This is a genomic window from Marinobacter sp., from assembly GCF_041984545.1.
GTDB lineage: Bacteria > Pseudomonadota > Gammaproteobacteria > Pseudomonadales > Oleiphilaceae > Marinobacter.
The window spans coordinates 1-56,421 of sequence record NZ_JBHIXV010000016.1 but is presented as its reverse complement, the minus strand read 5'-3'; the positions used below and the strand labels follow the sequence as shown (position 1 = coordinate 56,421).

56 protein-coding genes (1 of these 56 only partly in view) are annotated in these 56,421 nt (G+C 61.0%); 11 read left to right on the top strand and 45 right to left on the bottom strand.

Annotated features, from left to right (window positions below; all coding sequences use genetic code 11):
* The 4 genes from ACFC20_RS09570 to ACFC20_RS09555 form a co-directional block, all read right to left on the bottom strand.
* Nucleotides 1-579 carry the 5' portion of a methyltransferase gene (locus tag ACFC20_RS09570; RefSeq protein ID WP_375192800.1) on the bottom strand. The gene continues 468 nt to the left of window position 1, outside the view, so only the first 579 of its 1,047 coding nucleotides appear in the window; its start codon is at nt 577-579; the stop codon falls past the left edge of the window.
* Nucleotides 580-687: 108 nt separating this feature from the next.
* Nucleotides 688-861: a hypothetical protein gene (locus ACFC20_RS09565; protein WP_375192799.1), complete on the bottom strand. Its 174-nt coding sequence runs from the start codon at nt 859-861 to the stop codon at nt 688-690.
* Between the two features lie 110 nt (nt 862-971).
* Nucleotides 972-1,664, bottom strand: a complete 693-nt coding sequence (gene can / locus ACFC20_RS09560; RefSeq protein ID WP_375192798.1) for a carbonate dehydratase — start codon at nt 1,662-1,664, stop codon at nt 972-974.
* 65 nt (nt 1,665-1,729) lie between these two features.
* Nucleotides 1,730-6,616 carry an NAD-glutamate dehydrogenase gene (locus ACFC20_RS09555; RefSeq protein ID WP_375192797.1) on the bottom strand — a complete coding sequence of 1,629 codons (4,887 nt, stop codon included), beginning with the start codon at nt 6,614-6,616 and terminating at the stop codon, nt 1,730-1,732.
* A 163-nt stretch (nt 6,617-6,779) separates the two neighbouring features.
* Between ACFC20_RS09555 and ACFC20_RS09550 the strand changes: the two genes are divergently transcribed.
* Genes ACFC20_RS09550 through ACFC20_RS09525 form a run of 6 tightly spaced genes read left to right on the top strand, consistent with a single transcriptional unit; the run spans nt 6,780 to nt 13,774 of the window.
* Complete coding sequence (locus ACFC20_RS09550; RefSeq protein WP_091986304.1) at nt 6,780-7,742, top strand: MoxR family ATPase; 963 nt, start codon at nt 6,780-6,782, stop codon at nt 7,740-7,742.
* A 52-nt stretch (nt 7,743-7,794) separates the two neighbouring features.
* Entirely contained in the window at nt 7,795-8,736 is a 942-nt protein-coding gene (locus tag ACFC20_RS09545) for a DUF58 domain-containing protein (RefSeq protein WP_375192796.1), read from the top strand.
* Nucleotides 8,733-9,203, top strand: coding sequence for a DUF4381 domain-containing protein (locus ACFC20_RS09540; protein WP_375192795.1), 471 nt, complete (start codon nt 8,733-8,735; stop codon nt 9,201-9,203). The genes ACFC20_RS09545 and ACFC20_RS09540 overlap by 4 nt, the downstream gene beginning before the upstream one ends.
* Nucleotides 9,197-10,225 (top strand): VWA domain-containing protein, encoded by a 1,029-nt coding sequence (locus ACFC20_RS09535; RefSeq protein WP_375192794.1) that lies wholly within the window; start codon nt 9,197-9,199, stop codon nt 10,223-10,225. The genes ACFC20_RS09540 and ACFC20_RS09535 overlap by 7 nt, the downstream gene beginning before the upstream one ends.
* Nucleotides 10,215-12,032: a VWA domain-containing protein gene (locus ACFC20_RS09530; protein ID WP_375192793.1), complete on the top strand. Its 1,818-nt coding sequence runs from the start codon at nt 10,215-10,217 to the stop codon at nt 12,030-12,032. Before ACFC20_RS09535 ends, ACFC20_RS09530 begins: the two co-directional genes overlap by 11 nt.
* Nucleotides 12,026-13,774, top strand: coding sequence for a BatD family protein (locus ACFC20_RS09525; RefSeq protein WP_375192792.1), 1,749 nt, complete (start codon nt 12,026-12,028; stop codon nt 13,772-13,774). Before ACFC20_RS09530 ends, ACFC20_RS09525 begins: the two co-directional genes overlap by 7 nt.
* Nucleotides 13,775-13,801: 27 nt before the next feature.
* Here the strand turns inward: ACFC20_RS09525 and ccmI are convergent, their stop codons facing one another.
* The 9 genes from ccmI to ccmA form a co-directional block, all read right to left on the bottom strand.
* Nucleotides 13,802-15,070, bottom strand: a complete 1,269-nt coding sequence (ccmI, locus tag ACFC20_RS09520; RefSeq protein WP_375192791.1) for a c-type cytochrome biogenesis protein CcmI — start codon at nt 15,068-15,070, stop codon at nt 13,802-13,804.
* Between the two features lie 84 nt (nt 15,071-15,154).
* A complete protein-coding gene (locus ACFC20_RS09515) occupies nt 15,155-15,634 on the bottom strand; it encodes a cytochrome c-type biogenesis protein (protein ID WP_375192790.1) in 480 nt (159 codons plus the stop codon).
* The gene (locus ACFC20_RS09510; RefSeq protein ID WP_375192789.1) at nt 15,634-16,170 is read right to left on the bottom strand and encodes a DsbE family thiol:disulfide interchange protein; all 537 of its coding nucleotides are present in this window, start codon (nt 16,168-16,170) and stop codon (nt 15,634-15,636) included. The genes ACFC20_RS09515 and ACFC20_RS09510 overlap by 1 nt, the downstream gene beginning before the upstream one ends.
* Nucleotides 16,167-18,167: a heme lyase CcmF/NrfE family subunit gene (locus ACFC20_RS09505; RefSeq protein ID WP_375192788.1), complete on the bottom strand. Its 2,001-nt coding sequence runs from the start codon at nt 18,165-18,167 to the stop codon at nt 16,167-16,169. The genes ACFC20_RS09510 and ACFC20_RS09505 overlap by 4 nt, the downstream gene beginning before the upstream one ends.
* A gap of 37 nt (nt 18,168-18,204) precedes the next feature.
* On the bottom strand, nt 18,205-18,675 hold the full coding sequence (gene ccmE, locus ACFC20_RS09500) for a cytochrome c maturation protein CcmE (RefSeq protein WP_375192787.1): 471 nt from the start codon (nt 18,673-18,675) through the stop codon (nt 18,205-18,207).
* A gap of 14 nt (nt 18,676-18,689) precedes the next feature.
* The gene (ccmD, locus tag ACFC20_RS09495; protein WP_375192786.1) at nt 18,690-18,929 is read right to left on the bottom strand and encodes a heme exporter protein CcmD; all 240 of its coding nucleotides are present in this window, start codon (nt 18,927-18,929) and stop codon (nt 18,690-18,692) included.
* A 3-nt stretch (nt 18,930-18,932) separates the two neighbouring features.
* Nucleotides 18,933-19,676 carry a heme ABC transporter permease CcmC gene (gene ccmC / locus ACFC20_RS09490; protein ID WP_375192785.1) on the bottom strand — a complete coding sequence of 248 codons (744 nt, stop codon included), beginning with the start codon at nt 19,674-19,676 and terminating at the stop codon, nt 18,933-18,935.
* 31 nt (nt 19,677-19,707) lie between these two features.
* Nucleotides 19,708-20,433 carry a heme exporter protein CcmB gene (gene ccmB / locus ACFC20_RS09485; RefSeq protein WP_375192784.1) on the bottom strand — a complete coding sequence of 242 codons (726 nt, stop codon included), beginning with the start codon at nt 20,431-20,433 and terminating at the stop codon, nt 19,708-19,710.
* A complete protein-coding gene (gene ccmA / locus ACFC20_RS09480; protein ID WP_375192783.1) occupies nt 20,430-21,062 on the bottom strand; it encodes a cytochrome c biogenesis heme-transporting ATPase CcmA in 633 nt (210 codons plus the stop codon). Before ccmA ends, ccmB begins: the two co-directional genes overlap by 4 nt.
* A gap of 321 nt (nt 21,063-21,383) precedes the next feature.
* Here ccmA and ACFC20_RS09475 point away from each other — a divergent pair, with 321 nt between their 5' ends.
* The gene (locus ACFC20_RS09475; protein WP_375192782.1) at nt 21,384-22,616 is read left to right on the top strand and encodes a flagellar hook-length control protein FliK; all 1,233 of its coding nucleotides are present in this window, start codon (nt 21,384-21,386) and stop codon (nt 22,614-22,616) included.
* The gene (locus tag ACFC20_RS09470) at nt 22,613-22,924 is read left to right on the top strand and encodes an EscU/YscU/HrcU family type III secretion system export apparatus switch protein (RefSeq protein WP_375192781.1); all 312 of its coding nucleotides are present in this window, start codon (nt 22,613-22,615) and stop codon (nt 22,922-22,924) included. The genes ACFC20_RS09475 and ACFC20_RS09470 overlap by 4 nt, the downstream gene beginning before the upstream one ends.
* On the opposite strand, the gene ACFC20_RS09465 is transcribed toward ACFC20_RS09470, so the two are convergent.
* From ACFC20_RS09465 to flhA, 14 genes are all read right to left on the bottom strand, one after another.
* Nucleotides 22,902-23,294 carry a DUF2802 domain-containing protein gene (locus ACFC20_RS09465; RefSeq protein ID WP_375192780.1) on the bottom strand — a complete coding sequence of 131 codons (393 nt, stop codon included), beginning with the start codon at nt 23,292-23,294 and terminating at the stop codon, nt 22,902-22,904. The two genes, ACFC20_RS09470 and ACFC20_RS09465, sit on opposite strands and share 23 nt — an antisense overlap.
* Before the next feature lie 66 nt (nt 23,295-23,360).
* Complete coding sequence (locus ACFC20_RS09460; RefSeq protein ID WP_091986340.1) at nt 23,361-23,849, bottom strand: chemotaxis protein CheW; 489 nt, start codon at nt 23,847-23,849, stop codon at nt 23,361-23,363.
* Between the two features lie 134 nt (nt 23,850-23,983).
* Entirely contained in the window at nt 23,984-24,802 is an 819-nt protein-coding gene (locus tag ACFC20_RS09455) for a chemotaxis protein CheW (protein ID WP_375192779.1), read from the bottom strand.
* Entirely contained in the window at nt 24,795-25,592 is a 798-nt protein-coding gene (locus ACFC20_RS09450; protein WP_375192778.1) for a ParA family protein, read from the bottom strand. Before ACFC20_RS09450 ends, ACFC20_RS09455 begins: the two co-directional genes overlap by 8 nt.
* A 196-nt stretch (nt 25,593-25,788) precedes the next feature.
* On the bottom strand, nt 25,789-26,571 hold the full coding sequence (motD, locus tag ACFC20_RS09445) for a flagellar motor protein MotD (RefSeq protein WP_375192777.1): 783 nt from the start codon (nt 26,569-26,571) through the stop codon (nt 25,789-25,791).
* Nucleotides 26,572-26,589: 18 nt separating this feature from the next.
* Nucleotides 26,590-27,330 (bottom strand): flagellar motor protein, encoded by a 741-nt coding sequence (locus ACFC20_RS09440; protein ID WP_375192776.1) that lies wholly within the window; start codon nt 27,328-27,330, stop codon nt 26,590-26,592.
* On the bottom strand, nt 27,330-28,490 hold the full coding sequence (locus ACFC20_RS09435; protein ID WP_375192775.1) for a chemotaxis response regulator protein-glutamate methylesterase: 1,161 nt from the start codon (nt 28,488-28,490) through the stop codon (nt 27,330-27,332). The genes ACFC20_RS09440 and ACFC20_RS09435 overlap by 1 nt, the downstream gene beginning before the upstream one ends.
* Nucleotides 28,491-28,546: 56 nt before the next feature.
* A complete protein-coding gene (locus tag ACFC20_RS09430; RefSeq protein WP_375192774.1) occupies nt 28,547-30,691 on the bottom strand; it encodes a chemotaxis protein CheW in 2,145 nt (714 codons plus the stop codon).
* 16 nt (nt 30,692-30,707) lie between these two features.
* On the bottom strand, nt 30,708-31,493 hold the full coding sequence (locus ACFC20_RS09425) for a protein phosphatase CheZ (protein WP_375192773.1): 786 nt from the start codon (nt 31,491-31,493) through the stop codon (nt 30,708-30,710).
* A gap of 20 nt (nt 31,494-31,513) precedes the next feature.
* On the bottom strand, nt 31,514-31,897 hold the full coding sequence (gene cheY, locus ACFC20_RS09420) for a chemotaxis response regulator CheY (protein ID WP_048495094.1): 384 nt from the start codon (nt 31,895-31,897) through the stop codon (nt 31,514-31,516).
* A gap of 160 nt (nt 31,898-32,057) precedes the next feature.
* On the bottom strand, nt 32,058-32,801 hold the full coding sequence (locus tag ACFC20_RS09415; protein ID WP_375192772.1) for an RNA polymerase sigma factor FliA: 744 nt from the start codon (nt 32,799-32,801) through the stop codon (nt 32,058-32,060).
* A gap of 29 nt (nt 32,802-32,830) precedes the next feature.
* Nucleotides 32,831-33,643 (bottom strand): MinD/ParA family protein, encoded by an 813-nt coding sequence (locus ACFC20_RS09410; protein ID WP_375192771.1) that lies wholly within the window; start codon nt 33,641-33,643, stop codon nt 32,831-32,833.
* An 82-nt stretch (nt 33,644-33,725) separates the two neighbouring features.
* A complete protein-coding gene (flhF, locus tag ACFC20_RS09405) occupies nt 33,726-35,024 on the bottom strand; it encodes a flagellar biosynthesis protein FlhF (RefSeq protein WP_375192770.1) in 1,299 nt (432 codons plus the stop codon).
* A gap of 60 nt (nt 35,025-35,084) precedes the next feature.
* Complete coding sequence (gene flhA / locus ACFC20_RS09400; RefSeq protein ID WP_375192769.1) at nt 35,085-37,262, bottom strand: flagellar biosynthesis protein FlhA; 2,178 nt, start codon at nt 37,260-37,262, stop codon at nt 35,085-35,087.
* A 207-nt stretch (nt 37,263-37,469) separates the two neighbouring features.
* On the opposite strand from flhA, the gene upp reads away from it, so the two are divergent.
* The 3 genes from upp to ACFC20_RS09385 are packed head-to-tail and all read left to right on the top strand — an operon-like array spanning nt 37,470 to nt 40,202.
* Nucleotides 37,470-38,108: a uracil phosphoribosyltransferase gene (gene upp / locus ACFC20_RS09395; protein WP_375192768.1), complete on the top strand. Its 639-nt coding sequence runs from the start codon at nt 37,470-37,472 to the stop codon at nt 38,106-38,108.
* Between the two features lie 2 nt (nt 38,109-38,110).
* Nucleotides 38,111-39,367, top strand: coding sequence for a uracil-xanthine permease family protein (locus tag ACFC20_RS09390; protein WP_375192767.1), 1,257 nt, complete (start codon nt 38,111-38,113; stop codon nt 39,365-39,367).
* A complete protein-coding gene (locus tag ACFC20_RS09385; RefSeq protein WP_375192766.1) occupies nt 39,348-40,202 on the top strand; it encodes a class I SAM-dependent methyltransferase in 855 nt (284 codons plus the stop codon). The genes ACFC20_RS09390 and ACFC20_RS09385 overlap by 20 nt, the downstream gene beginning before the upstream one ends.
* A gap of 396 nt (nt 40,203-40,598) precedes the next feature.
* Here the strand turns inward: ACFC20_RS09385 and flhB are convergent, their stop codons facing one another.
* The 18 genes from flhB to fliE all read right to left on the bottom strand — a co-directional run bounded on the left by flhB (nt 40,599) and on the right by fliE (nt 56,153).
* Nucleotides 40,599-41,735, bottom strand: a complete 1,137-nt coding sequence (gene flhB / locus ACFC20_RS09380) for a flagellar biosynthesis protein FlhB (RefSeq protein WP_375192765.1) — start codon at nt 41,733-41,735, stop codon at nt 40,599-40,601.
* Nucleotides 41,736-41,913: 178 nt separating this feature from the next.
* Nucleotides 41,914-42,699: a flagellar biosynthetic protein FliR gene (fliR, locus tag ACFC20_RS09375; protein WP_375192764.1), complete on the bottom strand. Its 786-nt coding sequence runs from the start codon at nt 42,697-42,699 to the stop codon at nt 41,914-41,916.
* A 3-nt stretch (nt 42,700-42,702) separates the two neighbouring features.
* A complete protein-coding gene (fliQ, locus tag ACFC20_RS09370; protein ID WP_008173075.1) occupies nt 42,703-42,972 on the bottom strand; it encodes a flagellar biosynthesis protein FliQ in 270 nt (89 codons plus the stop codon).
* 10 nt (nt 42,973-42,982) lie between these two features.
* On the bottom strand, nt 42,983-43,768 hold the full coding sequence (gene fliP, locus ACFC20_RS09365) for a flagellar type III secretion system pore protein FliP (protein WP_375192763.1): 786 nt from the start codon (nt 43,766-43,768) through the stop codon (nt 42,983-42,985).
* Between the two features lie 4 nt (nt 43,769-43,772).
* A complete protein-coding gene (gene fliO / locus ACFC20_RS09360) occupies nt 43,773-44,222 on the bottom strand; it encodes a flagellar biosynthetic protein FliO (protein WP_091986373.1) in 450 nt (149 codons plus the stop codon).
* Nucleotide 44,223: 1 nt separating this feature from the next.
* Nucleotides 44,224-44,709, bottom strand: coding sequence for a flagellar motor switch protein FliN (fliN, locus tag ACFC20_RS09355; RefSeq protein ID WP_091986376.1), 486 nt, complete (start codon nt 44,707-44,709; stop codon nt 44,224-44,226).
* On the bottom strand, nt 44,702-45,700 hold the full coding sequence (gene fliM, locus ACFC20_RS09350) for a flagellar motor switch protein FliM (protein WP_375192762.1): 999 nt from the start codon (nt 45,698-45,700) through the stop codon (nt 44,702-44,704). The genes fliN and fliM overlap by 8 nt, the downstream gene beginning before the upstream one ends.
* 35 nt (nt 45,701-45,735) lie before the next feature.
* On the bottom strand, nt 45,736-46,245 hold the full coding sequence (gene fliL / locus ACFC20_RS09345; RefSeq protein WP_375192761.1) for a flagellar basal body-associated protein FliL: 510 nt from the start codon (nt 46,243-46,245) through the stop codon (nt 45,736-45,738).
* 164 nt (nt 46,246-46,409) lie between these two features.
* Nucleotides 46,410-47,645, bottom strand: coding sequence for a flagellar hook-length control protein FliK (locus tag ACFC20_RS09340; RefSeq protein ID WP_375192760.1), 1,236 nt, complete (start codon nt 47,643-47,645; stop codon nt 46,410-46,412).
* A 118-nt stretch (nt 47,646-47,763) separates the two neighbouring features.
* Entirely contained in the window at nt 47,764-48,111 is a 348-nt protein-coding gene (locus tag ACFC20_RS09335; protein ID WP_375192759.1) for an Hpt domain-containing protein, read from the bottom strand.
* Between the two features lie 36 nt (nt 48,112-48,147).
* The gene (locus tag ACFC20_RS09330; protein WP_375192758.1) at nt 48,148-49,893 is read right to left on the bottom strand and encodes a PP2C family protein-serine/threonine phosphatase; all 1,746 of its coding nucleotides are present in this window, start codon (nt 49,891-49,893) and stop codon (nt 48,148-48,150) included.
* Nucleotides 49,894-49,917: 24 nt separating this feature from the next.
* Nucleotides 49,918-50,223 (bottom strand): STAS domain-containing protein, encoded by a 306-nt coding sequence (locus tag ACFC20_RS09325; protein ID WP_375192757.1) that lies wholly within the window; start codon nt 50,221-50,223, stop codon nt 49,918-49,920.
* A gap of 122 nt (nt 50,224-50,345) precedes the next feature.
* Nucleotides 50,346-50,789 carry a flagellar export protein FliJ gene (gene fliJ, locus ACFC20_RS09320; RefSeq protein ID WP_375192756.1) on the bottom strand — a complete coding sequence of 148 codons (444 nt, stop codon included), beginning with the start codon at nt 50,787-50,789 and terminating at the stop codon, nt 50,346-50,348.
* Nucleotides 50,789-52,186, bottom strand: a complete 1,398-nt coding sequence (gene fliI, locus ACFC20_RS09315) for a flagellar protein export ATPase FliI (protein ID WP_375192755.1) — start codon at nt 52,184-52,186, stop codon at nt 50,789-50,791. Before fliI ends, fliJ begins: the two co-directional genes overlap by 1 nt.
* Nucleotides 52,167-53,030, bottom strand: coding sequence for a flagellar assembly protein FliH (locus ACFC20_RS09310; RefSeq protein WP_375192754.1), 864 nt, complete (start codon nt 53,028-53,030; stop codon nt 52,167-52,169). Before ACFC20_RS09310 ends, fliI begins: the two co-directional genes overlap by 20 nt.
* A complete protein-coding gene (gene fliG / locus ACFC20_RS09305) occupies nt 53,030-54,073 on the bottom strand; it encodes a flagellar motor switch protein FliG (RefSeq protein WP_375192753.1) in 1,044 nt (347 codons plus the stop codon). Before fliG ends, ACFC20_RS09310 begins: the two co-directional genes overlap by 1 nt.
* On the bottom strand, nt 54,066-55,769 hold the full coding sequence (fliF, locus tag ACFC20_RS09300; protein WP_375192752.1) for a flagellar basal-body MS-ring/collar protein FliF: 1,704 nt from the start codon (nt 55,767-55,769) through the stop codon (nt 54,066-54,068). The genes fliG and fliF overlap by 8 nt, the downstream gene beginning before the upstream one ends.
* A gap of 15 nt (nt 55,770-55,784) precedes the next feature.
* Complete coding sequence (fliE, locus tag ACFC20_RS09295; protein WP_375192751.1) at nt 55,785-56,153, bottom strand: flagellar hook-basal body complex protein FliE; 369 nt, start codon at nt 56,151-56,153, stop codon at nt 55,785-55,787.
* Nucleotides 56,154-56,421: the final 268 nt, after the last annotated feature.

Below are 56,421 nucleotides of genomic sequence, written 5' to 3'. Positions count from 1 at the left end.
TTGCAGAAGCATCCGGGTGCCCTCGTCCAACTCTCCATTGCTGAAAATACCCGGCAGGCCCGCCACGTCGAGGGTCACGGATTCGCATTCAACGGCAGTCCATTGCAACCAGTTCGCGAGGACAAACCTGGCGTGCCCGCCAATTTCGTCTGCGCACCAGACCTGACAGTGCCGGGCACTGTCCACCTTGACCGCCTGGGGAGCCACTGCACGGAGCTGTTTTACCGCACCAGCCACCCCTTCCTTTTTTTCGCCCAACAGTACCAGACGACCGCCATCGGCAGCCAGTGATAACGCGAGCGCAAGACGCATGTCCAGCTCAGCGCGGGCCTTGGGGAGAAAAACCACCAGAGTGTCGAATGCGCCCTCGGCCAGGGCGGAATCCTCGTAGCCGAAAGCAATCTGCCAGTCCGCCTGCCCTGCCAGCGCGGCACACACGCCTGCATTCTCGCTCATGGCCAACCCCCTCACTGACAGGTCCGTCAGCAGGGCGCGAGCCGTCACGCCTAACAAGGCGACCCGGCCGCGCAACAGGTGCCGGTTTCTGAGCAGGGCTTCGTGGGAATTGGGTAAAGACATGAATCAGATGGTCCCGCTTGGCTATTACCGAGGCGGGCTACTTTACCCGGAAACGGTCCCGGCGTCTCCCGGGCGAGGGAGACGGTGCGGGAACAACATCGCCCGGGGTTACTTGTAGCGAGCCACGGTACCGACCCTCAGGGCATCCTCGGGAGACATGCCCCAGTCTTCGGCCACGTGGGGTTCTGCGGCTTTACCGCCATTGTCCCGGGACTGTCTGCCGGTGGAGACCTCTTTGCGCTGGCTGAGGGCTGTCAGGGCTTTCTGCATCAGTTCTTTCATGATCCACCTCCTCGATACTACAGAACTGACTGTATCAAGAAGACGCGCCGCGGGCTGTGATGACGCCGAGGGTCACCAAGTGACGCTGGTCACGATTTTTTGACGCGATTTTACATTCTCTGGAGTGCTTTTTTCTGGCGGCCCGAACGGACCGGCCTCTGCACCAGTTCTTCAATGCTGGCACGGCGGGCGGGTTCGCGATCTTCCTCGCAGCCGATCGAAAGCCCCAGATCCCGGAGTACGCCGTCGCCGACGTCATATACAAAACCGTGAACAGTCAACGGCTGCCCGCGCAGCCAGGCTTCCTGGACGATGGCGTTCTGGCAGACATGTCCCACCTGCTCAACCACGTTAAGCTCACACAGGCGGTCGACTCTGTCCTGAATGTTGGGTAGCGCATCAAGCACCTCCTGATGACGGTCACGCACATCCTGAACATGGCGGAGCCAGTGACTGATCAGCCCGAAGCCCTCATTCAGCATGGCGGCACGTACCCCACCGCAGCCATAATGGCCCACAACCAGCACGTGCCTGACCTTCAGCACCTCAATGGCGAACTGAAGCACCGACAGGCAGTTGAAGTCGGTGTGCACGACGACGTTGGCTACGTTTCTGTGCACGAACAGCTCGCCCGGAAGCAGATCAACAATCTGGTTTGCGGGCACGCGGCTGTCGGCGCACCCGATCCACAGATACTCCGGCGCCTGCTGGTTCGACAGGCGATGGAAAAACTGCGGGTCCCGGGCCTTGATACCATCCGCCCAGGCCCGGTTCTTCTCGAGAAGATGGTCAAGCTGTCCCACTGTCCGATTCCCTCATGTGTTTGGCGCCCGCCGATTGAACGGGAATACCGCAGTGAACGCAATACTCAATCCGGGGGAGTCGCCGTATCGGGTGCAGGCTGGTGCATGGTGCTCTGCGCCAGATCCAGCAGCTCCCGGAGGGCCACGGAAAACATCGCGTATTCCGGTTCCCTCACACCCTTGAGCTCGGACAACATGGACTTCCACCGATCAATCATGTGCTGGTGCCGGTCCAGCCAGGCCTCGACCGACGCCGGCACATCCTCCGGTTTGCCGGCCATTTTCAGCACGCCGGTGGTGAGCGCCCGCTGCTGCCAGTCAAGATCCTCCCGGAAGCTTTCCCGGGCCAGCGCCTGCCAGTGCGACGCGGGCTTCAGCGCGGCAATGGCGTTGGCGAACCAGCCAAGATCGAGCCGGTCGCCCAGCTCGTAATAGAGGTTGGCCACGGTCTTGAGCGGCATGCCCGACGCCTCTTGGGCCTCAATAATGCCCAGCGACGAGTACAGGTGACCGGTGCCGGAAACCACGGAAGCCAGTTCCGATGGCAACCCGGCGTCCACCAGCGCCTGGTGGCGTTTCTCCCAGGCGGTGCGAGCCTGATCGCCCAGGTATTCAGGCAGGCCGGCAGTGATTGCCCAGACACTGTCTGCAAAGCGCTCCATGTGGTTCTGGATACTGAGCTCGGCCCTGCGGTTGCGCAGCAGCCAGCGCACCGAACGTCGCATCAGGCGCATCAGGTCCTGCATCAGTTCCATCTGCAGCTGTGCAGGAACGTGGAAGTCCAGATCCTCGATCCGGTCCCACCAGTTGTCGATCCGGAACACATCACGGGCAATGATCCAGGCCAGGGCAATGGATGCGGCATCGGCGCCGGTGCTCTGGTTAAGCCGCTCCACGAAGGTGATGCCCATGTGATTGACCATGTCGTTGGCAATCTGGGTAGCGATGATCTCGCGCCGCAGTTGATGCTCACCCAGCTCCTTCGAGAACTTCTGGGTCAGATCCCGTGGGAACACCTTGTACATTTCGCCGGCCAACAGCGGCTCGTCCGGCAGGGTGCTGTCAATCAGCGTCTGCTTGAGATCGCCTTTGACATAGGAAATCAGGATGGACAGCTCCGGCCGGGTAAGTCCTTTCTTGTCGAGCTTGCGCTCAGTCAGGGTCTCGTCGTCCGGCAGAAACTCCAGCGATCGATTGAGCTTGCCTTCATTCTCGAAGGTATTCATCAGCCGACGATACTCTTCCAGCCGTGTCGCCGCGTCCTCGCTGGCGATACTGATGGCCTGGGTTTGCCGGTAATTGTTCCTGAGCACCAGCTCGGCGACGTCGTCCGTCATCTCCTCCAGCATGATATTCCGCTGCTTGTTGGTGAGGTCACCCATGGCCACCACCTGGTTCAGCAGGATCTTCATGTTCACTTCGTGGTCAGAGCAATCCACGCCACCGGAGTTATCGATGAAGTCTGTATTCAGACGACCGCCACGGAGCGCGTACTCGATGCGTCCGAGCTGGGTCAGACCGAGGTTGCCGCCCTCGCCCACCACCTTGCAGCGAAGCTCGGAACCATTGATGCGCAGGCCGTCGTTGGCCTTGTCGCCAACATCGCTGTGGGACTCACTGCTGGCCTTCACATAGGTGCCGATACCGCCGACCCAAAGCAGATCCACCTGCGCCTTGAGGATGTGCGAGATCAGCATGTTCGGTGGTACGCGGTCTGATTTGATACCCAGCAGCTTTTTCATTTCCGGGCTCACCGGAATCGACTTGGCGCTGCGATTGAACACGCCACCGCCCTTGGAGATCAGCTTGCTGTCATAGTCGGTCCAGGCGGAACGGGGTAAAGCGAACAGGCGCTTGCGCTCCTTGAAGCTGCGCTCTGGATCCGGCGCGGGATCAATGAAGATATGCACGTGGTTGAAGGCGGCCACCAGCTTGGTCTTCTCGGAGCACAACAGGCCGTTGCCGAACACATCACCGCCCATGTCACCAATGCCGATGGCCGTGAACTCATCCAGCGCCGGGTTGATACCCATTTCTCGGAAATGTCGCTCCACAGACACCCAGGCGCCCCGGGCCGTGATCCCCATTTTCTTGTGGTCATAGCCGTTGCTGCCACCGGAAGCGAAGGCATCTCCCATCCAGAAACCGTATTCGGCGGCCAGTCCGTTGGCGATATCCGAGAAGGTGGCCGTGCCCTTGTCGGCGGCTACCACCAGGTAGTGATCGTCATCGTCGTGGCGAATGACCCGCTCTGGCGGCTGTATGCCGTTCTCCGCCAGGTTATCGGTGATGTCGAGCAGACCGCGGATAAAGGTCTTGTAGGCTTCGATACCCTCGGCCTGGAAGGCTTCCCGGTCCGCAGGATCGGGCAGTCGCTTGGCAACAAAGCCACCCTTGGCACCCACCGGCACGATGACCGCGTTCTTGACCTGCTGCGCTTTTACCAGGCCCAGGATCTCGGTCCGGTAATCCTCGAAACGGTCAGACCAGCGCAGCCCCCCTCGGGCTACCTTGCCACCGCGCAGGTGCACGCCTTCCACCCGCGGCGAGTACACGAAAATCTCGAACATCGGCATCGGCAGCGGCATGTCCGGGATTCGTGACGGATCAAACTTCACGCTGATGTAGGGCTTGGGTCCGCCGGCTTCGTCCAGTTGGTAATAGTTGGTGCGCAGGGTCGCCTGCATCAGCTCCAGGTAGAGACGCAGCACCCGGTCTTCACTGAGGTTGTCCACCTCCTCAAGACCGGCATTGAACTCAATCTCCAGTTTCTGCTGGGCCGCCTGGCTCTTGCCCGGGCTCTGATACCGCTCGGGGTTGAACCGGATCTCGAAGAAATCCAGCAGCAGCCGCGCCAGCGACACATGATTGACCAGGGTGTTGGAGATAAACGTCTGGCTGTTGGAGAAGCGGATCTGCCGCATGTACCGGGCGTAGGTACGCAACAGCGCAATTTCACGCCAGCTCATGTAGGAAGACAGCAGCAGCCGGTTAAAGGCGTCGTTTTCCGCTTCCCCATGCCAGACCCGACGGAACAGGTCCTCGAAGATCGGCCGTATACGGTGAATATCCACCACATTGCCGGTGTAGGCCTGCAGGGTGAAATCGTGGATCCACACGGTCTTGTTGTGGCGGTCAGTTACCTCGAACGGATGCTCACCAATGACCCGGAAACCCAGGTTGTCGAACACCGGCATCACGTCGGACAGTGGCAGTGGCTCGTCCGGATAGAACAGCTTGAAGTGGAGAGTGCTCTCGTCCTCTTCGAGGGCACGGTAAAAGCTCATGGCCAGGTCATGCCGGCTGGCCGACGCAGAGAGGTGCTCCAGATCGATCGCTGCCCGCCGGGGTGAGAACATATCCGTGTAGCTCGGCGGGAAGCCGCCGGCCCACAGGCGGTACAGCTCGTTACCCTGCTCTTCGCCATAAGCCTCGCTCAGGGCCTCGGACAGCCCATCCCGCCAGGACTGGGCCAGCTCGATGACCTTTTCGCGAATCTCCGAAATGGGCAACTGGCGGTTTTCCACCTGCGGCACCCGGATGGTGAACTGGACCCGGGCCAGCACTGATTCGGAGAAGTGGGTAACAAACTCCACGTCCTCCGCCTCCAGACGGTCCACCAGGACCTGCTCCACCCTCAGGCGCAGCTCGGTGTTGTAGATATCCCGAGGGAAAAACGCCAGGCAGGTGACAAACTGCCCGTACACGTCCTCGCGCATGAATATTTCGATGCGGCGGCGCTCCTGGATATACAGAATGCTCTTGGCCACCTTCAACAGCTCGTCCGGTTCGATCTGGAACAACTCGTCGCGGGGATACACAGTGAGGATCTGTTCCAGTTCCTTGCCGGCATAGTCATCACGCAGGAAACCGGAACGCTTCATCACCGCCTGGAATTTGCGGCGCAGCAACGGAATCTCATCGGGGCGCTCGTTATAGACCCGGGCCGTGTACAGGCCGAGGAAACGACGCTCGCCAACCACCTCGCCCTTGCTGTTGAACTTCTTGACGGCTATGTAGTCCGGGTAGGCCGGCCGGTGTACGCGGGAGCGCTGGGCGGACTTGGCGAAGATGAAAATGTCATCACTTCGGGTCATCTCATGCCGGGTTCGTTGCGGCAGTTCGTTCAGCCGCACCCGATCCGGCCGCTCGTTATTGACCCTGAGAATCCCCAGCTCGGAATTCTCGACCCGACGGACCACCATCCCGCTCTTGTCCTTGGCAAAATCGTATTCGTCATAACCCAGGAAGGTGAAGTGGTCACGAGACAGCCACTCCAGAAACGCGCGGGCCTCGGCCTTCTGGTCATCATTGATGCCAGCTGTGGTACTGTCGAGCTCGCCGAGAATCTCGTTCACCTTCTCGGTAACAACCGGGAAATCCGCCACGGCAATGCGAACCTCGTGCAGAACCTGCTGCAGCGAATCCTCGATATCCCGGAGATCCTGCGGGTCGCTGTGACGATCAATCTCGAGAACGATAAACGCCTCGTAGGAGGACTCGGAGGCGGTTTTCTTGGTGGAGTGGAGCTTCTTGAGCTTGCCGGCCTTGTCGCGCTCCACCTGAAGGATCGAGTGCTGGATAGAGTGGGTACCGATTTCCCGCTGGTTGATGGCAATACGCAGGGAATCGATCAGGAAGGGAATATTCGGGTGCAGGATAAACACCACGGTGTGGGTCGACTGCCAGCCGTCACTCTCCAGATCCGGATTGAACACGGAGACGGGCGTCTCCTCGGCGGAGCGCTTCTGCAGAAACTGCCAGGCGGCCAATACGGCGCCGTAGGTGTCTGCGAACCGTCGGCTTACAAGTTCCTCCAGGGGTATATGGGCGTAATGCTGCTTGGCAAATTCGCTGATTTTTTTAGCTTCGGTCTTGTTGATCTTTTTCGCGAAAGCCTCAGCCAACTGTTCAAAGAATTGATCCTTGCTGGCCACTGTCAGCGCATTCATGGTCGACCTCAGTTAGTGTGAAAGAAACGTAATCGGGGTATCGTCACATAAGCATAGTCAAACCCTTGATTTTTGCCGGCCAGACGCCAAAACTGCGGCAACTACCTATGAACGATACGGGTTTCCCCGGAAGAGCCTCAGCAAGAGGGAGCAGTCATTTCCAATGTCGTTACAGCATACGTTCGGAGAGTTACGGGCACAGTTAGCCAAACGGATAATCGGGCAGAACAAACTGGTGGATCGCCTGCTGATCGCCCTGCTTGCAGATGGCCACCTGCTGGTGGAAGGGGCTCCGGGGCTTGCCAAGACCACGGCCATCAAAGCGCTGGCAGATCATTTGGAGGGTGACTTCCATCGCATCCAGTTCACCCCCGACCTGTTGCCTTCGGACGTTACCGGCAGTGAAATCTACCGGGCGGAAACCGGTCAGTTCGAATTTCAGCGTGGCCCGATTTTCCACAATCTGGTTCTGGCCGATGAAATCAACCGGGCCCCGGCCAAAGTGCAGTCGGCGCTGCTGGAAGCCATGGGTGAACGTCAGGTGAGTGTTGGTATGCGCACTTTCCCCCTCGATCGACTGTTTCTGGTAATGGCCACCCAGAATCCGATCGAACAGGAGGGCACCTACCCCCTGCCCGAAGCCCAGCTTGACCGGTTCCTGATGCACGTGATGATCGACTATCCATCGGCGGAGGCGGAAAAGGCCATTCTGCAGCTGGCGCGTAACGATTACCGCCACGGCCTCCCGAAGACAGAGCTGAAGCTCACCGCAGAGCAGGTCTTCGAGGCCCGCAACGAGGTCGCCAGCATCTACATGGCCGACGCCGTGGAGCAGTACCTGCTGGCCCTGGTTCTTGCAACCCGGGACCCGGCCACCCTCGATCCGGAACTGGCCCGCTGGACGGCTTTTGGCGCCAGTCCACGGGGTACCATAGCCTTGGATCGATGCGCCCGGGCACTGGCCTGGCTGGACGGTCGCGACTACGTCACCCCGGACGATGTCCGGGCCATCGCCTTCGACGTGCTCCGGCACCGGATTCTGCTCACCTTTGAAGCCGAGGCCGAGGGCATGACCGCCGATACCGTGATCGAGCGGCTGGTGGAACGGGTACCGGTAAGTGCCTGAAACCGATCAGCAACCAAGTCACGGCTGAAGCAAGGCACGGGAACCCACAACCATGGGCACGACCAACGCGACCACACACATCGGTTTACCGGACCTGATCCGTCTACAGGCAGACGCCCGGGCCCTGAGGCTGCCCTCGGCGCGCCCGGTCCGGTCGCGCCAGTCGGGTTTGCAGAGGTCACCCCAGCGTGGCCGCGGCATGGCGTTCGCGGAAGTGCGACTGTACCAGCCCGGTGACGACATCCGCAGCATCGACTGGCGGGTAACCGCCCGGCGCCAGGAGCCTCACACCAAGCTGTATGAAGAGGAGCGGGAGCGACCGGTCCTGCTGATGTGCGATCTCGGGCCCAGCCTCTATTTCGCCAGCACGGGCGCCTTCAAGCAGGTTCGCTGCGCCCAGCTGGCGGCCATTCTGGCGTGGCTGGCGCTGTCCGCCGGCGACCAGGTGGGCGGGATTGTGTTCAACGGCGAGGCCCTGGAGGTACTGCGCCCGGCCCGACGCAAGAAGTCGGTATTGAAACTGCTCGACGCGCTGGCAAACAGGCAGCGCACCGCAGACCGTGGGCCTGCACCCGAAACCGGGGCCGGCGACGGCAGACTGGACAGGGCTCTTACCGAAGCAAGGCGGGTCGCCCACACCGGCAGCCGGATCTTTGTGATCAGCGATTTCCTCGACATTTCCTCTGAAACAGCAACCCTCCTGGGCGCCCTGGCGCGACACAATGCAGTCAGCGCCCTCAGGGTCCTGGATCCTCTGGAGCAGTCGCTGCCAGACAGCGGCCGCCTGGCCGTGGCCGGTCCCGAGGGGCCGGTATGGTTTGACGCCGGCAACCCCCGTTTCCAGCGCGCCTGGCAACAGAAGGTGGCCAGGCACGAACGGCAACTGGAAGACTGCTTCAGAACCTCCGGGGTGGCAGCGGCTGACATCTCAACGGCCGGAGACCCGGCGGTCACTCTGAAATCCCTTCTGGGCCCGGGAGGACGCATCGGATGAACCCGCAGGGTCCCCTGAGCCAACTCCGGGACATTCACCTGCCGGCTACCGGTGGCCTGTGGCCCCCTGCGCCGGGCTGGTGGGTCCTGTCCCTCGTTCTGCTGGCCACTCTGGCCGCGATGGCCTGGTGGTTTCAGAGACGCCGGCGCCGGAACCGCTGGCTGAAAACCGCACGCCGGCAACTGGCGGCGCTTGAACAAACCGCTCGTCCGGAGCCTGACTGGTTCACTGCCCTGAATACCCTGTTGAAAGTAGCGGCCCGTCAGCGCTATCCGGAGCAGCACCCGGAAGCCATGTCGGGAGAGGACTGGGTGACGTTCCTGCTTGCCACATCACCCCGGGACCGCATTGCCTCAAGGCCGTTAGTGGAAGCCCTGGTGGAGAGCACCTGGCGTCCATCAGCATCCGCGCAGCCGGCCCAGGCGGTTGCGTTCGCCCGGCTCTGGCTGGGAGGTCAGAAATGCTGACGCTGGCCTGGCCCTGGGTGTTACTGCTGATTGTGCTGCCGGTACTGGTTCAATGGCGAAAACCCCGGGGGCAATCGGTGGATGCCCCCGTGCTCCCTGTAGGGCACTGGCTTTCAGACCTGCCCGGTGTGAGCCGGAAAGGGTCCGCTGTGCCCTTCTGGCAACGACTACTCTTGTTCCTGATGTGGATTCTTCTTGTTATTGCCCTCGCCCGCCCGCAGCACGTTGGCGAACAGGTGCAGATGCCGGTCTCGGGCCGGGATTTGATGCTGGTGGTTGATATTTCACCGAGCATGGACGAGCAGGACATGGTCCTGCAGGGGCGGAGCATCAACCGACTGCAGGCCGTCAAACGGGTACTGGATGACTTTATCACTCGCCGACAGGGTGACCGGCTCGGGCTGATACTGTTTGGCACCGAACCCTACGTTCAGGCGCCGCTGACCTTCGATCTGGAAACCCTGAAAACCCTCTTGAATGAGGCCGGTCTGGGCATGGCGGGACGTGCGACCGCCATTGGCGACGCCGTCGGCCTTGCAACCAAGCGTCTTCGGGACCGACCACAGGATCAGCGCGTAGTGGTGCTCCTGACCGATGGCGCCAACACTGCGGGTGAAATCACGCCGGATAAGGCCACCGAGATCGCGGCTGCAGCCGGCGTGCGTATATACACCATCGGGATTGGCGCCGAATCCATGGTGCAGCGTGGGCTACTCGGGTCGCGCCGGGTCAATCCGTCCCGTGACCTGGATGAGGATCTTCTCACCCGGATGGCCCAGCAAACCGGGGGCGAGTACTTCCGTGCCCGGAGTTTGCCCGAGCTGGAGTTGATTTACGACAGCATCAACCGTCTGGAACCCATCGAACTGGAAGGCAAGTATTACCGCCCCGTGACCGAACTCTACGTCTGGCCGGCCGGTTTTGCGGTGCTGCTGTGGCTGATCCTGTTTCTCTACAGGCACGCAGGGAAACTTGCCGGTGCCGGGCGGCCTGGTGCCGAGGAGCAAACCGATGTTGGCTGAGTTCCACTTCCTGCGTCCGTTCTGGCTGTTGTTACTGCTGGCCGTGCCCCTCGTTGGCCTCGCCTTGCGTCATGTGCGCCTGGGAGACAGCGGCTGGTCACGATTCATTCCCGCGCGGCTGCTGACACCGGTGCTCCAGCGCGAAGGTCGTTCCGGCAGGCAACCCGGCGCTTCACCCGCCATTCCGGCGATGCTCGCGATCACCCTGCTCACCCTCGCTCTTGCCGGCCCGGCGTGGCGCGAGGCGCCCACACCTCTGAAACAGCCCGGCGACAGCCTGGTGATTGCACTGGATCTGTCGCTTTCCATGCTGGCAACGGACGTGGAGCCTGACCGGCTGACCCGGGCCAAACGCAAGATCAGGGACATACTCGCAGCGCGCGAAGGCGGCCTGACAGGGCTTCTGGTGTTCGCCGGGGACGCCCACGTGGTGACGCCCCTGACCGACGACAGCAGGACCATTGAGGGCATGCTCAATGTGCTGGACCCGGTCATCATGCCCGCCACCGGCAACCGTGCCGATCTGGCGGTGCTGCGCGCCAGGGAACTACTGGCTCAGGGCGCTCCCGGAACTGGTCGCATCCTGCTGATCACCGATTCGGTCGGCGACCGGTACCGGGCCCCGATACGTAAAGCGCTTGCGGACAGCCCGTTCACGCTCAGCACTCTGGTGGTAGGCACCGAGGAAGGCGGGCCCATTCCCCTGGCCCGTCGGGGTTTTATTCGTGAGAACGGCGAAATCGTGATCAGCCGGGCTGAACCCGCGCAGTTGGCGGAGCTGGCCAGAAACACCGGCGGGCAGAGCCATGAGCTCACCCTGGACAATGCGGATATCAATGCCCTCGAACTGAGCCCGCAATCGCAGGAAGACTGGCAGGAATCCGAGGACGGCCTGACCGTCAGCCGTTGGCAGGACGACGGTTACTGGCTGCTCTGGCTGGCGCTGCCGTTGATTCTTCTTGGCTGGCGCCGCGGTGCCCTCACCGTTCTGGCGCTGGCGCTGCTGCCGGCGCTGCCCCGCCCGGCCCAGGCCATCAGCTGGGATGAGCTCTGGCAGCGGGAAGATCAACTGGGGCCAGCCCTGATCCAGTCCAATCCGGAACGGGCGGCTCGCCTCCTGGACGATCCGTCCTGGCGCGGTTCCGCGCTGTACCGATCGCAGCAATACGACCAGGCAGCGGAGGCGTTCGCGCAGGCGCAAGGCCCCCAGGCCAGCTACAACCGGGGCAACGCGCTGGCACGGGCGGGTAAGCTCGAACAGGCCCTTGAGGCCTACGACAAGGCGCTCGCCCAGGCCCCGGACTTGGAGGATGCCAGACACAACCGGAAACTGGTCGAGGATCTGCTCAGGCAGAAGAATCAGGGCAAGAACAACAGCCCCTCAGACAGCCAGCAAAACCAGTCCGGAAACAATAGCAGACCCGACAATTCCGGGCAGAGCCAGCAGAATCAGAATAGCCAGGACCAGGGTAATCAGAATCCCGGAAATGAGACCAGCGACACCCAGGGCCAGCGTAATGAGGGACAAGACACTCAAGGCCAGGGCAAACAGGGCGAGGACGGCGACAGCTCTCCGGAAGAACCCCAAGGCGAGAGGGAGCCCCGCGGGGAACCTTCAGGCGAAGCGGGAACAGAAAATGGCGAGAACCAGGCGCCCGCCCAGATTTCCGAAACACCCCTGACACAAAGCCAGGAACAGTGGCTCAGGCGGGTACCCGACAACCCGGGCGGGCTTCTGCAACGCAAGTTCCTGCAGCAGTATCAGCAGCGCCAGACTCCATCCGATGAAGGGGATACACCATGGTAAAGCGGATCTTTATATCGATCCTCTGCCTGTTGTGGCTGGCGGCCATCGGGCTTCCGGCCCAGGCGCAGTCCCAGCAACTTACCGTTGAACCGGACAGGACGCGGTTGTACGAGGGCGAGGTCCTGACGCTGACCGTCAAGGGCAGCATGGAAATCGACATCAATCTCAGCAACCTGTTCGATTTTGACATGTCGAACCTGCCCTCCCCCAACATCGAAAAGGTCGAGCCTGATTTCGAGATCCTGGCCAGAAACCAGCAATACAGTATCCGCACCGTGAACAGCCGGATGGTGGGCGAAATCACCTGGACCTACCAGTTGGCGCCCAAAAAGACCGGCGAGCTGACCATTCCGGCGCTCAAGTTCCGTGAATCGGTGTCCGAGCCGGTGACCATCGAAGTGGTGGACGGCACGCCGCCGAACCAGGCGGCAACCGGCCGGGACAGTTTCATCGAGCTCTCTGCAGACAAGGCAGAGGTGTACGTCCAGGAGCAGCTGATCCTGACCGTTCGGCTGTTTTTCCGGGGCAATCTGATTCGGGGCGAGTTGTCCGAACCCGATCATCCCCATGTGATCATCGAATCTCTGGGCCGGCAACAGGAATCGTCCCAGTATCGGGATGGTTTGCGTTATCGCGTTGTGGAGCGACGCTACGCTCTGTTTCCCCAGCGCCCCGGCATGCTGAAACTGCCACCCATCCGGTTCGAGGGCCAGATGCGGGATAGCGCCGGCAAGCTCAAGTTTCTGAGAGACAGTGAGGAATTGTTCGAGGTACCGGTGAAGGACGTTCCAGCGCAGTTCAGCGGCAAGACCTGGCTGCCTGCGACCGGACTGGCACTGGAAGAATCTGGCCTGCCACCCAGCCTGGAAGTGACCACCGGGGAAAACCTGACCCGCGAAATCCGGATGACCGCCGCCGGCCTGCCCTCCGAGACGTTACCGCCTCTGCCCGATCAGGTTCCCGACGGCCTTCGGAGCTATCCGGAGGCGCCGGAGCGGAACACTGAAACCACCCCTACCGGCCTGACATCGTCCCTGAGCCAGTCGGTTGCCCTGGTACCCGTGCAACCCGGCACCATGACCCTGCCGGCCATTCGTATTCCCTGGTGGGACACCGAGGCCGACCGTGAACGCGTTGCCGTCATTCCTGCGCGGACCCTCACGGTAACTGAAGCCGGGGCGGCGCCGGGCACCAACGCCCAGGCAGAAGCTGCTGCAACCAGCGCGAATCCGGGCACCCCGGAACAAGCCAACGCCAGTGCTGCTCAGGCTGCGTCAGCAACCGACAACCCGTGGCTTTGGACCAGTCTGGGCCTGGCGTTGCTCTGGCTGATCACGGCGCTGGCCTGGTGGTACTCCCGTAAGCATTCTCGCCAGCGCGACATCGGACCGGGCGGGGTCATGGACGATGCCAACGAGCGGGCAGTTTTTGAACGGCTGATTCGGGCCGCCCGTGACGGGTCGCCAGCGGCGCCAGAGCTGTTGGTGGCCTGGGCCAACCTGAGGGCGCCCGGGCAAGGCTTCCATTCAGCAGCCGAGGTGGCCCAATACTACGGGCACAGCACCCTGCTCGCGGAAATCCGACGTCTGCAGGCCCGGCTGTTTGCGCCTGATCCAGGCGGGCAGGAACCAGCCCCATGGGACGGCCGGCTGCTGGCAAAATCACTTCAGGAAATACGCCAATCCCGGGCAACAGACGACGACTCCGACCTGCCGCCGTTGTACCCCCAGGGCCTCGGCTGACGCCGCCCGGGGGCAGCCCGACAGCCGTCAGTCAATCAATTGCTGATCTATCACCAGCTCAACGGGGGTTCCCTGGTCTTCGAGCACAGGCACCGGAGAATCCGTGCTGCCCTGCCAGTCACCGGCCTGGGCGGCAACGTTACCGGAACGGCTGAGCCTGGCGGTCAACATCACTTCACGGGCGCCGGAAATACTGGCCTGGGGCGACATGGCGTAACGGTCGTCCAGGCGAATTTTTGCCGGTAGCTGCGCCGCCGTCAGCCGAGCCACCGCCAGCGGCGGCCCTTGCCTGCTCCCCGCTTCGCGGGCAAACACAAACAGCGTGGTGTCGTCCGGAACCTGGCCCTTAAAATTATCAGCCAGCGTTACCTGAACAGTGACCCCCGGGCCAGAAGGCCCAGGCTCGCCTTTCGGCGCGGGTGGCTGTTCACCCAGGCGGGTATAGGCCTCGCGAATTCCCTCACGGATGGACGGCAACTGGGGGTGATCCGGGGCAACCGTTTCGATCCGCTCCCAGTAGCGTATAGCCTCGCGATAATTGTCCTGGCTGAAAGCATTGATCCCCAGCAACCCGAGGGCATTCACTTCGTCCGGATTCAGCTGGCGAGCCTGATCGATGGCCGCTCGTACTTCATCGGTCATCGTGCCCTGGCTTTGAAAGAACAGCGCCTGGGCGGCCAACCCGTATGCAACCGCCTGGGCGCGCTGGTCCCCGTTGACGTTGGTGGCCAGTTGCCGGAAGGCCCAGGCCGCGTCTTCATAGTTCTCCAGGCGCATATAGGTGCGGCCGAGCATGGCCCAGCCTTCGGGGTTGTCCGGGCTGGCGAGCAAGCGCTCCCTCAGTTGCTGCGACAGGTCGGCCATCTGGGCCTGTCGGGCCTCATCGGAACTGGCCATGTCCTGCATGGTGAGGAACTGCTCCACCCGGTCCATGGCGCCCCAACGCTCATAAAGGAAAACCGCGGCAGCAGGAATCAGCAGGATCGACACCAGGGCCACCGCCATGGCGCTTTTCCTTCCGCTCACCACCGGCCGGGAGGTCATGTTCTCGGGCACATCGTCAAGCATGCTGCCAGCCAGCTCTTCCTTGAGCTGACGGTAGTTGTCGTCATCCAGGATGCCGGCGTCATATTCGTTGTCCAGCTCCTTCATCCTTGTGCGGTAGGCCATCAGGTTCTGGTTTTTCAGATCGGCCTGCTTTCTGGCGCTGGTCCTGTGGAAAAACACCGGATAAAGCACGAACGCCAGGGCCAGGATGATAAGTACCGTTGCGGCAATCCAGAAAGTGTTGGTCATGAAGTCTCAGTCACAGATTCAGAATGGTTCAATGGGAGAAGGACTTACAAAGCATCGCCTGTCGCCGGTGTGCCCTGTTGTCAATCAGGAGCGGCGCTGCTCGTCGCCGTCCGCAAGCATGCGATCGGCCCGCGCTTTTTCTTCGGCGCTCAGGGCCGGCTGTCCGGCGGCAACGCGGCGCCCACGAATCACGACGCCAGCCACCACCAGCAATCCGCCCAACACAGCAATGGCGGGCGTTGCCCACAGCAGGAAGGTACGGCTGTCGAGTTCCGGCTTGTAGCGGACGAATTCGCCGAAGCGTGCCACCAGTGCCTGAGTGATCTCCTGATTGCTCGCACCGTCCTGCATCATGCGGTACACCTCATCCCGCATATCCTTGGCAATGGGCGCGTTGGAATCCGCAATGTTCTGGTTCTGGCACTTCGGGCAACGCAGCTCGGAAATCAGCTCCTGGTAGCGCTGTTCCTCGGCCCGGTCTGCAAAATCATAGACATCGGCTACTTCGGCCATCGCGCCGGCCGCAAAGAGCAGAACCAGGGCAACGATCAGACTGCGGGCCATCATCCGTTCCCCCGCGCCTCGTTCACCACCGGCAGCAGGGTCTGCTCCCAGACGGTCTCGTTGACCACACCCACGTGGCGATACCGGACCACGCCAGAGGCGTCGATCACGAAGGTTTCCGGTGCGCCGTAGACGCCCAGATCAAACCCCAGTGTGCCTCTGGGGTCGTAGATAACGCTCTGGTACGGATCGCCCAGGCGGTCCAGCCAGGCCAACGCCTCGTCCCGGTCATCCTTGTAGTTCAGGCCAATAATGGCCACGTTCTTTTCCTTCGCCAGCCACATGAGGTCGTCATGCTCGTCCCGGCAGGCCGGGCACCAGGTTCCCCAGACATTCAGCAGGGTGACCTGGCCCCGGAACAGCTCGCTGGTCAGCTGAACCTCGGGATCGTGCAGGTCCTTGAGACTGAATTCCGGAACGGGCTTGCCCACCAGCACCGATTCCAGCCTGGTCGGGTCCTTGCCAATCCCGGCAAAGAGGACAATCCCGATAACCAGGGCAACCAGCAAAGGCAGGAACAACAGAAAGCGCTTCATGAAACCGCTCCCGCCGAGGCACCAGATCCGCTTTCAGAGACTGGGGACGGCGCCCGCTCCGAGGCACGTTCCTTGATTCGGTAGCGCCGATCGGCAATGGCCAGGAAGCCACCGGCCGCCATGAACAGGGCGCCCAGCCAAAGCCAGCGTACCAGCGGCTTGTACTGCAGCCGTATGGCCCAGGCCTCATCGGTAATGCGCTCGCCTATGGCCACGAAAATGTCACGGAACAGACCGGCGTCAATGTCGGCCTCGGTCATCACACTCATGCCCACCGGGTATTGGCGCTTCTCCGGGTGCAGAACCGCGACGCGCTCGCCGTCCAGCATTACCTCGAAGGTGCCGTACTGGGCGCTGAAGTTAGGGCCCTGCCGGGCGCCGATTTCTTTGAACGCAAACTGGTAGTCTCCCACCTTTGCCACGTCCCCCGGCACCATGCGGACATCCCGTTCTATGCCGTAGTTGGACACCACGGTGGCACCGGCCATGGTGATGGCCAGACCCAGGTGGCCCAGCACCATGCCATAGTAACTGCGGGACTGTCTTCTGAGTCCGTGCAGGCGTCCTTTGCGCGAGGACGACTTGTCCCACAGATCCCAGAGAGTGGCCAAGGTCACCCAAAGCGCCGTGAACACACCGATGAACGCCCAGGGCTTGAATCCGCCATAACCGATCAGAATGGCCGTGGTGGCCAGAGTACTGACCGCCAGGGGCCAGAGCAGCTTGCGCGCCAGCCAGCCACCGTCGGTTTTCTTCCAGCGGGAGAAGATACCGGCGCCCAACAGGAGACCGGTGGCAACGGCCAGCGGACTGAACGTCAGGTTGAAGAAGGGTTCGCCAATGGACAGTTTGCCCAGCTCCAGGTAGTCCAGAACCAACGGATACAGGGTGCCGACGGCGACCAGGAGCGTGGCGGACACCAGCAGCACGTTGTTCAGCAACAGGAAAACCTCCCTTGAGAGAGAGCCGTAACGGGAGCGTACATGAACCACCGGCGCCCGGAAGGCATAGAGCGCCAGGCTGGCAATCACCGTGACCGCGAGCAGTCCGAGCAGGAAGGTACCGCGCTCGGGATCCGAGGCGAACGCATGAACCGAGGTGAGCACGCCGGAACGCACAAGGAAAGTGCCCAGCAGGCTGAGGGCGAAGGTAACGATGGCCAGCAGGACGGTCCAGCTTTTGAATACGCCGCGTTTTTCGGTCACCGCCAGCGAGTGCATCAGCGCGGTTCCAGACAACCAGGGCAACAACGAGGCGTTTTCAACCGGGTCCCAGAACCACCAGCCGCCCCAGCCGAGCTCGTAGTAGGCCCACCAACTGCCAAGCGCAATGCCCAGCGACAGGAAGGCCCAGGCCACCGTGGTCCAGGGTCGGGACCAACGTGCCCAGGCTGCATCCAGTCGGCCATTGATCAGCGCGGCCACCGCAAAGGCAAAGGCCACGGCAAAGCCGACGTACCCCATGTACAGCATGGGCGGATGAACGATGAGGCCAAAGTCCTGGAGCAGCGGGTTCAGGTCGGCGCCATCGGCGGGCACATTCGGCAGCAGACGATCAAACGGGTTGGAGGTGATCACGATGAACAGCAGGAAACCGACGGTCACCATACCCAGCACTGACAGCACCTGGGAAATCATCACCGAAGGCAGACGGCGGCTGAAGATGGCCACAGCCAGGGTCCAGCCCGCCAGCATCAGGATCCAGAGCAGCAGCGAGCCCTCATGACCGCCCCACACAGCACTGAATTTGTAGTACCAGGGCAACATGCTGTTGCTATTGTTGGCCACGTAGGCCACGGAGAAGTCATCGGTGACAAAGGCGTGGGTCAGCAGAGCGAACGCCAGGCCAATGAAAACAAACATGCCAGAGGCCAGGGGCCTGGCAAACGCCTGAAGATTGTCACGGCCGGTCAGTGAGCCCGCCAGGGGTACCACGGAGAGGAGTACTGCCAGCAACAGCGCGAGAATCAGTGCGAGCTGTCCGAGTTCGGGATACATCAAAGCCCTCCAGAAGCCAGGCTGTCAGTTGAGTCGTTCAATAGGATACGGTGTCAGCGGTGCCACCGGCCTTGTGCTGTCCTTTGGACGCCTTTTCCAGGGCATCGGCCACTTCCGGTGGCATATAGTTCTCGTCATGCTTGGCCAGCACCTGATCGGCGACAAAGCGCCCGTTGGCGTCCAGCCGGCCCATGGCCACAACACCCTGCCCCTCGGCAAACAGGTCCGGCAGAATACCGGTGTATTCAACCGGCACCGAGGCATTGAAATCCGTCACCCGGAACTCTACCCGAAGGCTGTCCGGATCACGCTTTACCGAGCCCTCTTCCACCATGCCGCCGGCACGTATCCGCACATCGACCGGTGCTTCGCCGGCGGAGATCTGGCTGGGATCGTAGAAAAGATTGATGTTCTGCCTCAGGGCGTAGGTGGTCAGCCCCACGGCCAGCCCCAGCCCCAGCACCAGAAAAAGCACAATGGTCAGCCTTTTTTTTCGGATAGGATGCATCAGATACCTGCCACTCAGTCTTGGGAAACCTTGATCCGGGTGAAGGCCGCCACCGGCTGTTGCGAAGCCTGCTGGCTGTGCCCGTCCGCCTGGTGCTCAAACCCGCGCCGACAGGACTCGATCACAGCCCTTCTGCGGCGAAGCGAGATGGCCATCAAACCGATCATCAGCAGGAAAAAAACGCCGTAGCACGCCCAGACATAGGGTCCATGACCCTCCATCACCACAAATGCCGAAAAGGAATCAAACGCCATTGGTCAGCCCCTCCCGGCCATCACAAATTCTTTTACCCAGCGGGTGCGCTGCTCCCTGAGCAGAATCTCGGTTTGCATGCGCAGACAGGCCAGCCAGCCAAACAGCAGGTACAGCCCCAGCACCGATAGCAGCAAAGGCACCCACATCTCCGCTGGCATCGCCGGTTTCTCGGTCAGTTTGAACGTGGAAGGCTGATGCAGGGTATTCCACCACTCCACCGAGTACTGGATGATCGGAATGTTCACCACGCCCACCAGTACCAGCACGGCCACAGCCCGGGCTGCCGACTTCTCGTCGTTGATGGCCCGGTCAAGCGCGATCACACCACCGTAAAGGAACAACAGGATCAGCATGGAGGTCAGCCTTGCATCCCACACCCACCAGGTGCCCCAGGTCGGCTTTCCCCACACGGCACCGGTAAACAGCGAGAGGAAGCAGAGAACCAGGCCCACGGGCGCCACCGCCTTCACAAAGACATCGGCCAGCTTCATGCGCCATACCAGGGTTACCACCGCGGCAACGGCCATCATGACATACACCGACTGGGCCAGAAACGCGGTGGGTACGTGGATGAAGATAATCCGGTAGCTGTTACCCTGCAGATAATCCTTGGGAGCGAACGCCAGCCCCCAGACAATGCCAGTCAGCAGCAGCGCAACACCACCAACCAGCAGCCAGGGCATGAGCCGGGTCGCTATGCCGAAGAACCATTTGGGCGAGCCCAGCTTGTGAAAAAATTGCCACATCAGATGGTCACCGTCTTACCGTAAGCTTGTTTCATCCGTTCGACAGGCTGATTCGAAGTGCCGCCGCCGACGCAAAGGGTGCCAGGGTCAGTGCCAGCACCAGAAGAGCCCCCATCAGGGCCATATAGGCAGCCACCGGGGCGCCCTCTGCGGCCGAAGCCACGGTGCCCGTGCCAAAAATCAGCACGGGAATGTACAGCGGAATGATCAGCAGGGACAAGAGCACGCCTGCCGAGCGCAATCCAAGAGTCAATGCAGCGCCGATGGAACCGATCAGACTCAACACCGGTGTACCGATCAGCAGCGTTAGACACAAAACTCCGATGGAGTTCCCGTCCAGATGCACCATTACGCCGAGAACCGGCGCCAGGGCTACCAGTGGCAGCCCGGTCAGCACCCAGTGCGCCGCGGTTTTGGCCAGCACCAGCAAGAACAGCGGATGGGGCTGCAACACCAGCTGCTCGAGGGTGCCGTCATCAAAATCGTGCCGGAACAGGTGATCCAGCGACAGCAGAACCGAGAGCAACGCCGCAACCCACAGGATACCTGCTCCGGCCTCCTTCAGAAATGACACTTCCGGACTGACTCCCAGGGGAAAAAGTGCCACCACCATTACGAAGAACAGCAAGGGATTGAGAAGGTCCTGACGCTGCCGGAGCGCCACTCGCAGATCCCGGCTGAAAACCGCAACCATGGCGGACAATACGCCAGGAGTCTCATGCTGGAGTGCCAGGAAAGGCTGGTTAGCCGCGTTCATGAAACGCCCCCTTCCCCGAGTACGATGCGCTGCATACCGGGTAATTTGAGTTCGTGGTGGGTGGTCACCACCACCGCTCCACCCTCGGCCGCACGCTGTTGAAGCAGCGACTCGATCGCAATGACGCCCTCCAGGTCGATGGCAGTAAAGACCTCGTCCAGCAGCCAGAGCGGTTCGTCCGCCACCAGCAAACGTGCCAATGCAACCCGCCGTTGTTGGCCAGCGGACAGGGTACGGCAGGGCACATCCTCGAAGCCCGCCAGGCCGGTACCCGCCAGTGCCTGACGCAGGACCCTGTCCGGCAGGGGCCGCCGCCCGGCGGTGAGCGCACGCAGATTCTCGACGGGCGTCAGCAGCGACTTGATGCCCGGCCGGTGGCCAAGGTAAAGGGTATTGCGCAGGAACGCTTCCCGGCTGGCAGACCTGGGCGCGCCACACCAGAGAATTTGCCCTGACCAGGCGTCGTTGAGGCCGGCGAGAATCCGCAAAAGCGTCGTCTTGCCAGAGCCGTTGGGGCCCTCGACACGGGTGACCGTACCGGGCACTATGGAGAACGAAAGATCGCGGAAAAGTAATCGTTCATCCCGTTCGCACTGCAGGTCGACAGCCTGTAATAACGGCTCAGACATCAGGTCCCCGTAACCAGGACGATGCGCGTGTTGACGGCATCGGGTGTATTCACAGCCGCTGCCAGCGCTACCCTTGAGTCAGTGGCGAAACAGGTGCGGCCGGCCGGCGCGGCGTATTATAGCGAAAGCCCGTGCCGATTACTCTTGTTCAACATCAATTCGGTGGCGATGAAACTACCCAGCGGACAACAGCCTCCGGCACCCCAGCCTCAGCCCGTTTCGACAACCAGAACCGGGCAGACACCGACCAGCGGTTCCGGCGAACCGGCCGCAGGTCCGGGCCCGAGCGGGCAGCCAATAACCCCCGCCTCGGCGAGGCAGTTGCTGGACCAGCTCCAGCTCGCCAACCGGGAGACCACCCTGGCCCGGGTGGCGGAAATCATCCAGCAACAAGGGGGCAAAGGCACCGATTTGCTGCTGGATGTGCGAGGCAAATCCCTGCTGGTACAGGCCGCCACCGGTAAAACCGAGTTTGCCGCGGGCGACTGGGTCAAAGTGATGCGGGCCGGCAACGAGCTGCAGTTGATGGGCAAACTGGCACCAGCTCCGGAGGCCGGAATAGCGCGCGCCATGGCGCAGCGATTGCCCTGGCAACAGAGTCTGGACGCCGGGCTGGCACAGTTACTGGGGGCTCTCAAACAGGGACTGAAACCGGATCCGTTGCCGGGCCAACTCCCCTCCGCCCGCATACCTCAGCCTCTGCCGGAAGCAGCCCGGCAGGCCGTTGAGCAGATGCTGTCCCGACTGCCGGGCAGTACCAGCCTGTCGCCCGGCGACGGTACCCAGCCACAGATCGCAAGGCAAGTGCGCCAGTGGATGTCGGAAAGCGGCCTGTTTGCCGAATCACGACTGGCCCAGGCGCCCTCACCCCAGCTTCCGGATCTGAAGCTCGCCCTCGGGCGGATTGTGACCTCGCTACTGGCCCAGCAAGGTCAGCCTCCAGAGCAGTTCAACCGTCTCACGCCACTGGCGACTGCCGATCTGATGCGGGCCCCCCTGCAATTTCCCCAACCTCTGACAACGCCCCAGCCAACAGCAGGTGGCGAGCCGGCAACGGCCGGGCAGATGCTCCGGCTGCTGGCCGGTATGCTGAACCGTATCACCGTCAACCAGTTGCACAGCCAGGCGCTCACGGCCCGGGGCGGCGCCGAGGCTGGTGCTCCGGCGTCCACCCTGTTGCTCGACTTGCCCTGGCTAACCCCGCAGCATGAGCCCAGGCTGGCCCAGCTCAGGATTGAACAGTACCCGGAGAACAAGGAATCGGATCACAAGACTCCGGCCGCAGCGGTTGCCGAGTGGCGCCTGTCGCTGGCCATGGATCTCGACGAAGCAGGCCCCCTGCATTTCGATGTGGCCCTCCGCCAGCAGTCGGTCAGTGCCCGGGTGTGGGCAGAAAAACAGAGTACCCTTCAACGGGTCAACGAAGAACTGCCGCTGTTGCGGCAAAGCCTCACCGACCTGGGGCTGGAAGTGTCGGATCTTGAATGCCGGAGGGGGACCCCTCAGGGCAGCGTTACCCGTCTGGAACATCGACTGGTGGATACCCGGGCATGAGTACAGATCAGGACTTCAGCAGTCGCGCCGCAGTGGCGCTGCGTTATGATGGCGAGCGGGCCCCGACTATCAGCGCCACCGGCACCCACGAACTGGCCGAAGAAATCATTCGCATTGCCCGCGACCATGGCGTGCCGCTGTATGAAAACGCCGAGTTGGCGAGCATCCTTGCCCGACTGTCGCTGAACGAGGAGATTCCGGAGTCGCTGTACCGGGTAATTGCGGAGATCCTGGCGTTCGCCTTCCACATCCGGGGTTTCACGCCCGAGGAAAGGCGCCGCGGCGCTACGCCGCCTGACGCTTCCTGAGCGCTGACACCAGCTCGGCCTCGGGACGGGATATTCCGCACGTGTTCATAAGATCGTCGATATCAGCACCGAGATCAACCAGGCGGGAGGCCTCATCATAGGAAATCCGCAGCGGATCGTTCTGTCGCATTTCATCCAGCGTGCTGCGCAATTCGTGGAGCTGTCGCTCGCAGCTAACGAGACGCTGGCCCACGCCCATGCTGCCGCTGGTGGTGGCGTGCAATTCCCGCCCCAGCGTATCGCACCGGTTTTTGAGCTGGTCGCGCAGGCTGCGGATCTGGCGCCGCTGCATCAATCCCTGCACGAAAACCAGGGACAGTGCGGTGACGGTCAGGGCCCAGGGAAGGTATGACGGAATTTCTGCAAACATGACGGATGTCTCCCGTTTGTGGCCACGGAAGGCATCCATCGGAGGGCGCTGGGCGGGTTGCCCCGGTTACAGTGCCGCGATTTCAGCCCACTCGTGGTCTGACAGCATCTTGTCGAACTCGACCAGTATGATCAGTTCGCCATCCTTGTTGCACACGCCCTGGATAAACTTGGCACTTTCCTCGTTACCCACGTTCGGTGCGGTCTCAATTTCACTGGACTTCAGGTAAACCACTTCGGCCACCGAATCCACCAGAATACCCATGACCTGATTGGCGGATTCCATCACCACAATCCGGGTGGCGTCGGTCACTTCCGCATCCGCCAGACCGAAACGGCGGCGGGTATCGATGACCGTAACCACGTTACCCCGCAGGTTGATAATGCCGAGTACGTAGTCCGGGGCACCGGGAACCGGCGCAATCTCGGTGTATCTCAGCACTTCCTGGATCTGCATGACATTCAGACCGTAGGTCTCATCATCCAGCCTGAAGGTAACGTATTGCAGTACCTGGTCGTCCTGGGCCTGATTGGTTTTTCCGCTCGGGGATGCCATAGCGATGTTTCTCCTCTGGGGCTGCCCGGCGGGCAACCTGATCGTCAAAAAATTATCATCAGTGCCCAATACTATAGTTAAGGGCACAAACCGTGCCAGCTAGGCTCGGTTTCATTCGGTAACGGTTGTTTGCTTCAGCTCAAGTCCAGATGGTGCTCTCTTTCCGCCCTGATCAGCAAGTCGGCCATGGTGCGAACGTCAATCAGTGCGCACATGTGATCAATCACGGTTCCGGCCAGCCAGGGCCGTTTGCTGCGGGCAGTTCGCCAGCGCACTTCCTCGGGCTTCAGCGTGAAGGACTGGGCCACATCGTCGCAGGCCAGGCCCCAGTCGCTGTTATCGAGCCGAATCACAAACCGGTAATTGTCCCGGGCATTTTCCGGAACCCGCCCGGCCATGATCCACTCGGCGGTGTCCACCACCCGCAGGTTCTGGTCACGATCGGCCCGAATGCCCATGTACCATCGGGGGCTGCCGGGAATCGGGCGGATCTCGTCCTCAATCCGGTGAATCGCGCCCAACAGTATTAACGGCACGGCCAACTGCAGCCCCGCCACCGTGAAGATCAGGCACTCGAACGGCTTGTCCGACCACTCAGGCCGGGGCGGTGGCGCCACAGGCGCTGGTTCGGCCGTGGCCTTCTCTGCTTTCTGGACCACCGGCTCCGCAATGTGAGGGGCCACCGGCGTCTTTGCTCTGGCCGGTTCCGGGGGTGTCGCCCTGACCCGCCTGACTGGCTCCGGCCTGGCTGGCTCCGGCTTAGGTGCCGGTTTTTCGGCGGTAACGGCCGGGCGAGGCGCGGGTGCCGGTTTCGTTGGTGCAGCTTCCGGCGCCAGGGATTCGGAACCTTCCTCACGCCGGGCGGTATCTGTGGCGGTGTGAAGCAACTCGTCCAGGTAACTGGCGATCGCGGTTTCCGGATCCGCCAGCCGTGTCAACTTTTCGTCAGCCATGCTGACGCTCCCTCACCTGGCCAATCCGCGACATCAGATCGTCCAACAGATGGCTGTAGGCCCGAACGCCATGGGTTTCCGCATCCTGCGCGGACGGGACCACGCCTGCCTGGCTGGCATCCCGGAACTTGGTATCCACCGGAATCGCAAACTGCCAGAGTGTGTCCCGGTAGGTCTTGCGCAACAGGTTGAGGCTTTTCACCGACGCCTGGGTACGGCGATCGTACAGGGTCGGCACAATGGTGTAGGCAAGTGAATTCTTCTGGGATCGCATGATCATCTGAAGCGTGTGCAACATCCGCTCCAGGCCCTTGATGGCCAGGAACTCCGTTTGCACGGGGATAATAAGGTGTTGGGCCGCGGCCAGGGCGTTTACCATAAGAACGCCCAGTGACGGGGTATTGTCCAGCAGCACGTAGTCAAAGTCGTCCCACAGCTGAGTCAATGCCCGGGAAACGATCAACCCCATCCCCTCAACGCCAATCATGCGGCGCTCGAGAGTCGCCAGCGCTGCGCTGGCCGGCAGCAGGGAGAGTCCCTTGCAGCTGGTCTCCGTGATCAATTGGGCTGGCAGTCCCTGTGGCACCTTGCCCTGGTGCTGGAAAAGGTCGAACACACTGTGGGCAATGGTATCCGGATCGTAACCAAACCAGCTGGTCAGCGAGCCGTGGGGGTCCAGGTCAACGACTAGTACCCGTTTGCCACGTTCGGCAAGTAATCCGCCGAGGGTGACCACGGTTGTCGTTTTACCCACACCACCTTTCTGATTGGCTACTGCCCAGATTCGCACGCTTTGGTTCTCCAGAAGACAGGTCATTTCGCCGACAGCCCGCGGCGCGTACCTGAGGGGTTATCGGCCAGTCTGCGGGCAACTTGAACGAACGGCGAACAGGATTACCGGCAAGCGGTTGCCGTCGTTTGATATTAACCGGAAGTAATACAGGAACCATGCCAACCGGCATATACGCATCTGCCGAGGAGAACTGTCAGCGCATCGCGCCCCGGATACTGGCATCCCGGGAAATCAGCAATACCACCCGGCGATTCCTTTGCCGTCCCGCTTCGGTGTCATTACGGGCTACCGGCTGGTACTGGCCATAGCCAACCGCCGCCAAACGCTCCGGCTCAATGCCTTCCATCACCAGCATCCGGACGACCGCCGCCGCCCTGGCTGCGGACAGTTCCCAGTTGGATGGAAAGCGGGAGCTGTTGATCGGCTGGTTATCGGTAAAGCCCTCAACCTTCACGGCGTTGTCCCGGTTATTCAGAACCGTGGCAATCTTCTCGACCACTTCAAAGGCATCGTAATGAGGCTCGGCATCGCCACTGCCAAACAACAGGCTGTTCGGCAGATTGAGCTCGAGCCAGCGGTCGCTGGTCTCCAGGGTCACTACCCCCTGGTTGATCAGCTCATCAAATTCCAGTGCCAGCTGGTCGGCCATTGCGCTGAGGGCTTCAGTCCGGGCCTGGGCGTCCATTTCGGGGTTCTGCGGGGCTTCCGTTACCGTCGGAGGAATCACGTCTTCGGCTGGAGCCTCGAGGGACCGCCGGGGCTGGTCTCCCACCTCAATGGGCTGGAAGGACCGCTGGGGCGCGTTGAAGACGCCGGTCATGGTTTCGGAGAGTACTTTATACTTGCCCTGGTTCACCGAGGACACCGAATACATCACCACGAAAAAGGCGAACAGGAGCGTGATGAAATCGGCGTAGGAAATCAGCCAGCGCTCTTTGTTGTGCAGATCGTCCTGGGCTTGCCTACGGCGCCTCATAAGTTGGCCTGCGTGCGCTCACTGCAGGAAGCCCCGCAGCCGCAATTCGATGGATTTCGGGTTTTCGCCTTCGGCGATGGCAATAATGCCGTCAATCATCATGTCTTCGTAGCGGGTGCGCTCGCGCACAATGCCCCGCATCTTGTTGGCCACAGGGAAGAACAGCAGGTTGGCCAGGGCAACACCGTAAATGGTGGCCACAAAAGCAGTGGCAATACCGCTGCCCAGGGACTGAGGATCTTCCAGATTGGTCATCACCTGAATCAGACCCATGACCGCACCGATGATACCGATGGTGGGCGAATAGCCCCCCATGGCCTCAAACACCCTGGCTGATTCCAGATCCCGCTGTTCCCGGGATTCCAGATCCACTTCCATGATGCTGCGAATGGTTTCCGGTTCGGCACCGTCCACCAGCAGTTGCAATCCCTTGCGGGCGAAGGATTCCGGCTCACGCTCTGCCAGCCCTTCAAGCCCCAGAAGCCCCTGTTTCCGCGCTTTCACACTCCAGTCGATCACTTTGCCAATGCCGTCCTCCAGGCTGATGAACGGCGGCACGAACACCCAGCGCACCTGGCTGAAGGCCCGCTTGAGCATGGGCCAGGACGTCTGCAGGATGGTTGCCGCGAGTGTGCCACCGATCACTATGATCGCCGCCGGGGCATTGAACAGCGATGCGAGGGCACCGCCCTCAAGCAGATTGCCACCGAGGATCGCGGCAAAACCGAGAACAACCCCGAGCAGGGAGAGGATATCCATCAGCTAACGCCCTCGATCAACCGGGGGCCGATGTCATCCAGTGACAGCACTTCGTCGGTCAGACCCGCCTTGGCCACGGCCATGGGCATGCCGTAAATGACCGAGGATTTCTCATCCTGGGACCAGACGTCTGATCCGCTCTGTTTCATCAGCCGGCAACCTTCCTTGCCATCCGAGCCCATGCCGGTAAGGATCACACCAAGGGTCTTGCCGGGAAAGCTGCGAGCCAGCGAACCGAAAGTGACATCCACGCAAGGTTTGTAATTGAGGCGCTCGTCCCCGGGCAGTATGCGAACCCTGGCCTGGCCGCTCCGGTTCTCGATCATCATCTGCTTGCCGCCCGGCGCCAGCAATGCAAGTCCGGGCCGGAGCACATCGCCATCTTCGGCCTGCCGCACTTCAATCTGACACAACTTGTTCAGCCGTTCGGCAAAGGCGGGGGTAAAGCTGGCCGGCATATGCTGAACCAGCACCAGGGGCGCCGGAAACGAGGCCGGCAGAGCCGTCAGCACCCTCTGCAGGGCCACCGGTCCACCAGTGGAGGTGCCAATACCCACCACGGCGTAATGCCTGGCGGGGCCACGCCGGACCGGGCGCCGGCCAGTCTCTGCGTCGCCGACCGGTGCCGGGGTGGCGGGCCGTTCCCGCAGTGAGGAACGAGGCCGTTCCACCGACGCCGTTCGGGACCGCAACGCCGGAGATGGCTCCCGGCCTGACGGCGCCGACGGCCCGGGAGCGGCTGGCGCCGCCTTGTTACCGGGCCGGCTGCGAGCCACGTCCAGAATCCGGTCGATGAGGATTTTCTGTAACTGGCTGTTGTCGCGCGCAATCTCTTCGAAATTCTTGGGCAGGAAGTCCACTGCTCCCGCCTCAAGCGCGTCCAGGGTGACCCGTGCTCCCTCGTAGGTAAGGGACGAGAACATGAGTACCGGTGTCGGGCGCTTGCGCATGATCTCCCGCACGGCGGTGATGCCGTCCATGACCGGCATCTCGTAGTCCATGGTGATCACGTCCGGACGCAGCTTTTCTGCAAGCTCCACACCCTCGCGCCCGTTAGTGGCGGCACCCACCACCTTGATCTGGCCGGAACTGGTCAGGATCTCCGTCAGCCGTTTTCGAAAAAAACCTGAATCATCAACGACCAGGACAGAAACTGTCATCCAATTCTCCTACCCAATCCTTCGCTATCTGCCCGGTATCACCTGCGCGGTTCAGCTCAGCCGTAATGCTGCAACAGGCTTGGAACATCAATAATCAGTGCAATCCGGCCATCGCCCGTGATGGTCGCACCGGCCATGCCGGGGGTTCCCTGGAGGGCGCGGCCCAGCGGTTTGATTACCACCTCTTCCTGTCCGACCAACTGGTCAACCACAAAGCCCACCTGCTTGGTTCCCATGGCAACAATCACCACATGGGCGTTCTCCGGCACCTCTTGGGAAGAGCCGTCCCGAACCAGCCAGCGCTTGATATGGAACAGCGGAAACACCCGTTCCCGAACCACGATGCACTCGCGACCATCAACAATGTTGGTCTTGGTCAGATCCAGGTGGAAAATTTCCACTACGTTCACCAGCGGCAGGGCAAACGACTGGTCGCCGAGCATGATCATCAGGGTTGGCATGATCGCCAGGGTCAGCGGCACCTTGATGACAATTCGCGAGCCCTTGCCCAGCTCGGACTCAACGTTCAACTGGCCGTTGAGCTGGCCGATCTTGGTCTTCACCACGTCCATGCCGACCCCACGGCCGGACACGTCGGAGATCTGCTCCTTGGTGGAGAAGCCGGCGGCAAAGATCAGATTGTAGCATTCGGTCCTGGTAAGCCGGTCTGCCGCGTCCTGGTCGTAGATGCCCTTCTCCACGGCCTTGCGACGCAGGACCTCCGGATCCATGCCAGCACCGTCATCCTCAATGGAAAGCAGGATATGGTCGCCTTCCTGCTCCGCTGACAGGGTGACCGTGCCCTGGCGGGGCTTGCCGGCCTTCTCCCGCACCTCCGGCGACTCAATACCGTGATCGACGGAATTGCGAACCAGATGCACCAGGGGATCGGACAGGGCCTCCACCAGGTTCTTGTCCAGGTCGGTCTCCTCACCGTGCATGACCAGATTGACCTCTTTCTTGAGGCTCCGGGCCAGGTCACGTACCACTCGTGGGAACCGGCCAAACACTTTCTTGATCGGCTGCATGCGGGTCTGCATCACTGCCGACTGCAGATCGGTGGTTACCACATCAAGGTTGGAAACCGCCTTGTGCATGTGTTCGTCTTCGCTTTCAGCGCCCAGGCGCTGGAGGCGGTTGCGCACCAATACCAGCTCGCCGACCATATTCATGATGTCGTCCAGGCGCTTGGTGTCTACCCGAACGGTGGTCTCCGCCGCGGGGGCGTTTTCCCGCGACGGCATGGCGGGTGCAGCACCGCCCTTGGCAGCCGGTTTTTCGTCGGGCTTCGCTGGCTCAGCGGGTTTGGCGGACTTGGGTTTGGAGGAATCCGGTTCCGCAGCCCGGGGCTTTTCCGGCTTCGCCGGGCCGTCGGCCTTTCCCGCCGTGGGGCCACCGCCTTTGCCGTGAAGGTCGTCCAGCAGTTTTTCGAACTCGTCGTCGGTAATCAGGTCGTCGCCAGATCCAGATCCAGCCGGCGACTTGTCGGCGGCCTGCTCCCCGGCATTGCCCGTTTCATCCTTGCCGGATGAGGACGGCTCATCGGCCGCCGGCGCACCGGCAAACTGCCCCTTGCCGTGGAGCTGATCCAGCAGCGCCTCAAACTCGTCGTCGGTGATGTCGTCGTCACCGGACGCGTCGCTGCTCTTAGCTTCCGACGCTGATTTTTCGGTTGTCGAGGCTTTCGGCTCATCGGCCAGCGCATCCAGCAGCTGCTCGAATTCATCGTCGGTGATATCCCCACCCTCTTCGGCCGCTTCCGCGGTCTCTGTCGGCTCGGCGGGCTGCGCCGGGGCAGCAGCGTCCTGGGATTCCGGCTGCGCAAACGCATCGAGGCGTGCAATCAGCTCGTCCGGGGCCGGGGTGAGCTCTTCGTGGTTGCGCACCTGCTCGAACATGGCGTTCACATGGTCCAGGGCTTCCAGAACCACATCCATGAGCTCAGAATCCACCTTGCGCTTGTGGTTGCGCAGGATATCGAACACGTTCTCCGCCGAATGGCAGCAGTTCACCAGCGCCTCAAGCTGGAGGAAGCCGGCGCCCCCCTTTACGGTGTGAAAGCCACGAAAGATGGCGTTGAGCAGATCACTGTCATCCGGATGTCGCTCAAGGTCTACCAACTGCTCTGACAGCTTCTCGAGTATTTCGCCGGCCTCCACGAGGAAGTCCTGCAAAATCTCTTCATCAGCATCGAACGCCATGCGTTACCCTCTTTAATCAGAAACCGAGACTGGACAACAGGTCGTCTACGTCGTCCTGTCCCGAAACTACATCTTCCCGCTCGTGGGCCTTGATCTGCGGCCCGACACCCTGTTCCGCGGATTCCTGCCGCTCTTCAATCTGGTGGACAGTGCCTGTCAGCTGATCCACATGGCTGGCCATGACCACCAGGCTAAGCATCTGCTCTTCCACTTCCTTGACCAGGGCGGTGACCTTCTGGATCACCTGCCCAGTCAGATCCTGGAAGTCCTGGGCCAGAAGAATTTCCGACAGGTTGTTGTACATGGTGTCGACGTCTGTCGCCATGCTGACAAAAAACCGGTCGATCCGTCCGTACAGCTCCCGGAATTCCGCGGGCTGCATCTCGCGACGACGAAGGCGCTGCCATTCATCGCGAAGCGACGCGGCTTCGTCCCGCAGGGCATTGGCCACCGGCATGGTCTCTTCCACCAGGTCCATGGTTCGGTTAGCCGCCTCACCGGTCATCTGCACCACGTACTCAAGCCGGTCGGAAGCGTCTGTCATTTTGGACAGGGCCTCCTGCTGTTCGGCATTTCGGGGATCTATCTGGAAGTTCCGGATGGCTTCGTGCAGGCTTCTGGTCAGCCGGCCCACCTCCCGATACAGACTCTGATCGCGAACCTCGCTGAGTTCATTGATCAGGGTCATGGCCTTGGCATAATCACCAGCGCTGACGCTCTCCGCCAGCTCGGCGGCCTGCCGCTCGAGTTTTTCCGTTACCTCCGGTTCCAGGCCCCGATGGTTCTGTTTGCTATCGCTCATGAGAGCCATCCGACCTCTGGTTACTGGATTCTTTCAAAGATTTTCTCAATCTTTTCCTTGAGCACTGCGGCGGTAAACGGCTTGACAACGTACCCGTTCACACCTGCCTGGGCCGCGGCGACAATCTGGTCACGCTTGGCTTCCGCGGTAACCATCAGCACCGGCAGTGTCTTGAGATTTTCGTCGGCCCTGACCGCCTTCAGGAGATCAAAACCGGACATGCCGGGCATGTTCCAGTCAGTCACCAGAAAATCGTATTTGCCGCTTCTGAGCATCGGTAGCGCGGTGTTGCCATCGTCCGCTTCATCGGTGTTGGTGAAGCCGAGATCACGCAGCAGGTTCTTGATGATCCGTCGCATTGTGGAAAAATCGTCCACAATGAGGATTTTCATGTTCTTGTCCAATGGGACCTCCAGTTAGTAACACCCGGAATTCGTTTGACCTATCTGCTCGAAGTCTAGCAGGCCGCTGTTTTAACCGCTTATTGTCAGGCCTTTACCACGGTTGTAAAGCGTCGGTTACCAAAAACTACAGTCTGCCTGAGTGCGGACACACAGCGCGCTCTCAGCGACCGGCACCCTGGTGCCAGTCCGACAACCGGCTCCTCAGTCGCAATGCCGCCTGACTGTGAATCTGGCTGACCCTGCTCTCACTGACCCCAAGCACCGCACCGATCTCCTTGAGGTTCAGTTCCTCCTGGTAGTACAGGCTCAGCACCAGTTTCTCGCGCTCCGGCAGATCCTCAATCGCCTCGGCCAGGCTGCGTCGGAAGGCATCCGATGACAGCCCTTCCAGGGGATTGTCCTGGGTCTCTGTCTCTTCTATCGGCAGCTCTCCGGATTCATTGAGCTCATCGAGACTAAAAAGTCGGCCACTGTTGGCGTCGGAAAGGTATGAATGGTATTCGGTCAGGCCCATGCCCAGCTCATCGGCGACTTCAAGGTCGGTCGCCTCACGACCAAGACGGTCTTCAACGGCCTTGATGGCCTGGGAGATTCGGCGGGCGTTCCGGTGCACAGAGCGTGGTACCCAGTCGCCCTTGCGGATCTCATCCACCATGGCACCCCGGATCCGGATGCCGGCGTAGGTCTCAAAGGTGGCGCCGCGGGTGGAGCTGTATCGCTGGGCAGCTTCCAGGAGCCCGATCATGCCGGCCTGCATCAGGTCTTCCAGTTGTACAGAAGCTGGCAGCCGCGCCATCAGGTGCAGGGCGATTTTCTTCACCAGGGGCGCATGCTGTTCCACAAGCTGGGAGGGCCTCTGGGTGCCAGACTGGTTGTAGATACCGAGGTTGTTCGCCAATGCCATGTATCCGGTGTTGTTTGACAGGATCCGATTCAGACTTCGACGAGCCGCTCCACAAAAAATTCCAGATGTCCCCGGGGCGAAGACGGCAGCGGCCAGTTATCGACTTTGTCCGCCAGTGCCTTGATGGCCAGGGACGCCTTGGCCCGGGGGTAGGCATCCAGTACCGCTCGCTGTCGCTGAACCGCTTTTTTCACAGCCTCATCGTAGGGCACTATCCCCACATATTGTAGCGCTACATCAAGGAAGCGCTCGGTAACACGGGTCAGTTTTTCGAACAGGTGGCGACCTTCCTGCTCATTGCGCACCTGGTTGGCGAGGATCCGGAAGCGGTTGGTGCCGTAGTCGCGGTTCATCAACTTGATCAGTGCGTAGGCATCAGTGATGGAGGTGGGCTCATCACACACCACCAGCAGCAGTTCCTGGGAAGCCCGCAGAAAACTCACCACCGATTCGGAAATGCCGGCGGCGGTATCGACAATCAATACGTCTATCTGGTCGCCCAGCTCGCTGAAGGCATTGATAAGCCCGGCATGTTCCATGGGGCTCAACTGGGTCATACGCTGGGTACCCGAAGAGGCGGGGACAATCTTGATCCCCCCGGGGCCATTGACGAGTACATCCTTGAGTTCGCATTCGCCGGCCAGGACATCCTGCAGATTCCTGTTCGCGGTCAAACCCAGCAGCACGTCAATGTTGGCCAGGCCCAGATCGGCATCGAGAAGCACAACCCTGCGCCCTTTCTGGGCCAGCGCTATGCCGAGGTTCACCGACACGTTACTTTTGCCAACGCCCCCTTTGCCGCCCGAAACCGCGATCACCTGTACCGGATGTGCTTTGCTCATACTCGTTTTTGTCTCTCGCCACGTTTAACCGGGTCTTGTGTGTCCGGACACCTGCCACGCATCCGATAACGGGTCTCGATCTTCAGGCGCCCTCAGCCACCGCCTGCTGTCGCTGCAGGGCTTTCAGGCGATCGACAGCCAGCCGCACCAACGGAACGGCCTGGGCGTGGTGCAGATCTTCCGGAATCTTCTGCCCGTCGGTGTAATAGGCCACAGGCAGGCCGGTTTCCATGACAAAGCCGAGGGATTCGCCGAGCGTCAGGGCCTCGTCTACCTTGGTCATCACACAGCCCGCAAGATTTGCCATCTTATAGCAATGCCACACGGATTTCATGATCCGCGGTTGACTGGTTGCCGACACCACGAGGTGCGTCCGGACATTGTGGTGGCTTTGGGCCAGTTCAGCCAACTGTTCCTGATAGCCCTTGTCAGAGCTGGTCAGACCGGCGGTGTCTATCAGCACCAGATGCCGGTCGGACAGTTCATCGAGAATGTCATCCAGGCTGTGGCTCTCGTCAACCACCCGCACCGGCACATTCAGGATGCGGCCAAACACGAACAGCTGCTCGTGGGCGGCGACCCGGTAGCGGTCAGTGGTAACCAGCGCCACAGCGTCCGGGCCATGCTTGAGCACATATCGCGCCGCCAGTTTTCCGATCGTAGTGGTCTTGCCCGAACCAGTGGGGCCCACGAGGGCGAAAACACCGCCTTGGTCCAGCCACTCGGTGCGCGCCGTGCGCACGCCGGTACACAGCATCTTGAGGGACTGTTTCCAGCCGTCCTCCAGACGTCCTGCCTTGTGGCGGCGAGCAATGGATACCGCCAGCTCGTTGCCAAGGCCAAATTCCTGCAGCCGTTCCGCCAGCCGTTGCTGGACGGCGCTGGTGGCCGACGGCTCAACCGGAGACTGGGTTTTTTTGCCCTGCATGAGGTCGCGCAGCGAGCTGATCTCGGCGCGCATCTGCGCCAACTCATCGGAATAGGCCTCACCCGTGCGGCCGGTCGACGGCACCTGGACATCAGCCTGCTCGTCCACCGCCTGCTGGATGTCTGAAAACGATGCACGGGCGTAACCAGCACCCTGCCCGGCCCGCTTCTCCCGAACCTCGCGAATCCGATCGCGGGAGCGGCTCAGCTCGTCCTCCAGCCGACGGTGCTGGTCGGCCTGCAATTCGGCCAGCCGGGAGCCATTGGTGGCTTCCTCGGCCCGGCTTCCCAGACGCTGGCGCGCCATATTTTCGTCGTAGTCCAGTGCCGTCACAATTTCGACACCACCGTCTACGCGCCGGTTGGAAAGAATGACGGCGTCCGGCCCCATCTGTTCACTGACCTGCTTCAACGCCTCTGCCATGGTCTGAGCAAAAAACCGTTTTACTTTCATGATGCCTCTTCCTCCACCGGCAACGCCGTTCCGGCGCTGTCCGTTCTGTCATCCGCGCCGTTACTGGCCAACGGACGCCACAATCGTAATCTGCTTGTTATCCGGTATTTCCTGGTAGGAGAGCACGTGCAGCCGCTCCACACCGTAGCTGGCGAACTTCGCCAGCACCGGCCTCAGCGGGCCGGACACCAGAAGGATGGCCGGTTTGCCGAGCATTTCCTGCCGCTGGACGCTGTCCTGCAACGAACGCTGGAGTTTCTCCACCATGTTCGGTTCCAGAACCAGGCCAATATCCTCCTGACCGCCGGATTGTTGACTCTGCTGAACAGACTTCAGCAATAACTGTTCCAGGTCTGGATCCAGGGTAATCACAGGAATCTCCGATTCGTTGCCGCAGATGCTCTGGATAATCATCCTGCGCAGCGACTGGCGCGCTACAGTGGTCAGCAGCTTCGGATCCTGGCTCTTCGGATGCACGTTCACGATCGCCTCGGCAATGGAGCGCATATCCCGAATCGGCACTTCTTCCTTAAGCAGGTTCTGCAACACCTTCAGCAGCAGGCTGATGGAGACGGTGGTCGGTACCAGTTCCTCGGCGAGTTTCGGAGATATCTTCTCCAGCTGGTCCAGCCACTTCTGAACTTCTTCATGACCCAGCAGCTCGTGGGCATGCTTCTGCAGAACCTGGTTGAGATGGGTCGCTACAACTGTGCTTGCATCCACTACTGTGTAACCAAGGGTCTGGGCCTGGTCTTTCTTGTCGGGCTCAATCCAGATGGCATCCAGGCCGAAGGCTGGATCCTTGCCCTGGATACCCTCCACCTTGCCGAACACCTGGCCCGGATCAATGGCCAGCTCCCGATCAGGGTGAATCTCGGCTTCGGCGATGGTCACGCCCATGAGCGTGATGCGATAGACATTGGGCATCAGGTCCAGGTTGTCGCGGATGTGAACCGACGGCATCAGGAAACCAAGATCCTGGGACAACTTCTTGCGGACGCCCTTGATGCGACTGAGCAACTGGCCACCCTGGGACTTGTCCACCAGCGGAATCAGCCGGTAACCCACTTCCAGGCCGACAATATCGACCGTGGCGACGTCATCCCAGCCCAGTTCACGGCTTTCTCCCGGAGCCGGCAACTGGCGAGCCTGGTCGCCACCTGCGTCCCCGCCGGGCGGAAGATCACGACCTGCAGGCCGCGGTGCCGCGCCGCCACCCCGCGCCGGAAATGCGCCGTCTTCCTCCACGGTCTGGCGCTGGTGCTTCCAGATGTACCAGGCGGCGCCGGCGGCAAGACCACCCAGCCCGAGGAACGCGAAGTGGGGCATGCCCGGAATCAGGCCGAGGATGATCAGGATGGCGGCCGCAATGGCCAGCGCCTTGGGGGCGCTGAACATCTGCTGGAGAATCTGCCCGCCCATGTCCTGACTGGAGGTGACCCGCGTCACCATGATGGCGGCCGATGTGGACAGCAGCAGTGACGGAATCTGGGCCACCAGGCCGTCACCAATGGTCAGCAAGGCGTAGCGCTGCATGGCCAGGCCAAAATCCAGACCGTGCTGGAGCATACCGATGGCAACACCACCAACAATGTTGATGAACAGAATGAGCAGACCGGCAATGGCATCGCCTTTCACAAACTTGGAGGCACCGTCCATGGAGCCGTAGAAGTCTGCCTCCTGGGCAATCTCGGCGCGCCGGTGCTTGGCTTCGTCCTGGTTGATCAGGCCGGCGTTGAGATCGGCATCAATGGCCATCTGCTTACCGGGCATGGCGTCCAGGGTGAAGCGGGCGCTTACCTCGGACACACGGCCGGCACCCTTGGTGACCACCAGGAAGTTGATGATCATCAGGATGGCAAACACCACCAGACCCACGGCGTAGTTGCCGCCAATCAAGACCTCACCGAAGGACTCGATGACCTTACCGGCCGCATCCCCGCCCTCGTGGCCGTTCAGCAGCACAATCCGGGTCGAGGCCACGTTCAGGGCCAGACGCAGCAGCGTAGCTACCAGCAGCACCGTGGGGAAAGAAGCAAATTCCATGGGCCGAAGCGCGTACACGCACACCAGCAGGATGACGATAGACAGCGTGATATTGAAGGTAAAGAAGACGTCCAGCAGGAACGCGGGCATGGGCAGAATCATCATGCCCAGCAATCCCATAAGCATCAGGGGGACGCCAATATTGCCCCGCGTCAGGGATTTGACGTTGTTAAGGACCAAAGCTCTGTCCATGCCGGAACCTTCTCCGATTGGCGGTGCCCGAGGGCGCTCTCAGGGTCGAAAATCTGACGCCGGGGCGTCGTTTCGGAGATGAGCGGCAAGATCCGTACCACACCGGTTATTTTTTCGGAATGACGCCGGCTGGCGGCCTGACTCGCTCAGCCAGATGCGGTATCCTTGCGCCATTTGATCGACCACACACAGACCACAGGTGACCCCATGCCTATCCACGAGGTAAAACACCCCCTGATCCGCCACAAGCTCGGCCTGATGCGCCGTGCGGACATCAGCACCAAGAATTTTCGTGAGCTGGCACAGGAAGTCGGCGCACTGCTGACCTACGAGGCCACCAAGGACTTCAACCTTCAGGAAAAAACCATTGAGGGCTGGGCCGGCCCGGTCACCGTGGAGCAGATCCACGGCAAGAAAATCACCATCGTGCCGATCCTGCGAGCCGGCCTGGGCATGCTGGATGGCGTGCTGAGCCTGATCCCGGTGGCCCGTGTGAGCGTCGTTGGCCAGATCCGCAACGAAGAAACCCTGGAAGCGAGTACCTACCTGGAAAAGCTTGTGGGCGAGCTGGATCAGCGTATGGCGCTGATCGTCGACCCCATGCTGGCCACCGGCGGCTCAATGATCTCCACGATCGATTTGCTGAAAAAGGCGGGCAGTACGGAAATCCGCGCCCTGGTGCTGGTGGCCGCACCGGAGGGTATCGAGAAAGTCCTCGAGAAGCATCCGGATGTGTCCATCTATACGGCCTCCATTGACCAACGTCTGAACGAGAAAGGCTATATTCTCCCGGGTCTCGGCGATGCCGGTGACAAGATCTTCGGCACCAAGCAGAAGGACGTATAAACATGCAGGACCACACCAACGACCCGGTCTGGAAACAGGCCATTGCCGGCTCACAGATGTTGCTGGTGGCGTTCGGCGCCCTGGTTCTGATGCCGCTGATTACTGGCCTGGATCCCAACGTAGCCCTGTTCACTGCCGGCCTCGGTACCCTGATTTTTCACGTGGTGACCGGCGGCCAAATTCCCATCTTCCTGGCCTCCTCGTTCGCATTCATCGCACCGGTTATTGCATCCAAGGGCCGCTTCGGCATGGAGGAAACCCTTGGCGGCCTGATGGCGGCGGGTATCCTCTACATCGTACTGAGCGGACTGGTCCGCTTGCGTGGCACCGGCTTTGTCCGGCGGCTGCTGCCCCCGGTGGTCATCGGCCCGGTCATCATGACCATCGGCCTGGGCCTGGCACCGGTGGCTGTACACATGGCTTCCGGCCGCACCGGTGACGGCTCCACACAGCTGATTCCCTACGACACTGCCATCTGGATTGCGATGATTTCCCTGGCGGTGACCATTGTCATGTCGGTGTGGGCGAAAGGCATTTTCCGGCTGATCCCGATCATGTTCGGCGTGATCACCGGTTACGTTTTGTCTGCGTTCGCGGGCATTGTCGATACCACCCCGATTCGTGAAGCCGCCTGGTTTGCCATGCCCAATTTCGTGGCCCCGGAATTCAGCTGGGGCGCCATCCTGTTCATGGTGCCCGTGGCCATCGCTCCGGCCATTGAACACATCGGCGACGTGCTCGCGATCGGCAACGTAACCCGCAAAAACTACCTGGAAAAGCCCGGCCTGCACCGCACCCTGCTCGGTGACGGCCTGGCCACCAGCGCCGCTTCCATGCTTGGCGGGCCGCCCAATACCACCTACTCGGAGGTAACCGGTGCGGTGATGCTCACCAAGAACTTCAACCCGAAGGTGATGTGGTGGGCCGCGGGCGTTGCCATCGTGCTGGCGTTCGTCGGCAAATTCGGCGCGGCCTTGCAGACCATCCCGGTACCGGTCATGGGCGGCATTCTATGCCTGCTGTTCGGCTCCATTGCCGTTGTTGGCCTGAACACCCTGATCCGCCACCAGGTAGACCTGGCCCAATCCCGCAACCTGGTTATCGTGGGTGTCACCCTGGTATTCGGCATCGGCGGCATGGTACTCGGACACCTGGAAGGCATCGCCCTGTGCGCGGTCGCCGCCATCATCCTGAACCTGATACTGCCCGGCAGTCGCGAGGCCTGGGGCAAAGCGGTGTATGAGCAAAAAGCCGACTGACAGCTCCGGCATCAGCTTTACCGCCCTGTATACCGGTGCCGTCTGGCACCGGTACGGGCTCTCCGACGATGCCCTGGCCACCGAGAAAGGCCGCTGGCTCTACCGTCTGATGACCCCGTTCGAAGCCGCCAGCAAGGCAGCCATCGGCGGCAACATCCGAACTTTCCTGTTACAACGTCACCTGATCATCGATCACCTGATTGATCAGGCCATCAAAGAAAAGGGCATCACCCAGGTCCTGGAAATCGCCTGCGGCATGTCCCCAAGGGGCATTCGATTACGCCAGAAACACCCCCTGCTCCACATGGTCGAAGCCGACCTGCCCGACATGGCCGCTCGCAAGGCCCTCAGGCTCATGGCCGCCGGCCGCCTGGGCGACCATCACCAGGTCACGCCCATCGATATTCTGGCCGACCATGGCGAGTACCAGCTGGAAAAGGTCATCGACCGGGTATTCGAAAACCGCGAGCCGGTGATCATCGTTACCGAAGGCCTGACCAGCTACTTCTCCCTCGAAACCATCACCGAATTCTGGCGCCGCCTGGCCGCCGCCATGGCCACGCGCCCCGGGTCCGTCTATCTGTCCGAAAGCTATTACCAGCCCACGCAACCTCTGCTGAACACCTCGCTCAAAGCCCTGGGCTCGCTCTTGGGCGCTGCCACACGCAGCCAGGTGTCGTTCCATTTCCAGACCGACGAGCAGGCGCGGGAACACTTCCGTTCCTGCGGTTTTGGTTTGACCCGGGTTCATGACCCGCGGGACTGGTATGGGGTTCTGCCGATCCCTGAGAGCCGCGGGGAGCCCATGGTTCGGGTTATTGAGGCTGGCTACTGAAATTGGCCTTTAGTCCTGCGCTAGCCTGCTTGTTGTGGGGGAAGAGGTTTGTGGGGTTGCCTCCCAAAAAACGCTACGAGCACATCCATGTGCGCTTGGCGTCGGCCATCCTTGGCCGCCGACATTTTTGGGAGGCAACCCCACAAACCTCCCCAAATTCAGAGATATCTCCACATGACGAATCCGTTTGCTTGGCCGAAGCCGTTCATCCAAGTTTTCCACGCGATATCGCTGGGTTCGAAAGAGCGGTTGTGGGTGGCTTTTTCAGGACTGTCTGTGGCCATGGATGGCCACAGCCAAGCGCACATGGATGTGCTCGTAGCGTGTCCTGAAAAGGCCACCCACAGCCGCTCCGCCCCTACACTCGCAGGCTAAAAGAAGAAACCAAACTCCAAACTAAACGTCACGCCGCAAATCCGAGGGAATGGGGAAGTCAGGCATGCCAGGCTTGGGCCCACGTCCCTTGCGGAACTGGCGGAGCTGGAACACGTAAGCAAGCACCTGGGCGATGGCCATGTACAGGCCGTCGGGGATCTCCTCGCCGAGGTCGGTGTTGTGGTAGACCGCCCGGGTCAGCGGCGGCGTTCTGAGGATCTCGACTTTGTTTTCCCGGGCTATTTCCATGATCTTGAAGGCCACCTCATCGGCGCCCTTCGCAACCACCACCGGCGCCGCCATGGCTTTCTGATCGTACTTGAGCGCTACGGCGTAGTGGGTCGGGTTGGTGATGACCACGTCGGCCTTGGGCACATCCTGCATCATCCGGCGCTGGGCCATTTCGCGCTGGAGCTGGCGGATTTTGCCCTTCACTTCCGGCTTGCCCTCGGTGTCCTTGTATTCGTCCTTCACCTCCTGCTTGGTCATGCGCAGTTTTTTCTGGTGATCGTAAATCTGGAAGGGCACGTCGATGGCGGCGATGATGATGGTGGCGCAGGACAGAAGGAAAAAACTCCAGGCGATGGTCCAGAGTACGTGCTCCATGGCCGGCACTACCGGCTCCTCGGCAATGGCCAGGAGGTCTTCGGTGCGCAGGTTGAGAATGAGGATCGCCAGGGCCATGACCAGGCCGACTTTGGCAATGGCTTTGACCAGCTCTACCAGGGAGCGCGCGGAGAACATGCGGCCCAGGCCCTTGATGGGGTCCATGCGGTTGAGTTTCGGCGCCACAGCCTTGCCGCTGATGAGCAGGCCACCAATGCCGATGGAGCCGAAGATGGCGGCGATGAGCAGCATCACCAGAATGGGCGCCAGTGCCCAGGCCGCTTCCTTGGCGGATGCAATCAGTTGGACGCTCATGTGGCGCATGTCGAAGATGGCGGAGCGTTCGATCACGAAGCTGTCGCGCATGATGGCCTCCAGCGACGCGCCAAGGCTGGCACCAAACATCAGCAGGCCGCCGGCGCCCGCCAGGAGTACGGCCATGGTGGCCAGTTCCTTGGAGCGGGCGGTCTGGCCTTCCTCCCGGGCTTTTTCAAGTCGTCGGGGGGTGGCCTCTTCCGTTTTTTCCTGACTGTTGTCGTTTTCTTCGGCCATTCCGGTCTTCCGAAATTGTCAGTTTCGGCGGGCGGGGCAAGCTTTCCAAAACACGCTGTGGATACATCCCTGTACGCTTGGCTCCGCCATCCATGGCTCCGCACAGTTTTGGAAAGCTTGCCCCACCCGCCTCTGCATACTCACTGCGTGGAGTCTCCGAGGCGCACATGAGAGAAATTCAAGGCTGCCCCTGCAAACCCCGCATAAATTCAAACGTCTCGCGGGTGTGCTGGTCAAAGTGCGGCAGGAAATTGGCGTGCAGCACCCATATGGCAAACAATCCAAAAATCAGGCCAATCGGGAAACCCAGGGCGAAGATGTTCATCTGGGGCGCGGCGCGGGTCATCACGCCGAAGGAGATGTTGACGATCAGTACCGCAGTTACCGCCGGCAGCGCCAGCAGCATGGCGGAGGCGAACATCCAGCTGATCCGGTGGGCCAGTTCCCAGACGCCGGCCTGGCCCAGGCCTTCCATGCCGATGGGCAATGTGCGAAAGCTTTCTATGAAGACCTCGAAGGCCACCAGATGGCCGTTCATGGCCAGGAACAGTAGCGTGATCGTGATGGTGTAGATCTGGGATAACACCGGTACATTGACGCCGTTGGCCGGGTCGACCATGGAGGCAAAGCCAAGGCCCATCTGCATGGCGATCATCTGGCCGGCGATAACAAACAGTTGCCAGAGGGCCGTCAGCGCGAAGCCCATGCCCACCCCGATCAGGATCTGCTGCAGGCTGATGACAACGGCGTCGGCGCTCAGGGCGTCCACCTGGGGTACCGGAGGGATCATGGGTACGATCAGGACGGTCATCAGCAACGCCAGCCCCAGGCGCACGCGGGCCGGAACCAGCTGGGTACCGAAAATGGGGATCACCATCAGAAAGCTGGCCAGGCGAAACAGCGGCCAGAGATGCTGACCGACCCACTGGCCGATCAGGTCGACGCTGATCTCCGCCGGTATCATCCGCTAGCCGATCAGGTAGGGTATGTTGCCGAACAGCCGGTTGGCGTGATCAAGCAACTGAGTCAGCATCCATGGGCCCCAGACGATGATCACAATGAGCGTGACCAGCAACCTCGGCAGGAAGCTCAGGGTCTGTTCGTTAATCTGGGTTGCTGCCTGGAAGGTGCTGACCACCAGGCCAATGACCAGGCCGGGGCCGATGATGATCGACGCCAGCAGCACGATCATCCATAGGGCTTCTCGGAGGATGTCGATGACGGTTTCCGGGGTCATGACGCGGCTCCTATATTCCGTAACTGGCGGCCAGGGTTCCCATGATCAGGGCCCACCCGTCCACCAGGACAAACAGCATGATCTTGAACGGCAGCGAGATGATGATCGGAGACAGCATCATCATACCCATGGCCATAAGCACGCTGGCCACCACCATATCGATGATCAGAAACGGTATGAACAGTATGAATCCGATCTGGAACGCAGTCTTGAGCTCACTGGTTACGAAGGCCGGCATCAGCACCCAGAACGAGACATCCTGGGGCGTGTCGTACTGCACGTCGGCAATTCGCATGAACAGGGCCAGATCGTCCTCGCGGGTCTGTTCAAGCATGAACTTGCGGAATGGCTGGCTCGCCAGCTCTACCGCCTCCAGCGAGGTTACTTCCTCCTGCAGGTAGGGCTGAAGCCCCACCCGGTTCGCCTCTTCCAGCACCGGTTTCATGATAAAGATGCTCAGGAACAGCGCCAGGCCCAGCAGAATCTGGTTGGACGGTGTCGACTGCAGGCCGATGGCCTGACGCAGTATGGCGAACACCACGATGATGCGGGTAAACGACGTCATCATCATGAGCATCGCCGGCAGGAACGTGAGCGCGGTCATCAGCGCCAGGATCTGCAGGGTCACCGAGTATTCCTGCGCACCCTCGCCTTCGCCGGGTGTCACGGTAAAGGCCGGAATACCGGGAATGCCGGTGGCGCCAGTGGCGTCCTGGGCCATGGCGAATGCCGGCAACATCAGGCCGGCAATGCCTATCAACGTGGAAAGCAGTCGTTTCAGGGTTTCGGCTCGCATGGCCCTAGTCATTCCTTGTCGGCGAGGTCCAGGACTTACCGATCATGCCCTGCAGCTTTCGGGCAAAATCCCCGGAGCCGGCGGCACTGGCATCGACCACAGGTTCGTCGAATACGTGCAGCGTGCGAATGGCAGAAGGCGTGATGCCAAGCAGTATCTGCTGCCCCCCCACCTCGATCAGCGCAATGCGTTCGCGGGCGCCAATAGCCATCACGGAGACCACCTTGATGGCGTTGTTGTTCATGCCCGTCATGCCATTCATTCGCCGGATGATCCAGGCGCAGCCATAGATCACGGCAACCACGGCCACCAGCCCCAATCCAAGGCTGACGATGGTGCCCAGGGTGTCGGGCGCCCGCACTGGCGCCTGCTTCGCGGCCGTGTTCGCGGCCTCCTGCGCCCAGGCAGGAGCGGTGACAAACAGCGCCAGAGCGCCCGGCAAAGAGAATCGCATGTTATTTCTGCAGCCGTTTGATGCGTTCGCCCGGGCTGATCACGTCGGTCAGGCGAATGCCGAATTTCTCGTTGACCATGACCACCTCGCCGTGGGCGATCAGGGTGCCGTTTACCAGCACATCCAGGGGCTCACCGGCCAGTCTGTCGAGTTCAATCACCGATCCCTGATTCAGTTGCAGCAGGTTTCGGATGGGAATCTGCGTGTTGCCGACTTCCATGGAAATGGTCACCGGGATATCGAGAATCACATCAATGTCCGGCGCCTGACCACCGCCCTTGGCGAGACTGCTGTCCTGACCAAACTCTTCCATTGGCGCCGCCTGGACGTCGTCGTCTTCCGACTCACCGGCCTCGGCCATGGCAGCGGCCCACTCGTCCTCGCGGTCACCATCATCGCCGGATTCCTCCATGGCGGCTTCCCACTCGGCGGCCAGCTTCTCGTCTTCGCTGAGCTCCTGCTCGTCTTTCTTGTCGTCGTCAGCCATTACGTCCCACCTTGAGTTGTTTCTTGACCTTGGGCAGCGTTGCCCGTTCTTGAACTTTCAGTGCCAGTTTTCCGTCACGGGTACCCAGCGTGGCCTTGTAGATGGGAATTCCGTTGGCGGTCACCGTCAACTGCTCCGGAATTTCCACGGGAATGATGTCGCCGGCTTTCAGCTTGGCGATATCCCGCAGGGAGATCCTCCGCCGACAGACCGTGGTATTGATGGGCACGCTCACGTCCTTGATGTCTTCCTGGAGGGCATTCACCCAGCGCTCGTCCACGTCGTCGATGTCACTCTGAACACCGGCGTCGAGAACGTCCCGGATGGGCTCAATCATCGAGTACGGCAAGGCAAAATGCAGTTCGCCCCCGCCACCGTCCAGCTCGATGTGGAAGGTGCTGACCACCACCACCTCGCTAGGACTCACAATATTGGCCATGGCAGGATTCACCTCGGAACTGAGGTACTCAAAGTCTACCTTCAGCACCGCGTGCCAGGCTTCCTTCATATCGTGGAATACCTGGTCGAGAACCATCTGCACGATACGGGTTTCAGTGGGTGTGAATTCCCGTCCCTCGATCTTGGCATGGCGACCCTCGCCCCCGAAGAAGTTGTCCACCAGCTTGAAGACCAGTTTGGCGTCGAGCACAAACAGGGAGGTGCCGCGCAATGGGCGAACCTTGCACAGGTTGAGGCTGGTGGGCACGTACAGGGTGTGGATGTATTCGCCAAACTTCATGATCTGGACACCCCCGGTGGAGACGTCCGCGTTTCGGCGCATCAGGTTGAACAGGCTGATCCGGGTATAGCGGGCAAAACGTTCATTGATCATTTCCAGGGTCGGCATCCGTCCCCGGACAATGCGGTCCTGACTGGAGAGGTCGTAGGACTTTACACCTGTATCGTCGGTTTCTTCGTAGGTATCAATGTCGCCGTCGTCCACACCGTGGAGGAGCGCATCGATTTCATCCTGTGATAACAAGTCCTGCATGTTTAGTCCTGCCCCTGATATGCCTGGCTAGTGCCCTATTGCACAACAAAGTTCGTGAACAACACCCGCTTGATCGGGGCCTCGCCTTCCTGTTCCAGCACCTGGTTCACGGTGGCCAGCATACGGTCAGCCAGTGCCTGGCGTCCTTCCGGTGTCTGGAGATTGTTGAAGTCGCTGCTGCCAAGCACCATCACCAGTTGGCTCCGGATCAGGGGCATATGCAGCATGGCCGCCTCGAGGGCCTGGGGACTGCCAGACTCCAGCGCCAGGTGAACCTGGCCGTAACGTTGCCGGCCTTCCGCCTGGACGGTAGTAACCACCGCCTTGTCCAGGACATGGTAATTGCTCGGGGTAAACGTCTCCTCGGCGACCTCTTGCCCTTCGCCGGAGTCATCGCCCATGCCCGGCAACCCGCCGCCGAGGAACCATAGGGTTCCTACTACCGACAGTACGATGGCCAGAATCACCACTACAACCAGCATGATGATCAGATTGAGTTTACCCTTCTTGGCAGGCGCCGCCTGAGTTTCGTTGTTTTCAGCCATAGTGTCCGCTTTGCCAGAAATCCGTCGGCGGAAGCGCTTTTCCGCGACTTTTCAGGAGTGGATGCAAAGGGCGGGCCAGAACACCCAGCCTTCCCGTTCAGAACCGCAGTTTAGCGTTGCAGGGAAGGATGGGCAAAGGAGTTTGGAAGAGGCAGGACAAACGATCAGGCGAAGATGTCCACTTCGCCCTTCCAGCTGAGATCCAGGGTATGGGCGTGGCTACCATCGGCGTCCGGATCCCCGTCAACGAGAGCGGTGCCGGTGCCCCCGGCGGCCTGGCCGTCAGCAGTCTCCTGCTGGCCGGACTGCTGCTGGGGCGAATCCGAGACATCAAAGCCGGCCAGGGACAGCCCCTGCTCGCTCAGCATGTCACGCAGGCGGTGGGAGTTCAGTTCAAGCTGGTCACGCACCACCGGATTGGCAGAGTGTACCGTGATGCTGGCCTGCTCGTTCTGGACGCGTACCTTGACTTCCATGGGCCCCATGTCCGGTGGCGTCAGGTGAATTTCGGCAACCGACATGTTTCTGGCGGTGAGCCAGCTCAACTTACCTACCAGCTTGTCACCCCATTCGGCGTGACCAACCGGCACATCAATGGAGGTGGCATAGCCACGGAGGGGTGCGGCTGTTTCTGGCGTCAGACGGGCCGTGTTGTTTCCGCCGGCCGCCTGCTGGGACACCAGATCCATGGCCGACTGGAATCGACCGTTAGCAGGCAGCGAGCCCGCATCCGGGTTACGGCCCAGCTCGGTCACCAGTGACGCTTTCAGCGATTCTGCCGTAGGCCCATCCTGCACCGCGCTGGGATTCCCTGGAATTGTCTGGCCGGTGGCAACGCCGCGCAATCCGTTCAGCGAGCCCTGCGACGCTGTCTGAAGCCCGCTCTCTCTGAGTTGGCCGTTCATGGCGTTCTGTAGTCCGGCTGCCACCGCGGGCGCTTCCATTGCGCGGGCACCCTGGGGGTTCACGAGGCTTTGCAGTTCAGCAAAGGTGAGCGGTAACAGCAGTGGGTCCACAGCCAATTCACCGTTCCCTGCCGCCAGTGCGTCCGCCGGCACAGGTTCTGCAGTGTCTTGCGTCTCCTGAGGCCCGTTACTGGCCTGCGCGTCCCTGGACGCCGCATTGCCGGAGGTTTCGCCGGCCTTTGCCTGATTGGGCGACTCCTGCCGGGATTCACTGGTCTTTTCCCGGGCTTCTGCGTCCCGGGCTTTTGCGTCCTGGGCTTTTTCAGCGTCTTTGCGCTCGGCCTGCTTGCGATCAAGACGCTGCTGTTCCGCCTTTGAGACAGATTCGAAATCGTTTTTCCTGTCGGCCGGATCCTGGCTGGAAACAGACTTTGACGGGCCGGGATCCTTGTGGGTCCCGGGCGCGGGGGTTTGGGGGAGAACCATCTGGGCCATGGCAACCTCTTGCCGCTTTTATCGCATGATCGCCCTTACCTTGCCGGTTTGTAGCCGTGGTAGAGGCGGTTTGTTCCGTTATGCGATAGTCAAAGCAAATGTGATGCCATGGATCGTTTCAGCTTACCAGAAGCGCGTGCAGCCTCTGTGTGACCTGCCGGAATTCGGTGTCTATGGCGTCCAGTAACGCGGGTGCCTCATCAAGCCTTGACGCCCTCCCGGTTTGCTCCGCCTGCCGACAGAGCTCCCCGAGCCTGGGCGCTCCGATGTTGATACAGCTGCCCTTGAAACTGTGGGCGGTTTTGGTAAAGGCGTCGCAATCATCCGCCTCCAGCGCCTGCCGAAGACTATGAATGCGATCCTGTGAATCGGCAAGATAGGTCTGGATCAGAACTTCGAATTCGTCCTCCATCACATCCTGGAGTTCCGCCAGAGCCTCTTCATCTAGGTGTGGTTTGTCACCCATGACCAACTCTCCTTGTGTGTTCAATACCGTAACCCCCTATTGCCCGGAGGTCTCGGAAAAATGCCAATCGTACACAATTTCAACATGATTGCCGCGACCATGAAACCGGATCGACTCGGCAAGACGCCTGAGCAGGAGTAATCCCCGACCAGAGTAGTGCCCTCTGCTCAGCGGCAGCCCCTCGGTTCCCAGCCCGGGGTGATTGTGGAAGTCGAACCCCTGACCACTGTCTTCGCAGATAATGCGTAGCCTGCCACCCCCGTCTTTCAGTGAGTGATGCAGGGTAAAGCGGATGTAGTGGCCGTCAACTTCAGCCAGGCGCCGCCGGCGTTCCGCGTAATACTGGCCGAAGCCGTCCCGGGATTGCTTCCACTCCGACGGCAGCTTGAGCACACCGTGCTCCAGGGCGTTGTTGTAGAGTTCCGCCAGCATGGTATAGATTTCGCCGCTCTTACGACGCAGCCCGGGCACCTCCATACAGATATGCAGCAGCAAAGGCAGCGGACTGAATTCACCCAGGGTCTGCTCACGCACCTCGTAACTGCACCGCCATTCCGCCGGACCTGCCAGGGCGGAAGGCGTTACCCTATCCGTCAGGGAGGGCATGCCCGTCTCATCGCTCATATCCAGGCAGCACAGGGTGAGATCGTCGCCATCACCGGGGCTCCCCTTGAACTCCCGCACCGCCGACATGAGGGCATCGAACGGATGCGTCTCGCGATTGACTGAGCTCAGGGTATCCCGAACCCCTGCCTCACCAAACACCCGACCATCCGCATTGACCGCCTCCAGGAAGCCGTCTGTCATCATCAGTAGCCGGTCCCCTAGCCGGGTTCCGATCCGTTCAAATTCGGCATCGAACGCCTCGGGGGCAAGGATACCCAGCGGCAGATGGCGGGAGGATAGCAGCTCGGATTCTCCGTTACCCCGTACCAACCAGCCATCCGGCAACCCTCCGTTCCATACCTGGAGCTGGTTGTGCTTGAAATCCGCCTCGATCATGGCACCGCAGCAGAACATGCCTGTGGGTAGAATACGCTTGAGTTTCTGGTTGATTTCCTTGAGCACGTCCTGGCCGTTGAAGCCTTTGCTGGACATGCCATAGAAAATCTCCGCCACCGGCATGGCGCCGATGGCCGCCGGCAGGCCATGGCCCGTGAAATCGCCCATGAATACCAGCATGCCGCCCGAAGGCCTGGGGGAGGCAAACAAGACATCGCCATTGAAGATTGACTGGGGGGAAGCGTGATAGCGGATATTGTCGGCATCCAGACAGCCGGAGTGTGCAACGTTATCGAACACCCGCTTGGCAACCTCCTGCTCCTCGGTTAACTGCCGGTTGCGCTCACGGATCAGGTCTCTCTGGTTGGACAGCGTCTGGTGCATAAGCCGCATCCGGTTGAAAGCTTTGATCTTGGCTTCAATAATTATGCGGTTGTAGGGTTTTCCGAGGAAATCGTCGCCTCCGGCCTCCAGGCATCGAGCCAGGGCACCGGCTTCGGAAAGGGAAGTCAGGAAAATGACGGGAACCAGCTTCTCGCCGGCCAGGTCCTTGATCTGACGGGCGGCCTCCATACCATCCATCACCGGCATCAGGGCATCCAGCAAGACCAGATCGGGCGACAACTCCCGGAAGCGGTCAACGGCGTCAGAGCCGTTGGTTACATCCACCACGTCATGCCCCAGGCGTTTTAGCAGCGTCTTTAGAATGAGCCGGTCGCTGTCGGAATCGTCGGCAATCAGGATCCTGAGAGGGCCGTGTTCTGCAACGGAATCATCCATGAGAACTCCGGAAGAGCTCGGGCATCAGCGAATCTGGAACAGCTGCTCGAAATTGGAAATGGAGAGAATCCGCCGCACGTCGCTGTTGCAGTTCTCAATGACAACCCGGGCATTGTCGCCCCCCGCGTAGTCCCGGAGTAACAGCAGCATACCCAGGGCGGAACTGTCGAGGTAGGTGGTTTCGGACAGATCCACGATGTAATCCTGCACGGAAGGGTCACCGTGCTCGTAGGCATCCCTGAAGGCCTGGTGAGTGCTGAAATCAAAACGCCCTTCAATGCTGATAACAAGGGTCTGACCGTTATCATCGCGGCGCGTCTGAATCGGCATTCCAAACCTCCATGGGCATCACGAGCAATGTTTCCGCGGGCGTCCACCCGCTATCCCTTACCGGTAAAGGATAGCTGAGTTGACCGGATTTGCATCCATTTTGCGCCGGCGGTTCTGGTATTTCAGCGCTGCCGGCGCTGAAAGGCCCGCACGGCCGCTTCGTCAGCCAGTTTCTGCTCTCGCAGGTCCTGCTCTCGCTGCTCCTGCTGCCGACAGCTTTCGATGTACTTCTCCATGCCGCGCCGTCGCTCCCAGGCCTCCTGCCACGCTTTCTTGCGCGCCTCGAACACCTTTTCGGCCTGTTCCAGCTGCTTCTGCTGCTGGCGAATCACCTGGTCTAGCTGGGCAATGAAGGCCTGCCAGGCCTGCAGACGGGTCACCTGAACCACGCCCTGCTGACTGTTACGGATCTGGTCACGGTATTCCTGCTGGTAACGATGCAGGTTCTCAACCTGTTCACGCTGTTGCTCAACCTGCTTCCTGGCTTCTCCCATGCGCTCCAGGGCTTCCTGCTCCTTTCGCTCCTCAAGGGTCAGAACCACTTCCAGACGACGGGACCGAAGCATCAGGCCTCACCTCCGCCGCCGGTACCCGAGGGATTGGGCACAGCCGACCGGCGCCGCTCGGGCGACCGGCGTTCTGGCACCACCGCGAGTAACTGTTCGATACTCTCGCCCAGGGGCGCGCTCTCGTTCAGCCCCTGCTGCAGGAACTGGCGCATGTTGCCAATGTGGGTGATGGCGAAATCGGTTTCCGGATCCGAGCCCTTCACGTAGGCCCCCACGGAAATCAGGTCCCGGGCCTGTTGATACCGGGAGTACACCTGCTTGAAACGCTGGGCGCGCGAAAAATGCTCGGTTTCGGTAACCTGGGGCATCACCCGGCTGATGGAGGCCTCCACGTCGATGGCCGGATAGTGTCCTTCCTCTGCCAGGCGCCTGGACAGCACGATGTGGCCGTCGAGAATCGCCCTTGCGGCGTCCGCAATCGGATCCTGCTGGTCATCACCCTCGGTGAGAACCGTGTAGAAAGCGGTGATCGAGCCACCACCGGGGCGGCCGTTACCGGTACGTTCAACCAGCTGCGGCAACTTGGCAAACACCGAGGGCGGATAGCCTTTGGTCGCGGGTGGCTCGCCAACCGCCAGCGCAATTTCCCGCTGGGCCTGGGCATAACGGGTCAGGGAGTCCATCAGCAACAGCACCCGCTTGCCCTGGTCCCGGTAATACTCGGCAATCCGTGTGGTCAGCATGGCAGCCCGCAGACGCATCAGCGGTGAGTCGTCGGCCGGCGCCGCCACCACCACAGAACGCGCCAGGCCCTCGTCGCCGAGGATATCCTCGATGAATTCCTTGACCTCACGACCCCGCTCGCCAATCAGGCCCACCACCGTGATGTCGGCATCGGTGAAGCGTGTCATCATGCCCAGGAGCATACTCTTACCCACACCACTGCCGGCGAACAGGCCAAGACGCTGCCCCTGCCCTACGGTCATCAGCGCGTTGATGGCGCGAATGCCGACGTCCATGGACTGGCGTACAGGCGCACGGTTGAGCGGGTTAATGATATCGCCGGTCAAGGACACCCGGGCCTCGGCCTGAAGCGGGCCCTTGCCATCAAGCGGCTCGCCGCTGCCGTCCACCACCCGGCCAAGCAGCTGCGGGCCCACCGGCACGCGGCTCGCTGCCGACAGTGGCACCACCCGGGCACCGGGCCGGAGCCCTTCAATGGCCGTCAACGGCATCAGGTAGACCTTGTCGTCCTCAAAGCCCACCACCTCTGCTTCCACGTTGCCTGCGCTTTGGCCAAAAATGACACAGCGGTCGCCCACCACCATGGGGCAACCCACGCATTCGAGGGTCAGACCAACCATGCGGGTCAGGCGGCCGGATAATTCGGGTTCGGGTCCGGTGCCAAGATAATCCTGAAACCGGTTCAGGCGTTCAGCGAGAGTCGAGGTCATCGTCGTCTCCGGAGGCGTCCTGCTCAGTGGAATCCAGAACGTCGCGATGGAAACCGGTCAGGTCCTCCATCAGGGAGTCGAGTTCTTCGGTTTCACCGCCTTCGCTGCCTTCCATCTGCTGGTCCAGCATGCCCTGAACCGCACGCTGGAATCGCTTCTCAACCGTGAAGTCCACGAGGCTGTGGCGGGTTTCAACCTGGCAGCCACCCGGCAGAATACTACTGTCTTCGACAACGGCGGCCGACGCATCCAGGCGCCCGGCAACCTCTCGCACCAGTTCAACGTCGTCGGGGTGGACACGGATGCGGATATTATCGGCAGTGGAAGGCAGGGATTCCATTGCCCGGCGAACCACCTGCTGGATCTGGGAGGAATCCAGAGTGAGCTCGCGGTAAACCACGGCTCTTGCCAGCACAGTGGTCAGGTTGACCAGTGCGGTCTCGAGCTCATCCTCATGGCGCTTGATTGGCAACAGCAGCTCCCCGAGCAGGTGCTCCAGGCGATCCAGCTTGGTGTCAATTTCCTTGCGGGCATCGTCGTAGCCCTGGCCCTTGCCCTGCTCTCGACCCTCCGCGAGACCGGAGTCCAGCCCCTCTTTGTGACCCGACTCCCGGCCCTCAGCAAACCCGGCCTCATAGCCCTGTTCGCGGCCTTCGTTGTAACCGTCCTCGCGGGCGGCTCTGCGAATTTCCTCGATGTCCGCCGCCGTCAACGGTTTGACATCACGCTCTTCCTCGCGGGGCACTTCGTTTCCCCGCTCATCAAGCAACGGCAGCTCCCAGCGCTCATAGGCTGTCAGCTGCTCCTTGGGAATGCGGTTGCGGTCGCGGGTGGAATCTTTCATTACATCATTTCTTCACCGGCACCACCGAGGGAGATCTCTCCGGCCTCGGCCATGCGTCGGGCGATGGTGATGATGTCCTTCTGGGCCGCTTCCACTTCGCTGACCTTGACCGGCCCCTTGGCCTCAAGGTCATCCTGCAGTAATTCCGCGGCACGCTTGGACATGTTCTTGAAGATCTTCTCCTGCACTTCGTCGTCGGCACCCTTCAGGGCCACCACCAGGACTTCCGAGGACACTTCGCGCAGCAGCGCCTGAATACCGCGGTCGTCCACCTCTTTGAGGTTGTCGAACACGAACATCAGGTCTTCGATGGTGCTGGCCAGGTCCGGATCCATGTCCTTGATGGAATCCATCAGGCTGCCCTCAATGCTGCGATCCATGAAGTTCATGATGTCCGCAGCCCGCTTGACACCCCCGATCCGACTGGTCTGGGAAGCCGCGCCACCGGAGAACTGCTTCTCGAGGATATCGTTGAGCTCCTGCAGGGCCTGGGGCTGGATGCTCTGCAGCGAGGCTACCCGCATCATGACATCAAGACGCACCTTGTCATCCAGAGTGGCGAGGATTTCCGCGGCCTGGTCCGGATCAAGGTAGGAAATCACGATCGCCTGAATCTGCGGGTGCTCATAGCGGATAATGTCGCCAACAGCGCGGGGTTCCATCCACTTGAGGGTGTCGAGGCCGGTGGTGTTGCCACCGATGAGAATCCGGTCAATCAGGCTGGCGGCCTTGTCATCGCCCAGGGCTTGGGTGAGCATGGCGCGGATGTATTCATCGTTACCCACGCCCAGACCAGTCTGGCCGCCAACGGCGTCCACGAACTGGTTCAATACGAAGGTCACGTCGTCCTTGCTGACGTCCTTCATCTGGGCCATGGCAACGCCTACCCGCTGAACCTCCTTCGGCCCCATGTGCTTGAGCACTTCGGCGGCGTCGGCCTCACCCAGAGACATCAGCAGGATGGCGGCCTGTTCAACCCGGGGAATCTTCCGCTGGGGTTTCTGCGGGGTACCGGCCCCCTGCTGGTTGGCTTGTTCAGTCATCGACGTTCACCCACTGGCGCATCACCTGGGCAACCCTCGCCGGGTCTTCCGCGATCAGCCCTTTCAGTGCATTCAGTTGTCTATCATAACTGTCCGTAGCGCCCGGCAAAAGCAGGTCATCCTGGGACGACATGGCCTTGCGCAACTCGTCGCCACCCTCAATCTCGTCCAGCCCGCCATAGCCGCTGTCGGAGGTATCCAGACCGCGCGCTCTCTGACCGCCACCGGACAGGCTCTTGAGCGTCGGGCGCAGCAGGCCAAGCACCAGCACCAGAATCACCAGTCCCGCCAGCACCTGCTTCATCAGGTCCCAGAACCAGGGTTGTTCCCAGAAGCCGGGCGCTTCGAATTCCACAGTCTCCTCAGGCGCAAAGGCAGTGTTCATAACGGTCACACTGTCTCCGCGGGCAGCGGAATAGCCCACGGCGTCACGTACCAGCATACTCAGGCGCTGCAGTTCCTGCTCCGGCCAGGGTTGATAGCTGACTTCGCCGGTCTGGGGATCCACCACTTTCATGTCATCCACGGCCAGGGCAACCGTTACCCGCTTGATCCGACCAAGTTCCTGGCGCACGTAGCTGACAGTGCGGTCCATTTCATAGTTGCGGGTGGACTCCCTGCGCACGTTTACCGGCTGCGCTGCGGCGCCTTCCTCACCTTCGGCACCGGCGGCCTGCTCGGGCACGGTGGCGTCGGCCGGCGGCTGGTTGGACAGTGCACCCGGAATACCACCCGGTGCGCCGGTCGCCCGCTGCTCGGTAAGCTCCCGCTCGCTACGCACCGCTTGCTGTTCCGGGTTGAACAGTTCCTCTGCCTGCTCAACGGATGAGAAATCCAGATCCGCCGAGACCTCGGCGCGATAGCGACCATCGCCAACGATCGGCGCAATCAGGGACGCCACACGGCGGGTCAGTCGCTCCTCGACCTTGGCGGTGTATTCGTACTGGTCCTGCATACGGTCGGCGTCACCCTTGCTTTCCATACCGGTGAGCAGGTTGCCGTTCTGGTCGACAACGGTCACCTGGTCCTTGGTCATCATGGGCACGCTGCCCGCCACCAGGTTGACGATCGCACTGATCTGCTCCTGTTCCGGGCGACGGCCGGCAAACACTTCCAGAAATACCGAGGCGGAAGGATCACGGGCGTCACGCACGAACACCGAGCGCTCGGGAATGGCCAGGTGCACCCGGGCGTTGCGCACACCGCGCATACTGGCAATGGTGCGGGCCAGCTCACCCTCAAGACCGCGGCGGTAGCTGATGGTTTCCATAAACTGGGAGGTACCCAGGCCGCGCTCCTGGTCCAGCAGCTCATAGCCCATGGTTTTCTGGTCCGTTACGCCTTCGGCGGCCAGCTTCAGGCGGGCATTGTAAACCTGTTCGGAAGGCACCAGCAGCGCGCCGGTACGGGGATCCATCTTATAGTCAATGCCGTTGCTGTCGAGAATGCTGGTGACATCCTGGGGGTTATAGGAGGAAAGGTCGCCCACCACAGGCTGGTAATTGGGTTCCTGGGCCCAGAGCACAACAGCGAGACCAAGCGCGACGCTGGCGGCAAGCCCCACCATCAGGCCGATCTGACGCAGCAGGTTCAGGCGGTTGAAGCCCAGGAACAGGTCGCTCCGGCTCTCCGGCGCGTCGCCCTCACGGGCCGCGGGCACGTTGGAGGCATTGGTTTCTGCAGGTACGCTGGCCATCACTCTGCTCCGTTATCAGATCGGCATGTTCATAATGTCTTCGTAGGCCCGAACCACCCGGTTACGAACCTGGGTCAGTGCCTCGAAGGAAACAGAGGATTTCTGGGCGGCAATCATCACCCGGGTAATATCCACGTTGGGATCGCCCATGTCGTAGGCGGTGCGAAGATCGCTGGCGCTCTTCTGAAGATCGTTCACGTTGTTGACTGCCTTGCCCAGCATATCGCTGAAACTCGGGGTTTCCTGCGTTTCCTGGGTCTGGCGCGGGCCGTCAATCCGGCCACGAACCGATTGATCCTGTTCGACTCGCTGGTTCTGCATCATCTGTGAACGCAGGGACCGGATATCGGACAAAACGCTGTTGATGTCGGCACGCTGAACCATATCTTACTCCTGGCTCTGCCCCCGGGAAGGGCAGCTTTGCTCTGGGAATTCTCAACCGAGACTCTGTTGAGCAAGCCTAAGCAATCAGCAGGCCAACACCTTTTTATTACTATTTATCAGCATCTTAAGCCCGACATTTTAGACTCACCAAGAGCCAATGACGGAGTTTTGACAGGGCTTTCCGGGGACCGGACATATCGGAAGCGTCCGGTAATCGGGATAGGGGGGAGCCATGAGGCTCCACCCCTCCCACACCACCCGGCATGCG

Excerpts from the sequence above, each read along its gene's own strand:
- flhB (WP_375192765.1), bottom strand. The coding sequence starts at position 41,735 with ATGGCCGAAGAAAACGACAACAGTCAGGAAAAAACGGAAGAGGCCACC.
- ACFC20_RS09385 (WP_375192766.1), top strand. The coding sequence starts at position 39,348 with ATGAGCAAAAAGCCGACTGACAGCTCCGGCATCAGCTTTACCGCCCTG.
- ccmE (WP_375192787.1), bottom strand. The coding sequence starts at position 18,675 with ATGCATCCTATCCGAAAAAAAAGGCTGACCATTGTGCTTTTTCTGGTG.
- ACFC20_RS09435 (WP_375192775.1), bottom strand. The coding sequence starts at position 28,490 with ATGACAGTTTCTGTCCTGGTCGTTGATGATTCAGGTTTTTTTCGAAAA.
- fliO (WP_091986373.1), bottom strand. The coding sequence starts at position 44,222 with ATGCGATTCTCTTTGCCGGGCGCTCTGGCGCTGTTTGTCACCGCTCCT.
- ACFC20_RS09390 (WP_375192767.1), top strand. The coding sequence starts at position 38,111 with ATGCAGGACCACACCAACGACCCGGTCTGGAAACAGGCCATTGCCGGC.
- ACFC20_RS09505 (WP_375192788.1), bottom strand. The coding sequence starts at position 18,167 with ATGTATCCCGAACTCGGACAGCTCGCACTGATTCTCGCGCTGTTGCTG.
- ACFC20_RS09415 (WP_375192772.1), bottom strand. The coding sequence starts at position 32,801 with ATGGCATTGGCGAACAACCTCGGTATCTACAACCAGTCTGGCACCCAG.
- ACFC20_RS09460 (WP_091986340.1), bottom strand. The coding sequence starts at position 23,849 with ATGGCATCCCCGAGCGGAAAAACCAATCAGGCCCAGGACGACCAGGTA.
- ACFC20_RS09330 (WP_375192758.1), bottom strand. The coding sequence starts at position 49,893 with ATGGATGATTCCGTTGCAGAACACGGCCCTCTCAGGATCCTGATTGCC.
- ACFC20_RS09540 (WP_375192795.1), top strand. The coding sequence starts at position 8,733 with ATGAACCCGCAGGGTCCCCTGAGCCAACTCCGGGACATTCACCTGCCG.
- flhF (WP_375192770.1), bottom strand. The coding sequence starts at position 35,024 with ATGAAAGTAAAACGGTTTTTTGCTCAGACCATGGCAGAGGCGTTGAAG.
- ACFC20_RS09455 (WP_375192779.1), bottom strand. The coding sequence starts at position 24,802 with ATGGCTGACGAAAAGTTGACACGGCTGGCGGATCCGGAAACCGCGATC.
- ccmA (WP_375192783.1), bottom strand. The coding sequence starts at position 21,062 with ATGTCTGAGCCGTTATTACAGGCTGTCGACCTGCAGTGCGAACGGGAT.
- ACFC20_RS09470 (WP_375192781.1), top strand. The coding sequence starts at position 22,613 with ATGAGTACAGATCAGGACTTCAGCAGTCGCGCCGCAGTGGCGCTGCGT.
- ACFC20_RS09565 (WP_375192799.1), bottom strand. The coding sequence starts at position 861 with ATGAAAGAACTGATGCAGAAAGCCCTGACAGCCCTCAGCCAGCGCAAA.
- fliR (WP_375192764.1), bottom strand. The coding sequence starts at position 42,699 with ATGATACCGGCGGAGATCAGCGTCGACCTGATCGGCCAGTGGGTCGGT.
- ACFC20_RS09410 (WP_375192771.1), bottom strand. The coding sequence starts at position 33,643 with ATGAGCAAAGCACATCCGGTACAGGTGATCGCGGTTTCGGGCGGCAAA.
- ACFC20_RS09335 (WP_375192759.1), bottom strand. The coding sequence starts at position 48,111 with ATGGGTGACAAACCACACCTAGATGAAGAGGCTCTGGCGGAACTCCAG.
- ACFC20_RS09550 (WP_091986304.1), top strand. The coding sequence starts at position 6,780 with ATGTCGTTACAGCATACGTTCGGAGAGTTACGGGCACAGTTAGCCAAA.
- ACFC20_RS09510 (WP_375192789.1), bottom strand. The coding sequence starts at position 16,170 with ATGAAGCGCTTTCTGTTGTTCCTGCCTTTGCTGGTTGCCCTGGTTATC.
- fliI (WP_375192755.1), bottom strand. The coding sequence starts at position 52,186 with ATGACCTCGACTCTCGCTGAACGCCTGAACCGGTTTCAGGATTATCTT.
- fliJ (WP_375192756.1), bottom strand. The coding sequence starts at position 50,789 with ATGCTTCGGTCCCGTCGTCTGGAAGTGGTTCTGACCCTTGAGGAGCGA.
- fliM (WP_375192762.1), bottom strand. The coding sequence starts at position 45,700 with ATGCAGGACTTGTTATCACAGGATGAAATCGATGCGCTCCTCCACGGT.
- motD (WP_375192777.1), bottom strand. The coding sequence starts at position 26,571 with ATGAGGCGCCGTAGGCAAGCCCAGGACGATCTGCACAACAAAGAGCGC.
- fliF (WP_375192752.1), bottom strand. The coding sequence starts at position 55,769 with ATGGCCAGCGTACCTGCAGAAACCAATGCCTCCAACGTGCCCGCGGCC.
- ACFC20_RS09545 (WP_375192796.1), top strand. The coding sequence starts at position 7,795 with ATGGGCACGACCAACGCGACCACACACATCGGTTTACCGGACCTGATC.
- ACFC20_RS09530 (WP_375192793.1), top strand. The coding sequence starts at position 10,215 with ATGTTGGCTGAGTTCCACTTCCTGCGTCCGTTCTGGCTGTTGTTACTG.
- upp (WP_375192768.1), top strand. The coding sequence starts at position 37,470 with ATGCCTATCCACGAGGTAAAACACCCCCTGATCCGCCACAAGCTCGGC.
- fliN (WP_091986376.1), bottom strand. The coding sequence starts at position 44,709 with ATGGCTGACGACGACAAGAAAGACGAGCAGGAGCTCAGCGAAGACGAG.
- ACFC20_RS09425 (WP_375192773.1), bottom strand. The coding sequence starts at position 31,493 with ATGAGCGATAGCAAACAGAACCATCGGGGCCTGGAACCGGAGGTAACG.
- ACFC20_RS09430 (WP_375192774.1), bottom strand. The coding sequence starts at position 30,691 with ATGGCGTTCGATGCTGATGAAGAGATTTTGCAGGACTTCCTCGTGGAG.
- ccmD (WP_375192786.1), bottom strand. The coding sequence starts at position 18,929 with ATGGCGTTTGATTCCTTTTCGGCATTTGTGGTGATGGAGGGTCATGGA.
- ACFC20_RS09535 (WP_375192794.1), top strand. The coding sequence starts at position 9,197 with ATGCTGACGCTGGCCTGGCCCTGGGTGTTACTGCTGATTGTGCTGCCG.
- ACFC20_RS09310 (WP_375192754.1), bottom strand. The coding sequence starts at position 53,030 with ATGAAAGATTCCACCCGCGACCGCAACCGCATTCCCAAGGAGCAGCTG.
- ACFC20_RS09340 (WP_375192760.1), bottom strand. The coding sequence starts at position 47,645 with ATGGCCCAGATGGTTCTCCCCCAAACCCCCGCGCCCGGGACCCACAAG.
- fliG (WP_375192753.1), bottom strand. The coding sequence starts at position 54,073 with ATGACTGAACAAGCCAACCAGCAGGGGGCCGGTACCCCGCAGAAACCC.
- ccmI (WP_375192791.1), bottom strand. The coding sequence starts at position 15,070 with ATGACCAACACTTTCTGGATTGCCGCAACGGTACTTATCATCCTGGCC.
- ACFC20_RS09525 (WP_375192792.1), top strand. The coding sequence starts at position 12,026 with ATGGTAAAGCGGATCTTTATATCGATCCTCTGCCTGTTGTGGCTGGCG.
- fliE (WP_375192751.1), bottom strand. The coding sequence starts at position 56,153 with ATGGTTCAGCGTGCCGACATCAACAGCGTTTTGTCCGATATCCGGTCC.
- flhA (WP_375192769.1), bottom strand. The coding sequence starts at position 37,262 with ATGGACAGAGCTTTGGTCCTTAACAACGTCAAATCCCTGACGCGGGGC.
- ACFC20_RS09465 (WP_375192780.1), bottom strand. The coding sequence starts at position 23,294 with ATGTTTGCAGAAATTCCGTCATACCTTCCCTGGGCCCTGACCGTCACC.
- fliP (WP_375192763.1), bottom strand. The coding sequence starts at position 43,768 with ATGCGAGCCGAAACCCTGAAACGACTGCTTTCCACGTTGATAGGCATT.
- fliL (WP_375192761.1), bottom strand. The coding sequence starts at position 46,245 with ATGGCTGAAAACAACGAAACTCAGGCGGCGCCTGCCAAGAAGGGTAAA.
- ccmC (WP_375192785.1), bottom strand. The coding sequence starts at position 19,676 with ATGTGGCAATTTTTTCACAAGCTGGGCTCGCCCAAATGGTTCTTCGGC.
- ACFC20_RS09555 (WP_375192797.1), bottom strand. The coding sequence starts at position 6,616 with ATGAATGCGCTGACAGTGGCCAGCAAGGATCAATTCTTTGAACAGTTG.
- ACFC20_RS09325 (WP_375192757.1), bottom strand. The coding sequence starts at position 50,223 with ATGCCGATTCAGACGCGCCGCGATGATAACGGTCAGACCCTTGTTATC.
- ACFC20_RS09440 (WP_375192776.1), bottom strand. The coding sequence starts at position 27,330 with ATGGATATCCTCTCCCTGCTCGGGGTTGTTCTCGGTTTTGCCGCGATC.
- ACFC20_RS09515 (WP_375192790.1), bottom strand. The coding sequence starts at position 15,634 with ATGGCCCGCAGTCTGATCGTTGCCCTGGTTCTGCTCTTTGCGGCCGGC.
- ccmB (WP_375192784.1), bottom strand. The coding sequence starts at position 20,433 with ATGAACGCGGCTAACCAGCCTTTCCTGGCACTCCAGCATGAGACTCCT.
- fliQ (WP_008173075.1), bottom strand. The coding sequence starts at position 42,972 with ATGACCCCGGAAACCGTCATCGACATCCTCCGAGAAGCCCTATGGATG.